This is a genomic window from Chryseobacterium indologenes (assembly GCF_018362995.1).
Classification (GTDB): Bacteria; Bacteroidota; Bacteroidia; order Flavobacteriales; family Weeksellaceae; genus Chryseobacterium; species Chryseobacterium indologenes_G.
Map to the genome: position 1 here is coordinate 634,387 of NZ_CP074372.1, position 57,671 is coordinate 692,057.

A 57,671-nucleotide genomic window follows, 5' to 3' on the forward strand; every position below is an offset into this window, starting at 1 on the left:
CGATATTGATGATATTCGCAATAATGGTTGCTTTGGTCACTCCAATGGTATAAGACAAACCTTCAGAAACTTCACGAAGGGTCTGAAATGCCATAAATGGGATCATACTGACCACCATTATACTTAAGAAGCCTACCGTATCAGGAATAATCTTGGCCGGCTGTCCGGAGTGATAGAGAAGAGGCATCCCCAAAAGTAAAATTACCATCAGAATTACCCCAACGGACATGTTGATGATAAACCCATGGCTGAAAACAGAATTTATCGTCGCATGGTCCTCTCTTGAATGGGCTTCAGAAACCAATGGCGGGATAGCAAATGAAAAGCCCAGCGCTAATACAAATATGGAGAAAAACACAGCGTTCCCCAATGAAACGGATGCTAATGCATCAGCACCCAAAAGTTTTCCGACAATAATATTATCGAATAAGTTTACCGAAACCTGCCCCACCTGGGTAAGCATCACAGGCAGAGCCAAAGTCAGGCATTCTTTCGTATAGTTTTTGTTTAAAAATTTCATAATATTTTAAGATTCATATAGTTTATAATTCAAATAGGGCAAAAAAAAATTGCAGTGGTAAACACTGCAATTTTTATAATATCGTAAATAATAGCTTTATTATTTCCTTACAAAACTTGCAACGTCACCTTCGGAAACAGTGTTTCCACCAAGAATAATCAATCTTTCCACAACATTCCTTAGCTCTCTGATATTTCCAGTCCATGAAAGAGATTTTAAAGCATCAACAGCTTTATCATCAAACTTTTTCACAGCAGTACCATGCTCATCAGCAATCATACCTGAGAAATGTTCAACAAGCAATTTGATATCCTCTTTTCTATCGTCCAATGGTGGAACGTAGATTTCAATAACAGAAAGTCTGTGGTAAAGGTCTTCTCTGAATTTTCCTTCCTCAATTTCTTTCTGCATATTCTTGTTGGTTGCCGCAATTACTCTTACGTCAACTTTTATTTCTTTATCACTTCCTACAGGAGAAACTTTGCTTTCCTGAAGAGCTCTCAATACCTTAGCCTGAGCAATAAGACTCATATCACCAATCTCATCAAGGAAGATGGTACCGCCGTTAGCCTGTTCAAATTTTCCCTGTTTATCTTTAATAGCTCCTGTAAAAGATCCTTTTACATGTCCGAAAAGTTCAGATTCAATAAGTTCAGACGGAATTGCAGCACAGTTTACCTCTATCATAGGACCTCTTGCACGTTCACTTTGGTTGTGAATGGCATGGGCTACCAATTCTTTTCCGGCACCATTAGGTCCTGTAATCAGAACTCTGGCATCAGAAGCGGCTACCTTTTCGATCATATCCTGAATCTTTTGAAGAGCAGGAGAATTACCGATCATCTGGTATTTTTTATTTACTTTTCTCTTTAAGGTCTTGTTTTCAGTCTGAAGATTTTTGTTTTCTTTCTTCAGGGTTTCCTTCACCAAAGCATTTTTCACACTTGTGATCAATCTGTTGATATCAATTGGCTTGGAAATAAAATCGTATGCACCCTCTTTCAAGCAGGAAACAGCAGAATCAATGTCTGCGTGGCCTGAGATCATGATAAAAGTAGTTTCTGGTTTTAAGGCGAGACTTTGCTTTAAAAGTTCAGTTCCTGAAAGTTTAGGCATTTTAATGTCAGAAATCACCAGTGCGAAATCTTCTTTTTCTACCTGCTTGTAACCTTCAAGGCCGTCTTCAGCGATAACAAATTCATAATCGGTTAGTTCATCCGAAAGAATACTGTGAAGTACTCCCGAGATTGCTTTTTCGTCTTCTACTATAAGGATTTTTTGCATAGTTGCAAATTTAAATTTTTTGTTTCAATTATTAGCAAAAACTGTACCTAAATATCTATTTTGAATAGTCTCTTCTTCCGAAAATTGCCGATCCAACTCTCACAGAGTTAGCACCACACTCAATAGCTACCGGGAAATCGTCACTCATTCCCATTGATAATGTATTTAACGTTTTTGATTGATTCAATTCATCGAAAAGCCCCTTCAGGATTAAAAATTCATTTCTGACCTGCTGCTCATCATCCGTGAATGTTGCCATTCCCATTAAACCGGTAATTTCAACATTAGAGAATTGACCTTCAACATACTGCTGAAACAGATCTTTCGCTTCAGCAATTTCCAGCCCGAATTTACTTTCTTCAGCCGCAATTTTTACCTGCAGCAGAACTTTAATGATCCTGTTGTTCTTTCCTGATTCTTTGTTGATTTCTGATAATAATTTTTCAGAATCCACACTCTGTATCGTATCTATAAAAGGAGCAATGTATTTTACTTTATTGGTCTGTAAGTGGCCAATAAGGTGCCATTGGATATCCTGAGGAAGGAGAGGGGATTTCCCCATCAGTTCCTGAACCTTGTTTTCTCCAAAAACTCTCTGTCCCAAGTCATATACTTCCTGTACTGCAGAAGCGGGATGGGTTTTCGAAACAGCAACCAGCTGAACATTGGATGGCAGCTGGTCTTTTATGGATTTATAATTTTCTTTAATACTCATAGATGCAAATTTCCGAAAATTCCCTGACAGTTGCCAGTGAAGAATATATTTTACATAGTCCTTTTTATAGAAAAATTAATTCAAAACTTCATTGATCTTAGGATATTGAGAAATCTTTCTGAAAACAAACTTGTTGCTTTTCTGCAGTTTTTCAATAAACAGATCCAGCTCATTGATAGAATCTGTATCTCTTAGATATTGATCATGAGTAAGGAAAACCAGATGTCTTGACGTTTTCTCAAGATCATTAAAGAATATACTGTCCACTTTCTTGATCATGGCTTCATGGCTTCCTTTTAAAGTCATTTTCTGGGAAGGTCTCCATTCAAGATCCCAGCCGATTACTTTGTAACCTGCTTTTTTAAGACCATCAGCGGCTGCAGTAGAGCTTTTGATATCAGTTACATTAATATTGTTAAGTCTCCAGATGTTCCTCCCCGGAGTTCTTGCTATTTTGTCAGAAAGCTTTAAGCTGTCTTTGGCGATATCAAAATCGTGTACTACAGATTCAGCATTTTTATAAAAATCTGTGTATTTGTTATGGGCATGGCTAAAACTATGGTTGGCCAGTTCTACAAGAGGATTTTGCTTCAGAAGCAATAAATCATCTTTTTGTTTTTTGCTTCCATAGGCATGTTTTCCTACCAGAAATGCGGTTGCGCAAACATTTCTTTTATCCAGGATTTTTAAAAGATTTTCCGTTCCCTGATTGGGACCATCATCAAAGGTAAGGTAGATCACTCTCTTATCAGGATCTACGCTTTCATCATCCATTTTAGGGACTATTTCTGCGGAAGGATGTTCCTGTGAATTGACGACGGGGTCATTATTCACTTCATTTTTAAAATTACAGCTATACAGTAAAGCCGAAGTTGCACTCATCAATGCAAACATCCCGAGAAAAGTCTTATTTGTTGACTTTCCCGCAAAAATTTTTCTCATAAAGATAATGGAATTTAATTTGTTAAAAATCGTTAAAAATAACAGTTGAAAGTTAACAAATTACATGCCATGCTGTGCAGGTATTTTCCTTTTTAAGTTTATTTTAAGAACTTTATTTTAAGAGATATTTCCTTTGTTCGATGAATTGTGAAGTTATGATTTGGTTTTCTTTAAATTTTAACATTTACAAATACGAAACCAATAGCTTTTCTCTATTTTTATTAAGGTTTCAATATTCTTCATGTAATGGGGAATTATTTAATTTTAACAAAACCAGAATAATACATTGGTTTTATTCTAAGATGCTTTTTAAATACAAAGAATTTGTAATAGCTGATGTGCCCCAGGTATTATTAAAAAATATAAAAGCGGTTTGCTGAGAACTTCTGATTTTCCCTGCAAGTTTATCCAAAAAGGATTCACTGTATTCAGATTTATAAAGAACGGGTTTTCCGTGAAGTCTGTAATAGAGGATCTCAGGATGATTAATAATAAAATCTTCGGGAAGATTGCCTGGAAAACTGACACCAGAGAAGACGATATTATGTTGTTGTAAAAGATCAAATATGTCTTTTTGCCACCATGAGATGTCTCGGAATTCAATAACGTTCAGAAATGTATGGTCGATACAGTTGATGATCCGTTCTGTATTTTCTGCTGTATTTTTAAAAGAAGGAGGAAACTGATAGAGAAATCCTGCAAGTTTATCTTTCAGATTACTTTGAATGTGATCACAGAATGCTGCAATTTCTTCTTTTGAATTTTCAAGACGGTTGATATGGGTAATAGTTTTTGGAATTTTAATGAAAAATTTAAAATCATCCGGTGTTTCATCATACCATTTCAACAATGTCTTAGAAGTCGGTTTTCTATAAAAAGTAGAATTAATTTCTACCGAGTTGAATGTTTTTGAGTATAAAGAAAGAAAATCTTTACTTGGGGCATCTTTAGGATATAAAGACCCTTTCCAGTCGTTATTATAAAATCCCGAACACCCTATGTAAAGATTTTCTTTTGCCATAATATTATTTTATATCCAGATCCACGGAGTTTAGTCTCAATGAATTCAGAATCACAGACAGGGAACTGAAGCTCATTGCTGCCGCTGCAATCATCGGTGATAGCAGAATTCCAAAGAATGGATACAATAATCCTGCCGCAACGGGAACTCCCAGTACATTATAGATGAACGCGAAGAACAGGTTTTCTTTGATGTTTTTGAGAAGCTTTTCACTTAATAATTTCGCTTTTGCAACTCCCAGAATATCTCCTTTTAATAAGGTAATCTCAGCACTTTCAATCGCAACATCTGTTCCTGTTCCCATGGCAATTCCAACATCAGATTGGGCAAGGGCAGGGGAGTCATTGATTCCGTCTCCGGTCATAGCAACGATCTTGCCTTGCTGCTGCAGTCTTTTTACCTCGTTCAGTTTATCTTCAGGAAGACAGTTGGCTTTGAAATGTTTGATTCCTAACTCATCAGCTACGGCTTTGGCTGTATGCTCATTATCTCCGGTCATCATAATCACATCAATTCCTTCACTTATCAGCTGCTTAACTGCTTTTTTAGAGCTTTCCTTTATCTTATCTGTAAAACTTATAAAGCCGAGCACCTGCTGATCCTGTGCTATATAAGAAATCGTATGTGCTTTTGACTGTACTTCCACAGCTTTTTGCTTTAAACTTTCCGGAATGGTGATCTGATGTGAAGTCAACAGACTTTCGTTTCCTAAATAAGCTGTTTTGCCATTGATATTTCCCTTTACTCCTTTTCCTGAAATGTTTTCAAACTGATCTACTTTTTCAGAAGTTATACTTTCTTCTTTTGCTCTTTTTATGACAGCATTGGAAAGTGGGTGTTCCGAGTTTTGATTCAAAGAAAAGGCCAGTTTTAAAATCTGATGCTGATCTCCGGTTACGGTTTCAATATATTCTACAGAAGGTTTTCCTTCCGTTAAAGTTCCTGTTTTATCCGTGATCAGAACATTTACTTTATTCATTTGTTCAAGAGCTTCAGCATTTTTGATCAGGATTCCGTTTTTGGCACCTTTCCCGATTCCTACCATTAAGGACATAGGAGTTGCCAGTCCCAGGGCACATGGACATGCAACAATCAAAACAGCAACAGCATTCACGAAAGCAAATAAAGTTCTTTTTCCTTCCGGGCCGAAAAACTGCCACAGGATAAAAGTAAGCACAGCAATAAGAATAACTACAGGAACAAAAACTTTTGAAACCTTGTCAGTAAGCTTCTGGATTGGCGCTTTGCTTCGGCTGGCTTCATTAACCATCTTAATGATTTGTGATAGCAAGGTTTCGTCACCTACTTTTTCAGCCTTCATTATAAATACCTGATTACCATTTATCGTTCCCGAAGACACTTTATCATCTACATTCTTTTCAACAGGAACAGGTTCACCTGTGATCATACTTTCGTCTACGATAGAATTCCCCTCGGTAATCTTTCCGTCTACAGGAATTTTTTCTCCCGGTTTTACCTTTAATAAATCTCCAATTTTTACCTGAGAAAGCAGTACTTTCTTTTCTTCACCGTTTACCATAAGATTGGCTTCGTCCGGTGAAAGGTTCATTAATTCCTTGATGGCATTACCTGTTTTTTTATGAGCCGCAGCTTCCATTAACTGGCCTAAAATAACAAGGGTTAAAATCACACAGACAGCTTCAAAATATAACGGGATTTCATGATTGTGTCCACGAATTTCATGCGGAATAATGTCCGGAAATACTAGAGCTACAATACTGAAAATAAAGGCGGCAGCCACACCCAGTGCTATAAGGCTGAACATGTTGAGATTCCAGGTTTTGAAAGAAACCCATCCTCTTTTCAACAGGAACCATCCGGAATAAAACATCACCGGAAGAGTTAAAGCAAGTTCAATAAACCCTTGAATCTGGTGAGAAAAAGGAAAATTGATAAACATGCCACCCATTGACAGAATGAAAACGGGAATGGTAAATGCTAGTGAAGTAATGAATTTCTTCTTTAATATATTGTATGTCTCATCCTCTTCATCCTCACCGCTGTCCGGCATTCTTACGAGATCCATTCCACAGATCGGGCAGTCTCCAGGTTCGTCACGGATGATTTCCGGATGCATAGGACATGTGTATTTTGCGGTTTTCTTTTCCGGATACTTCACCAGATCCATACCGCAGACAGGACATCCTACGTTGGAATCATAGGTTTTATCTCCTTCACAATACATCGGACAGTAATATCTGCCTGCCATTTCATCAGTTACTTTAGGAGCTTCGTGGGTATGGCTGTGATGATCATGATTATGATGATGAGCGTGGGAATGAGAATGATGCTGGTGTGAACTTCCTTTTTGAACAAGCTCTTCAGTGATTGGCTCTAAATGCATATGACAGACAGGACAATCTCCTTTTTCATTATACACTTTATCGCCTTCGCAAAACATTGGACAATAGTGTTTTCCAATACTGTCTTTAAAGTTTTCGGGAAGGTTGGTGGCTGAAAAGGTGGGCTTATGATTGGGGTCTTTGGCTAACTTTTCTTCAATAGGTACCAGATACATTTTGCAGACAGGGCATCTCTCACCTTGTTTGAAATATACTTTATCCCCTTCACATTCCATTGGACAATAGTATACTGAAGAAGGAGATACACGGTCCTGAGGTTTTACAAAGGCTTTCTCAGGGTTATTCGGGTCTTCAAGTCTGTATTTTCCTATTTCTGCCAAAGCATCATTTAAAACTGAAAGTTGTACTCCATGATCGGAAGTAATTGTTGCGGTATTGTTTTCCAGATTGACATCGGCCTGAACACCCTCAACACTGTTCAGTTGATTTGAAATCTTTTTCTGGCAGCCGGAACAGGTCATTCCGAGTATTTTATACTGTTGTTCCATGATTCTTAAATTTATATTACAAATTTCCAAAATGGAAGTTTAAGGTTGTTATAAATTTAAGGATAATAGTTATAAAATTAGGCGAGGTTGGGGATGAGAGTTTAGTGTTTGAGAGTTTAGTGTTTGAGAGTTTGAGGGTGTGAGAGTATGAGGATTTGTAAGAAAGATAGGAATATTTAACACCTTCACTTACAAACATTCTTACTTTATAGATTATCAAGCGCTTTGCGGTTGTGTTCTTTAAGTTTTTTGAATTCAGTAGGGGTAAATCCGGTTGTATTTCTGAATTGGGAAGAAAGATGCTGAACACTTTTATAGCCAAGCTTTCCGGCAATTTCGGTAAGATTGAATTCATTATAGAGAAGAAGTTCTTTTACTTTTTCAATTTTCTGAAGAATAAAGAACTGTTCTAAGGTGATATTTTCGTTTTGTGAAAATGTCTTTGAAAGTGAACTGTAATCCTTATGAAGTTTTGAACTTAAAAATTCTGAAAGCAGAAAGTCTTCAGCAATATCAAGGTCGCTGATCTTTATAATGATCAGGTTTTTGATTTTTTCAACAACCTGATGTGCGGAATCCATGATTCTTTCAAAACCTGTAGCAAGCAGCTCTTTTTCGATGGCCTGCAGCTTCTCAGGAGAAACTTCAGTTTCAGTTTCTGCTTCACCTAATATGACGGCACTTGTTTTTACACCTGTATTATTAAAGATGTTTTCTACTGCCGCAATGCACCTGTTGCAGACCATGTTTTTTATGAAAATTTTCATAGACTGTTGTTTAGCCTGTCTTTTACGAATTCAATCTGGGTTTTGCCATGAGGAGAAGGGTTGCCTTCTGCATCCAGGTTTACCATTACGATTTTTTCTACCGTAATAATAGTTTGATGGGTCATTTTATTTCTTACATCACATCTTAAAGTAACAGAAGAAGATCCGAAATGAGTTGCCTCAATCCCTATTTCTATAATGTCACCCTGCTTGGCGGAACTTACGAAATTAATTTCTGAAATAAATTTGGTGACCACTTTTGTATTTTCCAGTTGGATAATAGCATACAATGCCGCTTCTTCATCGATCCATTGAAGGAGTCTTCCTCCGAAAAGTGAGTGATTAGGATTTAAGTCTTCGGGCTTTACCCATTTTCTTGTATGGTAGTTCATATCTTTAATAATTTGCAGTACAAATTTAGTGTTAAAAGCTGATGTATTCAAAAGAATAGTATTTATTGATCTGAAAATACTGATTCATTTTCTCAATCATTTTCTTTTGGAGCGCATCGCTTTTGTTTTTGTAACAGAAGAGTCATTCAATAACGTTTGATATTCTTTGCTTTCTACAGGAATCATAGCTACTTTTCCTTCTGGGTTATGATGAAACCCAAATCCATATTTCTTCGCCAGGGGAGAGCAGCGGAGACATGGCTGGCCTTTGGAAAAGAATTTTTCTCTTTCTTTCTGTTTTTCGTGTTCTGAAATATCATTTTTAATGGCATAACACTCAAAAATAATATCATCTGATGAATATTGATAAGGATTTTTTATCAGTATTTCGTATTGAAGACGGGCAATTGTTTTTTCTTTTTTCTCAGCAGGAATCTGAGCCTGGGAAACAGGGCAATCTTCGGCTGCTTCAATAAGAGTGTTGGTGTAATTAGTAGTATGCTGTTTCATTTTCTGACTTTAGTTGGTGTTTATTAAATTCAGATAGCAGAAAGTTCTATAAATAGAATACTATCTTATGGATTATCAAAGTTATAGATGTTAAATGTCTTTTTTATTTAAAAAAAATTAACTAATTTTATAATAATGAATTTGTATGTATAACTGGTTGTAAATCAATGTATTTTATTATATTTAGACTGTTTTTGGTTTTAGAGATTCAACATAATGTGAGAAATATTAAAAAAAAGCTTTGATTTGAAATTTTTAATTGTATCTTGCATACGTTTATATTTGGAATCAATATTTGTTCATTAATTTATGTTGTTTTTCTTTTATATACCAAATTTTTATTAATTTTTTAATTTATTCAAAATGAACATTTTTGTTTCAAACATCAATTACGCAACTAAAGAGTATGAGTTGCACGATCTATTCGCAGAATTTGGTGATGTATCATCAGCTAAAATCGTTACAGACAGAGAAACTGGTCGTTCTAGAGGTTTCGGTTTCGTAGAGATGGGTGATGAAGAAGGACAGCAGGCTATTGAAGCTCTTAATCAAAAAGAATTCAACGGAAAAGCTCTAAACGTATCTGAGGCTAAGCCTAGAGAAGAAAAACCAAGAAGAAGCTTCGACAACAACCGTGGCGGAGGTTATGGTGGTGGTAACAACAACCGTGGCGGAGGCTATGGTGGTGGTAACAACAACCGTGGCGGAGGCGGCGGAAATCGTTGGTAAAAATATGAAGCGGCTTTTAAGCCGCTTTTTTTATGCAATTTAATTTCCAGTAAATCATTTGATTAGAGTTTTGTATTGAAATATTGAAGTGTTTTGGCATAATTTTAGAAAATTATCAATCAATCAAAAAGTAATTATAATGAAAAAACATTTATTAACATTAATGATGGTGTTTGGCGGGTTGCTGATCAATGCACAAAGTATTTATGCAGGGCAGACCCTAAGACAGGACAAAAAATACTGGGCAGATAATAATGAGTATTATCTGATCTTCCAGAATGATGGAAACCTCGTTTTTTATAACAGATCCGGTTCTCCTGCATGGGAATCGAAAACTACAAACAGAGGCGTAAGAGCAATTTTTCAGGAAGATGGTAATCTGGTAGTATATTCACGTGGAAACGGAGTTGCTTTCAGTTCAAATACTGATGGTAAAGGAGCTGACAAGTTATCCGTTCAGGATGATGGTAATCTTGTTATTTATAATGGATCTAACCCTTTATGGGCATCTAAAGGCGGTATCAGAAACAATAATGGCTGGGGTAATCGTGACCGTTACGGCAACAAAGATTATATGTCAACAGGATACAGATTCCGTAAGGATGCAAAACTGTATTCTTCAGACGGACGCTATTATCTGGTATTTCAGGATGATGGTAATCTTGTTTTGGCTAATAGAAACGGGAATGCTATCTGGGCTACAGCAACTGATAATAGAGGAAGCAAAGCTGAATTTCAAGGTGACGGAAACCTGGTAGTATATGATTCTTATAACAGAGCTGTTTGGAGTTCAAATACAGAGAACAGAGGTGCTACAAAACTTACAGTACAAAATGACGGGAACCTTGTGATCTACGGAAGAAATTCTCCACTATGGAGCTCCGGAACCAATAGATAAACCGTTTTATATACAATGAAAAAAGACTGCCGTAAGGACAGTCTTTTTTTTGATCTTTATTTTAATCTTATCAGGATATATACATTCTCATAATAAATGCTGGCAATTTCATTATCGGAATATTTTTCTTTTGTAATTTCACTGAAAATAAGCTTGACATGGTATTTTCCTAAATCAGATTCCATTGCTATATCAGGAACTTTTACGGTGCCGTTTTTATTTTTGTTTTTTTCAAATAACTGAATGATCTGCGGCCCGAAATCTACTTCTTCTTTAGAATTTAACTTCAGTCTCAATGAGGATCTATCAGTCAGCTGGTCGGTAAGTTCAAACTGATCTTCATTCAGTTTCTGAGGGTCTCTGCTGTAACGGTGAAAAGAAAGTAAATATTGATAGTTGTGGATGTCTATAATTTGTTTTTCAGGAACAAGAACAATTCTGTTCAGTTCATAAGGCTTATTTTTAACGGTGATATTTACATCCGAAAATTTATTTTGAATAGTATAATTAATGCTATAAAATGTACCCTTTTCAATGTTGTCAGATAATTCAGTCTGATCTTTTTGATTTAGTAGGTTTGATAAAAACTCACCTTGTTTTCTCTCCGCCAGAAATTGAAATTTATCGGCAATTTCATTACGGACTGTATCTGTCACTTTTTTATTGAAATTAATTTTACCGGCACTGATTAATTGATTTTGATTTAAAATATTCATCAGTTCTGCCTTCTGGCTTCTCTTGGCAACACTGAAAGCATTAAAGTAAGGGAAGATTAAAGCAAAAGTTCCAAATAAAAATAAACTGACAGGAATAAACTTTATCGTTGCCTTTCTGCTGAAAATGAAGTAAACAACAATGCTGAGCAGCCAAAGAGCAAGAAGGAAAACAAAATACCTTGGTTCCGTATAGCCATACTCCAGGATTCTAGTGAAAATTGCCGTGAAAAGCAGGATAATTAAAGGAACAATGGTGTAATAAAATGCCTTTGAAAATATCTTGACCCAAGATTTTGCATTTTCTTCTTTTAACGGATACACCAGAAGTAATGCCAGAATCCCAACAATGCTGTAAGCTAAAACAAGATAAGAAACCCAACCTCTTGGAAGCTCCCAATTGATCAGGATCTTAAAAGAATAGAAATAAAGAATTGCTAGATAAATAAGTAACAGCGGGATTAAGATAAACTGAGTGAAAAACTTTAAAACAACAGGATATGTCCCATCTTTTTCAAGATTATTTAACCCCTTGTCATTAAATAAAAGGAAAATAAAACTGCTTCCGAAAATAGCCAGAACAAAAAACGTATCTGTATAAATCCTGTGATGAAAATGAAAATCAAAAAGTTTATCAATAGCTAAAATGGCCAATTCAACTCCGCCGGTCAAAACCCCTGTAAATACAAGAGTAAGAAAGAAATTGATAAAAAGATTTTTGTTGTATTGCCAGAATCTGAGTTCTTTGTCTTTTTCAAGAAACGGAACAAACGAAACCAATAAGTGGGAGAGAAGAGCCGTAACTGCAATGATATAAGCATAGACCTCGGTAAAATTATTCTTTTTATCAGGCAGGATGAAATAGAACCCAATGAGAAAAGCAACACCACATAATTGTAATAGCAATTCTTTTCCTACTCTCTGTGATGCCATTTTCAGGGCAAACATCAGTGAAATTCCGAGGCAGGAACAAATCGTGAATTTAATATACGCTGTAACTTCTTCAAACTCTGTTTCAGCAATGCAGATGGCACCGATTGCGGCCAACAAAGCCACTGCCAGAACCATCGGATAACGGAAAATGACTTCATTAGCCCGGCTTAATGTTTCCTGGAATTTTGTTTTCATGATTTGGTGTTTTTGATAGTAAGATTAATCTTTTTTCTTCTTTTTCTTTTTGTCCTTCTCTTTTTCTTTTTCTTTTCCTTTGGTCTTCTTCTCTTTTTTAGGACTTAAGATTTCTTCAGCAATTTCAAACTTTGGTTCTTCAACTTTTGCTGGTTTTATTTCGATTTTCAGATCAAAATGACCTTTCATATCTTCCTGGGAAATTAATTTTTCGCTTAATAAAAGTTCCAGAATTTCCTTCCCTGAGTTATTAAAGAAGTTATACGAAAGTTCTTTTAATAAGAATTTTTTATATCCTTCCAAAGGAACAAGTACGGTGTATTTGAAAATTCTTCCTTCTTTTACGGTGGATAGATAGCCTTTCTCAACCAATATTTTCAAATAAGTGGAAACCGTATTCTGGTGTGGTTTAGGTTCCGGATGCTGCTCCATAACGTCCTTCAGATAGAAAGATTCCATTTTCCAAAACAGCTTCATAAAGTTTTCTTCTGCGGCAGTAAGATGATTTATTTTCATAGAGTATTCTAATGTTGAAATTGAATATTGCAATAAAGATAGATAAAAGATACCATAAAAGCTATTCCAGCTCCCATAAATACTTCTTTTACGGTGTGTCTTTTTAAAATAATGCGGGTAATCCCGACCAAAGCGGCAATTCCCAGCCATAACAGACCCATCTTCCAGTCGAGGCTAAAAAATAACGCTGCTACAAATATATTGAATGCGGTATGCATCGAGCTTTTGATAAAAAGATTGCTGATTTGTAAGGCAAAAAGAAGGATTAAAATAAACAGCATGACAAGATCAACCGATCCGTTTCTGATGTAATGGAAAACAAGATAAGCAATCACACACGCTGCAATAAATATGTACAGTGTTTTTCTTTGAACCCGGTTAGAAACATCCATATTAGTATATCTTCCTGTTTTCACATTCCACACCAGCCAAATGACAACCGGAATGATAATCATTGCTAATATGGGAATGAAGTACATCATAGAATCTTTAAGGGCATATTCCCTGATGCTCATATAGATGAAGAAAATGATCAGAGAGACCAGCGGATTGAAAAAATCGGAGATAACTTTTGAAATTTTGTGTAATAATGAAGACTGCTTTTCTTCCATAATCAAGTTTAAAAACCAAATATACCATTATCACCTTAAAAAACAAAGGACGGGAATGAGGTAAGATAAAGGATTCATTATAAAATATGTTTGACAATTTTGATGATGCGTTATCTTTTGTTTTTTTAATTCAGTGAGTAGAATTAAGGTTATAATTTTAAGTTTTTAAATTTGTTTCAATAAAAAACAGCTCTTAAAATAACCAAAAGACATATTAACAATAATTAAAGAGGAAAGAAATAGGATTTCAAAAAGTACAGAATTCTGATACCTCTGAATTACGGATTATTTCAGAAAAGCCATATGAATAGGCATATTCCTGATGTGTCAGGGGAAGAAAGTATGAGATGAAATATTACTTTATGAGTCTTTCAAAGGGTCGAAAATTAAGAATAATCCATTCGGCCTGCAAATAGATTTTACAGAAAAAACGAAAAGTTATCTATGTATAGAATAAAAACAAAGTTTTTTTCATAATTTTGCTCAACTATTTCATCATAAAAAAGCAAGAGCTAACACATGAAAGAATTTTCTAAAGAGGTATACCTGAAGTGGTATGAAGATATGACAATGTGGAGAAGGTTTGAAGACAAATGCCGTTCTCTTTACCTAAAACAAAAGATCAGAGGATTTTTACATTTGTATAACGGTCAGGAAGCTATCCCTGCAGGATTCACGCACGCAATGGATTTGACAAAGGATAGTATGATTACTGCTTACAGATGCCACATCCATCCAATGGCGATGGGAGTAGATCCTAAAAGAATCATGGCTGAACTTTGCGGTAAAGCTACAGGAACATCCGGAGGTATGGGTGGATCTATGCACATTTTCAGTAAAGAACACCGTTTTTACGGAGGACATGGTATCGTTGGAGGACAAATTCCTTTGGGAGCAGGTATTGCTTTTGCAGATAAATATTTCGACAGAAAAGCAGTGAACATCTGTTTCTTTGGAGATGGAGCTGCGAGACAAGGATCTTTACATGAGACATTCAACATGGCAATGAACTGGAAACTTCCTGTAGTATTTGTGGTAGAAAACAACCAATATGCGATGGGAACTTCTGTAAAAAGAACTGCCAACCACGAAGATATCTATAAATTAGGATTAGGATACGAAATGCCTTGTCTTGCTGTAGATGCAATGGATCCTGTAAAAGTGGCTGAAGCTGCTTACGAGGCTATTGAAAGAGCAAGAAGAGGGGACGGACCCACATTCATTGAAGCAAGAACATACCGTTACAGAGGACACTCTATGTCTGATGCTGAGCCATACAGATCTAAAGAAGAAGTGGCTATTCATAAAAACGACGATCCAATCGAGCTTGTAAAACACAGAATTTTAGAAAATGGATGGGCTACGGAAGCAGAATTGGAGGCAATGGATAATAAATCAAGAGACTTCGTTGAGGAGTGTATTGAATTTATGGAAAATTCTCCATATCCAGAAGCTGAAAAAATCTATGAGTATGTATATGCTCAGGAAAACTATCCATTCCTAGACAAATTAGAAAATTAATAATTAGATAATTTGAGAATTTGAAAATGAATTAGATTTTTTAATTCTCTCATCATCACATTAACAAATTATCATATTAGAAAATTATGGCAGAAGTAATTACGATGCCCCGCCTATCCGACACTATGACGGAAGGTAAAGTGGCAAAATGGCATAAAAAAGTAGGAGATAAAGTAAAAGAAGGAGATATTTTAGCGGAAATTGAAACTGACAAAGCCGTTCAGGATTTCGAATCTGAAATAGAAGGTACCCTTTTATACGTAGGCGTAGAAGAAGGAGGTGCTGCTGCTGTAGACTCTGTTTTGGCTATTATCGGGAATGAAGGAGAAGATATTTCAGGATTGACAGGTGGAGAGGCTGCTCCCGCTGCAGGAACTGAAGAAAAAAAATCAGAAGAACAGCCTAAAGCAGAAACTGCTGCACCTGCTGCAGCAGAAGTTCCGGCTGGAGTGGAAGTTATTACAATGCCAAGACTTTCTGATACAATGACAGAAGGTAAAGTAGCTAAATGGCACAAAAATGTAGGCGATACAGTAAAAGAAGGAGATCTTCTTGCTGAGATCGAAACAGATAAAGCGGTACAGGATTTTGAATCTGAATTCAATGGAGTATTATTGAAGCAAGGTGTAGAAGAAGGTGGTGCTGCTCCGGTTGATTCAATATTAGCAATCATTGGCCCTGCAGGAACAGATGTTTCCGCTGTAGGAGCTCCAAAAGCTGCAGCTGCATCAACTGAAAAACCAGCTGAACAAAAGGCAGAAGCTAAAACAGAAGAAAAAGCGGCTCCTGCTGCAGACGCTTCATCTTCTGACAGAGTGGCAATCTCTCCACTGGCTAAGAAAATGGCTCAGGATAAAGGAGTTGATATCCACAGTGTTCAGGGATCTGGTGAAAACGGAAGAATCGTTAAAAAAGATATCGAAAATTATCAGCCGGCTGCAAAACCAGCTGCTTCAGCTCCGGCAGCAAGTGCTGCTCCTGTTGCAGTAAGCTTCGTACAGGGTGAAGATACAGAGACTCCAAACTCTCAGGTAAGAAATATTATTGCAAAACGTCTTTCTGAAAGTAAATTCTCTGCTCCTCATTACTATCTGATGGTTGAGATCAATATGGATAAAGCAATTGAAGCAAGAAAAGAAATCAATTCTTTACCTGATACCAAGATATCTTTCAATGATATGATCATTAAAGCGACTGCAATTGCTTTAAGAAAACACCCTCAGGTAAATTCAAGCTGGGCAGGTGATAAGATCATCCACAGAGGAAATATCAATATTGGTGTAGCAGTAGCTATTCCTGACGGATTGGTAGTTCCTGTATTGAAAAATACAGATCAGATGACGTATACTCAGATTTCTGCATCCGTAAAAGATATGGCTTCAAGAGCTAAGAGCAAAGGTCTTAAGGCTAACGAAATGGAAGGATCTACATTCTCTATTTCTAACTTGGGAATGTTCGGAATCGAAACATTTACAAGTATCATCAACCAGCCAAACTCTGCTATCCTTTCAGTAGGAGCAATCATCGAGAAGCCTATCGTTAAAGATGGTCAGATCGTAGTTGGAAACACAATGAAACTTTCATTGGCATGTGATCACAGAGTGGTAGATGGAGCTACAGGTGCTCAATTCCTGCAAACATTAAGAACATATTTAGAAAGTCCATTAACATTGTTACTGTAATTTTCTGAAGTGAAAATAATAAAACCTCCCAACCCGGGAGGTTTTTTTCGTTTTTATAATAGCAAAGCAATGTCAGTAGCAACACAACATCTGCAATGTCTACAAACCTTATAAGTGTAAATAATATAAAAACAATGAAATTGAATTTATACTACCAATGTCTGATTCTCATAATCATCAGGAACAAATTTTATAAAATTCATTAAAATATAATAGGCTTTTGAAATTATTAGAAGATTTTGATCATGATATCAATTTGAGAATTAAAAATTATCACTGTATTTTTTGATGGAATTTCAAAATCAAATTACTATTTTTGAATCATGATTAAAGCAAGAAATATCCATAAATCTTATGGGAATTTAGAAGTACTGAAAGGAGTTGATATTCACATCAAAATGGGCGAGGTTGTTTCTATTGTAGGAGAATCAGGAGCAGGCAAATCTACATTGCTGCAGATTTTAGGCACGCTGGATCATCCAAGCCAATCGAACAAATATGATACTGAAATTGAGATAGCAGGAGAATCATTTATTAATATGAATGACAAGCAGCTTTCAAAGTTCAGAAATCAGAATATCGGTTTTGTATTTCAGTTTCATCAGCTTCTTCCGGAGTTTACAGCACTGGAAAATGTATTGCTTCCGACAAAAATAGCCGGAGCCAATGAAAGAGAAGCAATTGAAAAGGCATATGCTTTATTTGAAGATTTAAAGATAGAGCAGAGGCTGAATCATAAACCCAACCAGCTTTCAGGGGGAGAGGCGCAAAGAGTAGCTGTAGCAAGAGCTTTAATCAATTCACCCAAAATTATTTTTGCGGATGAGCCTACGGGAAACCTGGATTCCAAAAATGCAGATGATCTTCACAGGTTATTTTTTGATCTGAGAGATAAATATAACCAGACATTTGTCATTGTAACCCACAACCCTAATCTTGCAGAAATTACAGACCGCAAGCTCATCATGAAAGACGGAATGATCATAGAATAAAAGTATACGACACCAGATGATGAAACACTTTATTTTTCTTTTTATAATTTTAATTTCCTGTTCAAAAGCTGAATCCCAGCGGTTGAATTCACTGAATGTGCCCCAGGCAAAGATTTCAGAGATTAAAGATTATATCAAAGGAAAAGAGTATAACCAGGAACTGGCTGTTTTTATCAACTTTAAAATACCTTCCGGGAAATACCGTTACTTCATTTATAACCTGAAAAATAATACCATAGTACAACAGGCTGTTGTATCTCATGGTTCGGGATCTGTCATTCCAAACTCAGATGCTTTAAAATTCAGTAATATTGAAGGGTCTTACCAATCATCTCTTGGAAAATATGCCATAGGAGAAAGCTATATGGGAAAATTTGGTAAAGCTTACCGTTTAAAAGGTCTTGATTCTACCAACAGCAATGCCATGCGAAGGGCAATTGTCCTTCATTCCTACGGATGTATTCCGGATGTGGAATCCAAGACTCCGGCATGTTTAAGCTTAGGATGTCCGATGCTTTCGGTGAATGCTCTTAAAGAAACAGCAAAATATGTTGATCAGTCGACAAAGCCGGTGATCCTGTATGCATTTTATTAAATCATAATCTCTTTTCCAATGGCTATAAAATTTCTTGCAGAAGATGACAGACCCAGAGAAAAGTTTTTGCAGAAAGGCAAAAGCTCACTTTCTGATTCTGAACTGTTAGCTATCATTATGGGAAGTGGGAATAGAGATGAAAATGTCATAGAGCTGGCAAGAAAAATCTTAAACTCTGTAGATAATAGCTGGCATCAGCTGAGCTTGCTTTCCGTAAAAGATCTGATGAAATTCAAAGGAATTGGAATCACAAAAGCGATTTCGATCATTTCAGCTTTAGAAATCGGGAAAAGAAGAACAGTACAGGAAATTCCTGAGAAAACTGTAATTGGTAACAGTAATGATGCCTATCTTATTCTTCAAAACCAGCTTTCTGACTTAAGAACAGAAGAGTTCTGGGCTATTTTCCTTAATAACAGCAATAAAGTGATTCATGTCTCACAGCTTACACAAGGAGGAATCAGTCAGTCTATCGTTGATGTCAGAATTCTGTATAAAACAGCACTGGAGCATTTTTCAACAGGCATTATCATTGCCCACAATCATCCTTCCGGCAGCTTAAAGCCAAGCCGGGAAGATATCAGTATTACACAAAAAATAAAAGAAGCAGGAAACATATTAAGCATTCAGCTTTTGGACCATATTATTGTCACGCAGGATACCTATTTTAGTTTCTCGGACGCCGGATTACTATGATTAGAAGATTAAAATACCATGAAATTGATTTTGTAAAATATGCTCAATGTTTAGAAAATTCCGAACAAAGAAAATATTCTGCTACAAAAGATTTTTTAGATACAACTTCGACAATGCCGTGGGAAATTCTGGTTTATAAAGATTATGAGGCTGTGATGCCCATACCTTTTGTAAGAAAATATGGGATGAAAATTGTTCACAACCCGAAACTTTGCCAGCAGCTCGGTGTTTTTTCCGCTAAAGACGATATAAACCTTAATGAGGCTTTTTTAGAATATCTGGAAAAGAATTATATGATCAGAGCCTATCCGTTTAATGATGTAAACCGGCTTCGTACAAAGATCAGAATCAAGAAAAACTTTTTATTATATCCAGCACCCTACGAAAAAGTACGCAATAATTATTCTCCCAAGAGAAAAAGAAAGCTTCGTTTAGATGAAGATATTTTAAAGGAATCAGAAATCAAAACCATTTCTTTTGACAAAGCAAAAACTTTTATAGAGGCCAATACGATAGGGTTGAGCAAAGAAAACGACCTGCATGAATTCATGAGGATTTTTGAAAGTTTTCACAAGCTGAATTACCTTAAGTTCACAGCTTTTTATTACCAGCATAAAATTGTTAATGTAATTGCAACCTATTCGGACTGCAATATGATAGCACTTTTAGGTAATTTTAATGATAAAGAGTATGTCAAATTATCAGGAGCCTCCGTATTGATTGATCATATTATTAAAGAAAATATCGAAACTCATATTTTTGATTTTGAAGGAGGTGAATTACCCAATATTGAAGAGTTTTTCAGAGGCTTCCGCCCGGAATTGAGACCCTATGGAATTATTGAAAATTCCAAAAAGAACCTTTTTAAAAAATTAGGATATCTTATCATGAGAAGGAAATCATTTTTATGATGAAAAGCATTGTTTAGATTGGTTCTAATTAAGTAATATTCCGTAACTTTATAAAATCCTTAGTTAAAACAGTTATGTTACAACAGATTCGTCAGTACAAACTATCATATATGCTTTATAACTTGTTTAAAAAGAATAAGTTAAAACATAATATCCCGCTGTATAAAAAGTACGGTATTAATAAGAGTTATTTTTCAAGTATTTCGAGCAAGGACTTTGCTCATCTTCCCGCCAGCATCAGAGAGGTGGATTATGCAAAACTGACAGAAACTCCTTTTTTTAAGAAACTGACTGAAGAGAATAAAGAAAACGCCCTTCAGTATGATGATAATGGTTACATGATCCTGAGAAACTACCTGACTCCGGAAACGGCTGATCAGATCAATACAGAGATTGATAAGCTGATGGAGGATGGTACACTGAAATTTATTTATGGAGGAAAACTGATGTTTGCTATCCATCATTCAGAAATCATTAAAAATATCGGAAATGACAAAGAATTGCTAGACTTTTTATCTGTTCTACTGGATGGGAAATCCAAACTTTTCCAAAGTATCAACTTCATCAACGGGAGCCAGCAAAAAACGCATTCAGACAGTATCCACATGACGACCTATCCCTTGGGAGGATTACTGGGAGTCTGGATTGCATTGGAAGATGTGGATGAAAACAACGGAGCTTTGCATTATATTCCCAAAAGCCATAAACTTCCTTATTTCCTGAACTCTGATTATGATAATGAAGGTACAGCAATGAAAATCGGTAAGAAAAGCTATAGAGCTTATGAAACATTTCTTGAGGATAAAGTAAAAGAGCTGGGATTGAAAAAAGAAATTTTTAAGGCAAAAAAAGGAGATTTATTAATCTGGCATGCCAATATTCTTCATGGCGGAGAGCCTCATACTGATAAAAACAGAACGAGAAAAAGTCTTGTATATCATTTCTTTGACGAAAATAGTGTTTGCTATCACGAAGTAACCCAAAGGCCGGCGCTCTTTGAACTTTAATACAGTTTATCCTTTATTATAAAAGCTTTTCATAAGAATATAAGTTTAAATGATAGTTTTTTTACATTTGTATACTTATAATATCAACGTATGAAAAAAAGGGAATATATTCTTGTTTTTATATTTTCAATCTATGTATGCTTTATGTCATACTACCTATATACCAACCATTATTACAATACGGATATGGAAGCATATATGGGGTTGATTTATAAAACGGAATATCCCGATATGAAAATTGAGGAGATCCATCAGAAAGTATATGATGAATTACGGGAAAAGAATCCTGATTTTGCAGGATTAGGACCTGTAGACCCAATGGTGGAAGAAGTAGCGAAAGGCGAAAGTACTTATTACAAAATATTGTCACAAAATCCTAAAGCTTATGAAGAAGAATTACAGCTTTTTGTGGTGAAACCTTTTTATAACTTCATCAATTGGTCGTTCTTCAAATTGGGTTTTAGTGCGTCTGCTTCCAACTCTTTAATTTCAGTCATTTCTTACGCTTTAATTCTTATCCTGATTTTTAGTTTTCTGATAAAAATTCTGAAAAATTATAGTCTTGCTTTTATCATCACGATTTTAATTTCACTGTTCAAACCTTTTCCGGAGACAGCCAGACATGTTTCAGCAGATTCTTTATCATGCCTGTTGCTGCTTTTGAGCTTCTATGTATTTTTATTTAGAAGGAATTTATTTCTTGCAGGTATCTTTGCTATGCTGTGTATTCTGACAAGACCGGAGTATTTTATATTTTATTCTTTCCTGTATGGCCTTATTTATCTTTATAGAAACAGGCTTAAAGTGAAAACAGCTCCATTATTCATATCATACGGATATCTGTTTCTTTCCTTCTTTTTAATACAGGCTTTTAACCAGATTTCATGGTCCACACTTTTTATGAATCAGTTTACTAAAGTTCAGATCTATCCTGTGTCACAGCCAGATCCCTTTATCTTTTCAGATTATATTCATTTTATTAAAAGTAAAATGATGCTGGAGTTCAACGCTTCCTATTTTCCGGTTCTGTTGATTTTTATAATCATTATTCTGGCAAATAATTTTTCATTTTATAATAAAAAAAAACAGGCTCAGGTCTTATTTTTTGCAATTATTTATGGAACTGTCATGATGAGATTCCTGGTTTTCCCGTCTTTAGCAAACAGGATGATGCTGGGCTTTTATCTTATAATTATATTGGCATTGGTTTATATACAAAATTCTAAAGTGGATATCTTTAAAAACTCTTTAGAAGACGGAAAATAATTAGTAATTTTGCAGTCTAAAATTATGACGAGTCTCTCAGGATATCTACCGTATGCATTTGCATTGATTATTGCAATTCCTTTTTTGGTTTTGCTCAGACAATTTGTACACTCGTACATTACTCTTAAAAATCAGGAAATCAAACTACTTTCCGTGAAATCTAATTCAGAGAATAAAGCATATTCTTACGAAAGAATGACTTTGTTTCTGGACAGAATGAAGCCATCAAACCTTATCCAGAGATTTGATAGAGAATTAGCCGTTCATGAGTTTATTTTTCTTACCGAAAAAACAATCAATGAAGAATTTGAATATAACTCCTCACAGCAGTTATACATCACAAAAAATTCATGGAAGAACATCGTAGACTCTAAAAATGCCATCATAGAACTGCTTCACAAAACCTATGACGGATTGAAAGGAGAGGTTCAGCTGGATGAATTCAAGACGATTTTCATCATGAATTATATGGAAGGCAACGATTATATTGTGGAAACAATAGAAGATTTAAGAAAAGAAATTTTAATAATAACTTAAAAAATAACAGATAAATAATGATTCCAAATTTTAAAGCACATCCATGGCACGGAATTTCTGCAGGAGAAGATGCGCCAAATGTTGTAAACGTATTTGTGGAAATTGTTCCTTCAGATACTATTAAATATGAAGTAGATAAAGAAACAGGATACCTAAAAGTAGACAGACCTCAGAAATTCTCTAATATCATCCCAGCTTTATATGGTTTTGTTCCAAGAACATACTGTGATCAGGAAGTAATGAAACTTGCTGTAGAATCAGGCGCTACTGATGTTACAATGGGAGATCATGATCCTCTTGATATTTGTGTTTTAAGTTCTCATAACATCCATGCCGGAGGTTTATTAATGGAAGCTATTCCAATCGGAGGTTTCAAAATGATCGACGGAGGAGAAGCTGATGATAAAATTGTTGCAGTAATGATCAATGACCACGCTTTCGGACACTTCAGAGATATTGCTGAATTACCGGAAGCTGAAGTAAGAAGATTAATGCACTACTTTCTAACGTACAAGAATTTACCAGATGAGCCTGCAAAATGCAGAATCCAGGAGGTTTACGGAGCTGAGCACGCTAGAAAAGTGATCAAAGCTTCTCAAACAGACTACGCAGATAAATTCGGAGGATAAGAATTTATTCTCAAAACATACAAAAAAGCAGATGAATCTTCATCTGCTTTTTTTGTGAATATTTTTATTCTTCCTCAATAGATTTATTTTCTTTTGTATACAGAATTTCCTTCTTTTATGGTTTCTAGAACTTTAATGTTTCTAAGATTTTCAGGATCTATCGTTAAAGGATTCTGATCCAGAATGACAAAGTCTGCCAGTTTACCCGCTTTAATAGACCCTTTTCTGTTTTCTTCCTGCAATTGATAAGCTCCGTTGATGGTAATAGCTTTCAGGGCTTCAAGAGGAGTGATTCTTTCATTGGGTCCTAAAATCATTCCTGATCTTGTCTTTCTGTTTACTGCAGCATAGACAGCGGTAATCAAATCGGGTGGGGTAACCGGAGAATCATGATGGATGGTAAACGTAATTCCTGCTTTTAACGCTGAGTTGGCCGGACTTATAAAAGAAGCTCTTTCAGGACCAAAAACACTCGAATAGTGCCAATCTCCCCATAAATACGCATGGGTAGAAAAGTAAGAAGGAATTACACCTAATTCTTTTATCTTTTGAATATGATCGGGACGGCTGTTTTGTACATGAATTAATGTTGCGCGCAATTCCGGTTTGTAAATGTTTTCATCTTTTAACCTTTTAATAACCCGGATTGCCTGATCTATTGCAGCATCTCCATTCACATGAAGCTGTGCGGTTATATGGTTTTGGAAAAGTATTTTCAGATCGTTATATAACGTTTCATCCGTAAAGATGGGAAATCCTTTGTAGTCTTTAGGCTGACCTTCAGGTGGAATTAAATAAGGCTGTGTTAGCCAGGCTGTTTTTCCTTGTGGAGAACCATCATCAGAAAATTTGAACCCAGCCAGTTTCAAGCGATTTTCATATTTCATATACTTTGGTTTGAAGCGGCTGAAATCCTTTTTGAAATATTCATAATCGGGAAAATAAACTACGTCGGCTTTAAAAAGATGTTGAGAAGCTGCTTTTTCTAACAGAGCAACGCTTTCTCCCATAGTTCTTCCATCACAAATAGTAGTCTGTCCATAGCTGAGCCATTCATCCTGGGCTTTTATCAGATTTTCCATTGCATGAGCTTCAGTATTACCCTTGCTCATCTTTTCAGTGAGGGTAAGTAAGGCTGCAAAACTGGCATTTTCCTCTAACTTTCCGTTTAACTTTCCCGTTTTTTTATCCCTGCCGATGTGTCCTCCTTCAGGATCTTTTGATGCTTCTGTTATTCCCAGAAATTGTAGCATAGCGCTGTTTGCTACACTGGCATGACCTGAGGCATGAATAACAATAATAGGATTGGTTTTACTAATGACATCCAGTTCTGTTTTTGTAGGATGACGATGTTCTCTCATAATTGCATCATCATAACCGTTTCCGATAATCGGCTGCTTATCTGTAATCTTATTCTCTTTAATGGAGTTCTTAACCGTAATCTGTAAATCTTTAATTGAATTCACGGTACCATAAGGTTCTGGAGATAGGTCTACAGCATCCATAGTCCCGGCTCTTGAAGTAAGATGTGCATGAACATCTATAAACCCGGGAAGAAGTGTTTTTCCATTGAGATTAATCATTTTGGTGGCTGGCTCTGAAAAACGCTCTGCATCCGATTTTGTTCCGGCAAAAAGTATTTTACCATCTTTAACTGCTACAGCTTCAACCTGGGGAGAAGAATCCTCCATTGTTATAATAGGACCTCCAAAATAGAGTATCTCAGCTTTTTCTTTGGGAGCTCTGTTTTGGCAGCTGCTTACACATGCTGCTAAAGCTAGGGTGTAGAATATTTTTTTCATAATTATTAATTCAATTTTGTGTGAAAAACAAATCTACGAAATAATATATTATTATGAATTTTATTAAGTATTCATAATTTCATTATATTTATGAAACTAATTACATTTTTTTTAATATAAAATAATAAACTATGGATTTGTTCTATTTAATTCCTGTTTTTGGTGTGATTGCTTTACTTTATACTTTTTTTCAGAGTAATTGGGTGAATAAGCAGAATGCCGGTAATGAAAAAATGAAAATAATCAGCGGTCATATTGCAGACGGTGCAATGGCTTTTCTAAAGGCTGAATACAAAATCTTAATGTATTTCGTGGTGATAGTCGCCATTTTACTTGCCGTAATGGGGTCAAGCAATGCCAATTCACATTGGAGTATCGGTATTGCCTTTGCTGTAGGAGCGGTATTTTCCGCATTAGCAGGTTTTATTGGGATGAAAATTGCCACCAAAGCCAATGTAAGGACCGCAGAAGCGGCAAGAACTTCACTGTCGAAAGCGCTTAAAGTATCTTTTACAGGAGGTTCTGTTATGGGAATGGGGGTTGCCGGACTTGCTGTTTTAGGATTGGGAGCATTATTCCTGATTATTAAGCAGATTTTTGCACCTGATGCCACAGTAGATTCCCACGAAATGGAAAAGACCATTGAAATTCTTACCGGATTTTCTCTTGGGGCAGAATCCATAGCGCTTTTTGCAAGAGTAGGAGGAGGTATTTATACAAAAGCGGCAGATGTAGGTGCTGACCTTGTTGGGAAAGTTGAGGCAGGCATTCCTGAAGATGATCCCCGAAACCCCGCAACAATTGCAGATAACGTAGGAGATAACGTAGGAGATGTAGCAGGAATGGGAGCCGACCTTTTCGGATCATATGTTGCAACAGTTCTGGCAACCATGGTGTTAGGTAGAGAAACTGTTTCCGATGATGCTTTCGGAGGTTTTGCTCCAATCCTTTTACCGATGCTGATTGCAGGAACAGGAATTATATTTTCTATGATCGGAACTTTATTTGTGAAAATTAATGACAATGAAGGTTCATCCACTTCCAGTGTACAGAATGCTTTAAACCTTGGAAACTGGGGCAGTATTGTTATTACAGCCATTTCATCCTACTTCCTGGTAACCTATATTCTTCCTGAAAAAATGGTTCTAAGAGGCCATGAGTTTACTAAAATGGGTGTGTTCGGAGCCATCATGGTAGGTTTGGTCGTAGGAACTTTAATGAGTATCATAACAGAATATTATACCGCAATGGGTAAAAGACCGGTTTCCAGTATTGTGAGACAGTCTTCTACAGGCCATGCGACAAACATTATCGGGGGACTTTCCGTTGGTATGGAATCTACCTTACTTCCGATTATTGTGCTGGCAGGCGGAATCTATGGATCTTATCTTTGTGCCGGCCTTTATGGTGTTGCCATTGCAGCAGCCGGAATGATGGCTACTACAGCGATGCAGCTGGCGATTGATGCCTTTGGACCTATTGCTGATAATGCAGGTGGTATTGCCGAAATGAGTGAACTTCCTAAGGATGTACGTGAAAAAACAGATATCCTGGATGCTGTAGGAAATACAACTGCCGCTACCGGAAAAGGATTTGCCATTGCTTCAGCTGCCTTAACAGCATTAGCGTTATTTGCAGCTTTTGTTGGAATTGCAGGAATTGACGGAATTGATATTTACAGGGCAGATGTTCTAGCCGGTCTGTTTGTTGGCGGAATGATTCCATTTATCTTTTCATCACTGGCAATCACTGCTGTTGGACAGGCTGCCATGGCTATGGTTGAAGAAGTAAGAAGACAGTTCCGTGAAATTCCCGGAATTTTAGAAGGAAAAGCACAACCTGAATATGAAAAATGTGTTGCTATTTCCACAGATGCATCCATCAGAAAAATGATGCTGCCAGGGGCTATAGCAATCATCTCACCACTCTTGATCGGATTTATTTTCGGACCTGAAGTATTGGGAGGATTCCTTGCTGGTGCTACTGTGTGTGGTGTTTTGATGGGAATGTTCCAGAATAATGCAGGAGGTGCCTGGGACAATGCTAAAAAATCATTTGAAAAAGGAGTGGATATCAATGGGCAGACTTATTACAAAGGTTCAGAGCCACATAAAGCATCTGTAACAGGAGATACCGTTGGAGATCCGTTTAAAGATACTTCCGGACCATCCATGAATATTCTGATCAAATTAATGTCTATCGTTTCTTTGGTTATTGCACCTACTTTAGCAGTATTGCATAAAGACAAAATCGAAGCCAACAGAAAAGCAAAAATAGAAAGTCTTACAGGGATTACCAGTGCTGCAACAGGTGTAAGTGCAGATACCAAAATAATTGCGGTAGTTCCGGGAGAGATTAAAGGGCATCTTAATGAAAACGGAGACTTTGTATATGAAACAGGAAATGTTCAGAAAGTAAAACTGGATGGAGGAAAAACGATCGCCATAGGAGATGGAAGTCAGCTTTACCAGCTTTATAATGTGGTAAAACAAAAAGATAAGTCAGCTTTAGATCCTAATAAATGGTACACCATTGAAAACCTTTATTTTGAGACAGGCTCAAGCGATTTGAAGGCAGGATATGAACTTCAGCTGAATAATTTAGCTGAAATCTTAAATGCTTATCCAGATTTGAAAATAAAATTAGGCGGATACACAGACAACAGCGGTAATGAAGATAGTAATCTTAAATTATCCAATCTGAGAGCGCAGACTGCAAAACTTAAATTACTGGAGCTGGGTGTTGCTGCAGATAGAGTAGAAGCTGAAGGCTATGGATCACAGCATCCGGTATGTGAAGCTAATGATACCGATGAGTGTAAAGCGAAAAACAGAAGAATTGATGTAAGAGTTCTGGCTCTTTAAAATCATTACAATACAACAAAAGCACTGCCTTGGCGGTGCTTTTGTTATTATTTGGATAGCATGAAGAAATGGAAATCCATAAGCATCTGTGAAAATTCGTATAGATTGCGCAAAAAATAAAGATGTAAAAAATCAAAGGTTCTTTTTCAAATGCTCCAACGCCTGAATAATCAGTTCATCCTTTTTAGCAAAACTGAACCTGATATAATCTGAATTCTGTCTTGAATTGTAAAAAGCCGAAAGCGGAAGACAGGATACTTTTTTCTCAATCGTAAGCCATTTTGAAAATTCTACATCCGTCATTGTTGACGAAATATTCCTGAAATTAACCACCTGAAAGACACTTCCTTCTGCCTGATGTTCTATCTGTAGGGGTGTTTCCTGAATCAACTGATTAAAAATATCCCTTTTATTCTGCATTATCTCTTTATTGACAGCCGGGTCGAATACATCCAGATACTTTGCGATAGCATATTGTGCCGGGGCACTGGCACTGTAAGAAATATACTGCTGATGGCACTGGAATCTTTTTGTTAAAGCTTCAGAAGCAAGCATGTAACTCACTTTCCATCCGGAAGTATGAAACATTTTGCCAAAAGAAAAAATACAGAACGTCTTTTCTCTAAGCTCCGGATGAATAAAAGAACTGTAATGTTCAGCTTCGTCATAGCAGTACGTATCATATATTTCTTCAGAAATCAAATAAATATTACGGTCCTTGATCAGTTCATACAATTGATTCCAGTCTTCTTTTTTCCATACTTTTCCGGTAGGGTTTTGGGGAGAGTTGACAATGACGGCTCTGGTTTTTTCAGTAATACAGTTTTTAAACAAATCCCAGTTGATGGTAAAATCCCCGTCAAGATCATAATAAACAGGAATTCCTCCATTCATAACAACAGCAGGCCCATAGGTGTAATAAGACGGCTGAATAATAATCACTTCATCATGTTGATTTAAAATGGATTTGAGGGAAGTATATAAAGCAAAGGTTGCACACGGGACAATGGTTATTTCCTTAGTGGTAACAGGAATTTTGTTAGTCCGTTTTGCATTGAAATGGATGATACTTTCAATCAGGAGAGGATTGCCGGAAAGAGGTTCATAATGATAAGTCTCTTTTTCAGCAGCTTCTTTTAAAAATATTTTAAGGCGTTCATCAATATCAAAATCGGGAAGGCCCAGAGAAAGATCAAAGCTTCCGTGCCTGTTTGCCAGCTCGGACATTTCCGTAAAAAAGGAATAATGAGTAAACCCGTAAATTTTATCCACTTATTTTGTATTGTAATCAAATATAATAAAAAATTAATATCAAAATTGACTTTGTGTTGAATTATTGTCAATTTTATAATAAATAACATACGATTTTGTGATTTTGATCCCTCATGTTGGGTTTCAATAAAATTTGTTATTTTTAAGAAATTTATTCTTTATGAAAAAAATACTTATTCCGTTATTGGCCATGACTGTAGTGACCAGTTGTGGAACGGCAAAAATAGCTGATGGAAATTCTTCACATCCTGTATCTACAAAACACAGCAAGGCATTTAATAATGCATACAAGGAAATTAACGCTGAAGATTTAAAGAAAAATCTGTATGTCATTGCAGCAGATGATATGGAGGGGCGTGATACAGGAAGTAAAGGCCAGAAGAAAGCGGGAGAGTATATGATTAATTACTATAAAAATCTTGGTATTTCCGGACCGAAAGCATTAGGCTCATACTATCAGAAAGTTCCGTCTGAGTTTATGAAAAAAAGAGGAGGAGGCAACCTGCCTGATTCTGAAAATATTCTGGCTTTTATCGAAGGAAGCGAAAAACCAGACGAGATTGTTGTAGTTTCAGCCCATTATGACCACGTAGGAACAAAAAATGGAGTGGTGTATAACGGGGCAGATGACGACGGAAGCGGAACTGTTGCCGTAATGGAAATTGCAAAAGCATTCCAGCAGGCAAAAAAAGCAGGAAAAGGACCTAAGAGATCTATCCTGTTTCTACATGTTACAGGAGAAGAGCACGGATTGTTTGGTTCAGAATATTATTCCGAAAACCCTGTCTTCCCATTGGCCAACACCGTTGTTGATCTTAATATTGATATGATTGGGCGTGATGATCCTGCCAACAGAGGAAAGCAATATGTATATGTAATAGGTTCTGAAATGTTAAGTTCTCAGCTTAAAGTAATCAATGAAGCAGCCAATAAGAGAACCAATAATCTGGAACTTAATTACAAGTATGATGATTTGAATGATCCTGAACAATTATATTACCGTTCAGATCACTATAATTTTGCCAAACATAATATTCCTGTAGCCTTCTTCTTTGATGGTATTCATGAAGATTATCATAAACCAGGCGATGATCCTGAAAAGATTGATTATCAACTATTGGAGAAAAGAACCCAGCTAATCTTTACTACAGCCTGGGATATTGCCAATAGAGAAGAAAGAATTGTGGTTGACAGAAAATAATAACATATCATCTTTGTCAAGGTTTAAAACCTTGACAAGGATTAAGAGTAAAAAATATATAGCGTTTATCCACAAATTACCATGAGCATAATTATTCGAGAAGCAAGACCGGAAGATATTCCACAGATTCAGGTTGTAAGAAATTCTGTGAAAGAAAATACATTATCAGATCCGGGATTGGTTACAGATAAAGATTGTGAGGAATTTCTTTTTCAAAGAGGAAAAGGATGGGTAGGTGAGACAGAAGGACAGATTGTTGGCTTTTCCATTGCAGATCTGAAAGAGAACAATATCTGGGCTTTGTTTGTACATCCTGATTTTGAAAACCAGGGAATAGGCAGAAAACTTCATGACATCATGCTCAACTGGTATTTTAAACAAAAGAAAGATGATCTATGGCTTGGTACTTCACCTGGAACAAGAGCTGAGAATTTCTACAGAAAATCTGGATGGAAGGAAACTGGAAACCATGGAAAAGGAGAGATCAAGTTTGAAATGACCTATGAATACTGGAAAAATAAAATAGTATGACACCGAAACTAAAATCCATCAGACCTTTTATCGGGGCGAAGAATTTTGAGATCAGCAGAAACTTTTATAAGGATCTAGGTTTTGAAGAAGTTGTTCTTGAGCCCAAACTTTCACTGTTTACACGGGAGGAAATAGGTTTTTACCTTCAGGATTATTATGCAAAAGATTGGGTTGATAATACCATGATCTTTATGGAAGTGGCCAATACAGATGAATTCTGGGAAGAGCTTTTATCTTTGAAGCTTACAGATATTTATGAAAATGTGAGACTTTCCCCTGTAAGAACTATGAAATGGGGAAAAGAGTGTTTTGTGCATGATCCTTCAGGGATTTTGTGGCATTTCGGTGAATTTTTTAAGGAATAGAATATGATTTACGCATTTGACACCTATTATTATGAGGATTATGCCAATACCGTGTGTATTGCATTTGAGGATTGGACGTCTGAAAAAGAAGTGGAAGTTTTTATAGAACAGACTGCTGTGAGCTCAGAATATGAAAGCGGTGCATTTTACAAGAGAGAATTACCCTGTATTTTAAGTCTACTGACAAAAATAGCATTAAAACCAGAAGATATAATCATTGTTGACGGATACGTTACTTTGGATAATAATGGGAAAATTGGACTGGGCGGTCATCTTTACGAAGAATTGAAAGAGAAATATCCTATTGTCGGGATTGCAAAAAATGAATTTACAACTCCCGATTCCCAAAGGAGAAGTGTATTCCGTGGAGAAAGTAAAACACCGCTTTTTGTTACTGCCAAAGGAATGAATGTAGATGAAGTTCAATTGAAAGTAGAACAGATGCATGGTGCTTACAGAATGCCCACGCTGCTTAAAAAACTGGATCAGCTTAGCAGAACATAAAAATTAAAATCTTACTGTACTAAGTAAGATTTTTTTTTAATTATTTAATATACCAATCGGTATATTTTAATTATCTTTGTACTATTCCTTTATTAAATCAAAGGATTTTTTTAATCAAAAAATATACCGATCGGTATTTAAAATTAATATCCTATGAAAGAAGTATTTATATTAGCTGCAAAACGAACCCCAGTGGGAGGTTTTATGGGAAGCTTATCCGGATTTACTGCTCCACAGTTGGGTGCTGTTGCCATTAAAAATGCCTATGAAAACATCGGATTGGCTCCGGAATATATAGACAGTGTGTATATGGGAAATGTACTCAGTGCCGGGCTGGGACAATCTCCAGCAAGGCAGGCCGCTATTTTTGGAGGTATTCCTGTAGATAAAGATGCCACAACGATAAATAAAGTCTGTGCCTCCGGTATGAAGTCTGCAATGATCGGTGCACAGCAGATTCAGCTTGGTCTGGAGCATATTGTCATGACCGGTGGAATGGAAAGTATGAGCAATGTTCCCCATTACGTTAAGCTTCGCCAGGGAACAAAACTGGGAGACACTCATCTTACTGATGGTGTGATCAAAGATGGGTTGTGGGATGTGTATAATGATTTCCATATGGGAAGTGCAGCTGAACTGGGCGTAAAAAAATATGGATTAACACGTCAGCAGCTTGATGAATACGCTTTGTTTTCCTACCATCGGGCTCAGGAAGCGGCAAAAAGCGGCAAGTTCAGCGATGAGTTGATCCAAATATCGATTGAAGGAAAGAAAGGCGCTATAATCGTAGATAAAGACGAAGATATTGACAAACTTATTCCTGAGAAAATTTCTCTTTTGAAGCCGGCATTTGAAGCAGACGGGACATTGACAGCCGCTAATTCAAGTAATCTGAATGACGGAGCTGCAGCAATACTATTAGGATCTTCAGAGGCTGTTCAGCAACATAATTTGAAACCCTTAGCCAGAATCGTAGCCTATGCAGATGCGGCTCAGTCTCCGGAATGGTTCACCACTTCTCCGTCTGTTGCCATTCAAAAGTTACTCAAGCAGACGGGTCTCAGTTTATCTGATATTGATTATTTCGAGATTAATGAAGCTTATTCCTCTGTTATCTTATCCAATCAGCAGATTTTGGGTTATGACCTGAATAAAGTGAATGTATATGGTGGTGCGGTTGCTTTGGGACACCCGATTGGTGCTTCAGGAGCAAGAATTATCACAACATTAGTCAGTGTACTTCGCCAGGAAAAAGGAAGATTGGGGATAGCTGCCATCTGTAACGGAGGGGGAGGAGCGTCTGCTGTTCTCATTGAAAATATAAGTTAGAGCATATAAATTTCCTTAGATTTTATTCTTTTACAACAAAAACTGTTTCTCAAATTTATTTTGAAAAACAGTTTTTTATTTATAAAAGATTGATTTTCCATTAGTAAAAGAAGTTGTTTAATAAGTATCGTTGGCTCATTAAATATCTATTTTTATTAAACTGACAAATATCATTACATTGTTATTTTTATTCATTCTAAATAAATATAAATTTGTCCCAGGAAATTTAAACAAAAAATGAAAAAAATAACTACTCTTTCTGGTATTGTACTTTGCTCACTGGCGAATGCCCAACTGCAATATTGCATGCCTGTGTTTCAGTATGGAGCTGACAGCAATATGATCAGTAATGTTACTTTCGGAAACATTAATAATTCATCGCCGGTTCAGTCCGAAAATGCGCAAATTTATGAGAATTTTACATCAATGTCTACAGATTTGCAGCCCGGAAACAATTATAATATATCTGTAACGGGCCCTTCCAGTACTTTTCCAAGTGATGTAGTTGTTTTTATAGACTTTAATCAGAATGGTAGTTTTGATGATGCCGGAGAAAGTTTCTACATAGGAAGGCTTGAAGCTGCCAATCCGGCCAATTCATTTACGATCAATAATATAATAGTGGTTCCTGCTGCTGCAGTCAATGGAAGTACAAGAATGCGGGTTCTGAAGAATACAAATGTTCAGGCTTATTCAGATCCTAATGCTCCCCATTCTATCAGTTCAGCTTGTGATTCTGGCTTAAGAGCAGGGCAGACTGAAGATTATACCGTTAACATTGTAGGGAATGCAGTGAATTTCCCGGCTCCTTACTGTGGTGCTGAAAATGTGACCAGCCTTACAGTGAGCGAAATAAGCAAGGTAGAATTTGCCGGAACCATAAAAAACAGTGCTATTGATGGTAACTCAGACGTTCTTGAAAATTTTACGGCAACCGTCTTCACTGTTAACCGTGGAAATACCTATCCTATAACAGTAACTGGAGGTACCCACGGACAGAATACCGTATCAGCGTATGCTTATATTGATTTTAACCATAATAATCAGTTTGATGCAGACGAGAAGTTTAACCTGGGATATCTGGATAATTCCAATCCGGTTCCTGCTCCGGAATCAGGAATTACATCAGGTAGTATTACCATTCCGGCAGGAGCACAGCTTGGAGAAACCCGTTTCAGATTGGTGAAAGCCTATGAATCAAATTCATGGATGGGAACTTTGGAGAATCTTCCTTGTCCTTCAGGATGGTTTATCGGTCAGGCAGAAGATTATACGATTAATATTCAGCCGGAAAGCCTTTCAACAATAGAAGTTTCTAAAGATGCTTCAGTTCATGTTAAAATATATCCGAACCCGACAGCAGATTCGGTAACAATCAGGATGAAAGAAGGGCTGGAGAAATATGAAATTTTTAATATGTCAGGGCAGAAGACGCTGGAAGGCAATTCCATGACAGTTTCTATGAACCATTTTGTTCCGGGAACATATCTTATTAAAATCCTGACAAAAAATCAAAAGACAGTCACAGAAAAAATTATCAAAAAATAGACACATCATATCTAAATCATATCCATATCAATTTTTGTTTTTAATCGACAGGTCCTTTACCTGTCGGTTTTTTAATTGTTGCTTTTTAGATATTATGAACCGGATTCTAATAAATTCATAAGATCCTGTTTAGAAAGTCCCTGAAGTTTCTTTCCGTCTGTGGTAAGCAGATTCTGAGCCAGTTGTTTTTTCTTTTGCTGAAAGGTAAGAATTTTTTCTTCCACAGTATTAGAACAGATCATCCGGACGGCAATTACATTTTTGGTTTGTCCTATACGATAACTTCGGTCAATAGCCTGGTTTTCAGCTGCAGGATTCCACCATGGATCTACCAGATAAATATAATCTGCCTGAGTGAGATTAAGACCTACACCACCAGCCTTTAAGCTGATCAGAAACACACGAATATCTTTATTTTTCTGGAAATTTGATACTTTTTCTCCTCTATCTTTAGTCTGCCCCGTAAGATATTCAAACTTAATATTGTGGCGTTCCAGTTCTGTTTTTATCAGATCAAGCATTCCGACAAACTGTGAGAAGACCAGGATTTTATGATCTTGTGATTTTCCAAGGATCTGTTCCATCAAAATCTCAATTTTAACAGCATTTTCCCCGGAATATCCTTCTTTCATCAACACAGGGGAGTTACAGATCTGTCTGAGTCTTGTGAGACCTGTAAGGACGTGCATGCTGTTCTTATTCAGATCATCGTCATCATTAGCAGCAATAAATTCACGAAGCTCCTTTTCGTAAGCATCGTATATCTTGCGCTGTTCTGCATTCATTTCACAGTAGATGACCGTTTCTGTTTTCTCAGGCAGCTCTTTTGCAACCTGTTTCTTGGTTCTTCTGAGTATAAAAGGCTTTATCTTTTGCTGAAGTTCTAACGCCCGTTTACTGTATTCAAATTTATCAATAGGAATGGCATAAATATCCTTAAAATACTGCTTGCTTCCCAAAAGTCCGGGACAAGCGAAAGAAAGCTGGCTGTAAAGGTCAAAAGTGCTGTTTTCAACAGGCGTACCCGTCAATACAATTCTGTTTCTCGATTGAAGCAGCCGTGCCGCTTTATATCTTTCTGAATTTGGGTTTTTAATCACCTGTGATTCATCCAGAAATACATAATTGAAATTAAAATTTTTTAGAAAACGGATATCCGAAAGCATCATTCCGTAAGTGGTAAGAACTACTTCATAGTCTTGCATATGAGCAGTTGTTTTGGGTCTGTCTGCACCATAATGAAGCAGAACTTTTATAGAAGGTGCAAATCTGCTGAGCTCTTCCTGCCAGTTGAAAAGCAGGGAAGTAGGCACTACAATAAGATTCGTAGTATGTCCTCGTTTTTCCCTCTGTGACAGAATAAAAGCAATAATCTGAATAGTTTTTCCAAGTCCCATATCATCGGCAAGACACCCTCCGAAGTTAAATTCATCAAGAAAATTAAGCCAGTTCAATCCGTCATGCTGATAATCCCTGAGTTCAGCGTCCAGCGTTGCCGGAATATTGACTTGTGGAATATTTTTTACTTTTGAGAACTTCGTGGAATAGGTGGTGAGTTCTTCCTGAACTTCCTGGCTCAGAACTTCTTTTTCAAATAACGAAGTAACCTCTGTGAAATTAATTTTCGGAATCTTTAAGAGCTCTTCGTCAATTTCTCCTGCATGAAAGTACGCGGCTATCTTTTCCATCCATTCTTCAGGGAGAATTCCCAGGCTGCCATCGTCCAGCTGAACGAATTTACTTTTATTACGGATGGAGCGGTGAAGCTGTTTTAAAGAGGCTTCTTTGGGTCCAAAACCTACTTTTAATTTAGCATTAAACCAATCCAGTCCACTGGTAATCTGAATATTGATTTTAGCCCGGTGGGGATTTAATTTGTTATTTTTTAATTCATTAAAGCCAAGTATGGTTATTCCTTCATTTCTCCAGGTTTCAAAAGCTTCAAGAAACCAGTTGTTATCCAGGAACTTATCCCTGTGAAGATAAAAATACTGATAGCCGTCCATCTGCTCTTCAAAATCGGGGTGCTGCTGCATGACTAATGAAGTAAAGCGGGCCTCTGCCGGTTCGTTTCTTTCTATTTTAAATGGATTTCCATTCTGATCTGTATCAAAAAGCTGCTTTCTGGAATACACCGGAACTTCTACATCTCCGTATTTCATAACGGGAGTAATGCCAATATAATTTTCCTGCTGACGGAGATAGATGACTCTTTCCGTGTGATAATTCTTGTCTTCAAGCTGTGCTTTTGTTGCGGCTTGTATGTATTTGTAATTTATATGAATACGCTCTTCTATAGTAGAGAGGATATCCTTCATGAATGCCTCATATTTTGAAGAATGGATCAGTAAGATTTCATTATTAGCCTTAAAAAACCTGATGATTCTGAGCATGTCAGGATGATCTACAAAGCTGAAAACGTTTCGGTTATATACAAAATATTCATTTCTGAGAACAATATTTTTGAATGGAACAGAAATATCATTAAATAACAATTCTCCTGTTATTTCGTAAAACGGATCTTTCTTAAATACAGATAATTGAACCTCGGCATCTAAAGTATTTAATTCAACCTGAGAAAGTGATTTTGCAGACACTGTTTCTGCAATTTCCCGGTCGTGATAATAGACTTCCAATCCCAAAGTATTCTTTACAATAAGTTTTAAAGCTTCCAGTTCTGAAGGGTTGTAATCTTCATTATAATTATTCTGGAAAGAAGTGATGGCTGTATAAAATTTAATGTCTGCAGGTTTCTCGGCTTTCCAGATCAGCTGCATGGCATCTACAGGATTCACCGGATTTTTGAGCTTGCCTGTCTGCGTTATTTCCGCTTCCATGAGGGAGAAGGTCATATGGTTATAATAACGGTGCTTACCAATAACCAATATTTGTTTCTTACCTGTTTCCAGTATTGCAAGTTCATCCAGTTTTGAGGGAAGCTGTGGAAGAAGATCTCTCTGAAGCATCACCTCATCTACAGGAAGCATTTCCTTGATCTTAGGATGGATTTCAATTTTACCATTGCTGTATTCAAGCTGAAAATATTGATCCAGATCCGGTTCATTTTCCAACCCATATGCTTTGGCTTTGGGAAGAAGGGCTTTTTTGCGAAGCATATCATCAAAAAACAAGCGGTAATTTTTATCCTCTATGATACAATGGATGATTTCTGCCTGATGGGAACAAAGCTTGTCTTTCTGATCATCACAAGTGCAGGAGCAGAGTAGTGAACTGCCAACCTTGCTGATGCTGACCATTGGAAAATCCTGTAATGAAGATTGCTTTGTAAATATTCCTGTATTGTTTTCAATAGCAGCAGGGTAGATTTCGTGGAAATCCCTGATTCCGATGAATGCACTGTCTGAGGTATGTTTCAGCAGGTCATATACGGAAAGTGTACTGATATTAACGTTGTCAAGAATATATTCTGCCATAAAAATTGATGAAGGCAAACTTACAAAAAACAAATGTATTTGAGAATCCATTTTGGCTACAGCTTACCCCATTTTGGCAACTCCCGGGTTTGTTCTAATGCTGAACTTTGTCCTGTAATTTTAAACAAAGAAAAATGAAAACAATTTTTATAACAGGTGCTTCTACAGGATTAGGAAAAGCAACTGCCCAATTATTTCAAAACAACGGATGGAGAGTAATCGCTACGATGAGAAACCCTGAATCCGGAGCTGATCTTGCTGCGTTGGAAAATGTAACTGTACTTCCGCTGGATGTTACCAATCCGGAACAGATCAGGTCTACTGTGAAGCAGGCGTTGGAGCTTGGCACTATTGATGTGGTATACAATAACGCAGGATATGGCTTAATAGGACCTTTGGAAGCTCTTTCTGATGATCAGATCGTAAAACAGCTTGACACAAATTTATTAGGAGTTATACGCGTTACCCAGGCATTCATTCCTTACTTTAGAGAGCAGAAAAAAGGAATGTTTATTTCTACAACGTCTATAGGAGGACTGGTGGCATTTCCATTGGGTTCTACTTATCATGCTACCAAGTGGGCGCTTGAAGGATGGAGCGAAAGTTTAGCTTTTGAGCTTAATACTTTAGGAATTGATATTAAAACGGTTTCTCCGGGAGGAATCAAAACAGATTTTGTAAGTCGTTCTCTGGATTCAGCATCTAGTCCGGCGTATGAAGAGATGACGAACTCTCTGTTTTCTAAAATGGAAGGAATGATGGAAGCTGCTTCTACTCCTGAACAGATTGCAGCAGTGGTGTATGAGGCTGCTACAGATGGCAAAAAACAGCTGAGATATATAGCCGGAGAAGATGCTAAAGCGATTTATGCACAACGCCTTGAATTAGGTGATGAAGCATTCAGAGAGCAGTTTGGCAAACAGTTTATTTAATCAGGTTTTGGAAGACAGTATAAAGTAAATCACACTAATACTGTCTTTTCAATTAAATAATTTATAATTTTATATCATGGAAAAGAAAGATAATATTCCTCTGAAAATTTCATCCATATCAGAACTGCACGACATGTTGCAGCTCCCAAAACCGCTTCATCCGTTGGTAAGCCTTGTGGATAATACGAAAATGAGTATTAAAAAGGATATGCTGAAAAGAAGTTTTATCCTAGATTTTTATAAAATTTCGTATAAATATTCTACCACGGGGAAAATGGGCTATGGGCAGGGATATTATGATTTCAACGAAGGAGGAATGATGTTCACCGCACCCGGCCAGGTTCTTTCCACAGATGAAAATGCAGAATATTGTGGCTATACATTATTGGTACATCCGGATTTTATCAGAAGCTATCCTTTAGCCAAAAATATCAAAAACTTCGGTTTCTTTTCTTACGATACGAATGAGGCGCTTCATTTGTCTGATCATGAGAAAACAACTATAACCGGACTGCTTGATAATATTGAAAATGAACTGAATACTGCGATTGATGAAGTAAGCCAGGATGTTATCATTTCTTATATGGAAGTTCTTCTCAATTACAGCAACCGTTTTTATAAAAGACAGTTTATCACGAGAAAGGCTGTAAACAGTGATCTGCTGACGAAGATGGATCTTGTGCTGGAAAATTATTTTAATCAGCAGGAAACCTTGAATAAAGGACTTCCTACGGTAGAATTTCTGGCTTCCACTCTTAATTTGTCACCTCATTATCTGAGCGATATGCTTCGTAACCTTACCGGGCTGAATGCCCAACAGCATATTCATGAAAAGCTGATTGAAAAGGCGAAGGAATATCTTACCACTACAGGTTTTTCTGTATCTGAAGTAGCTTATGCCCTGGGATTTGAACATCCGCAGTCCTTCAATAAACTCTTTAAAAAGAAGACGGATAAGACTCCACTGAGTTACAGACAGTCTTTCAATTAAATAGATCACCCGGTTCAAACACCGGGTGTTTTTTATTTACATAAAATAATGATTTACAGAGAGGTAAAAAATACCTGATTTCAGGTAGATAAAAATACTTTTTTTTCAGGATTGATAGCCGTGGAGACTCAAAATACATTTGTATAAAAAACAAAACTCCAAATCAATCTAAAATAAACAGTATGAAAAAGCTAAACTCTATTGTATTACTTGGCCTTGGAATAATGGCTTATGCCCAGCCATCGGTCACAAGAGCAGGTGTGGACAGGATTAATAATCCTATTGAGCTTAAATCAGGAGATGTAACGGCAACGGCTATCAATGCGGGTCCGGCTGGCGCCAATATTACATGGGATTTTTCTGCTTATGCAGGAACAAATACTATTACTTACACTGTTAATGCATGTCCGGGCCAGGCTAACTGTTTCAGGTTTCCCGGAGCCAACAGAATTACAAAACCAGCTTCTGCGGATACGTATGATTTTAATATCATGACGGATGCAGATGCTACAATGATTGGGTCTTATTCCGGTCCGACCTTGGGAGATATCACAGTAACATATACCAATCCATTGATAGAATATAAATTCCCAATAACATATCTGCAGCAGTACAGCGATAATTATCAGTTCAGTAGTGTATCTGCCAGTGTAGGAAATACAGATGAATCAGGACAGGTGGATTATAGTGTAGACGGCTATGGAACTGTAATAACACCAGCGGGTACTTTTACAAATGTGTTAAGGATCAAAAGAATGAGAACTGCAACACAGACTTTTCCGGGAGTTCCTACGCCTGTAACCTATACCAATGAGTCCTATCAATGGGTGAATCAAAGCTACGGAACGGTATTTACTTTCGGAATCAATACTTTTGTATTTAATGGAACTACAAATGTTGCAAAAACGGTTTCATACCTTACTAACGGAACATTGTCTGCAATAGAACCAGATGCCAAAAAAGAATCAGTATCAGTGTATCCGAATCCTGGTTCTGATTTCATCACATTAAACACCAGGGAAAATATCAGGAGTATAAAAGTAACGTCTATGGACGGTAAAGTTGTTTTAACAGCCGGAAATGTTAAAACTGTTGATATTTCAAAACTCCAGAAAGGAGTATATATTCTGCGGGGAGAATTCAAGAACGGTAGCTCCGTTTCAAAAAAGATTATCAAAAAATAGCAGGAATTCAGTTTTAAAACCTTTATAAAGTGACAGTATGTTATCTTTCCATTGGAATTGATCTCATACTGTCTTTTCTTTTTAACTGCAGCCTTTTGATTTTCAGAATTTCAAAGCTAATGGTTAAAATGGAACGTAAAAATGACAAAAACGGACTAGATTTTAATAGGGGAGCGTGTCTACCTTTGCAAAAGGAATTTTTATCCCCCTGTTATAATGAACGAGAGAGAATCTTTTAATGCAAAAATGCCAACAGCCTGTTTTTTACTTTTCTTTGCCCACGGACTTGTTTTTTCTTCCTGGGCCAGCCGAATTCCTATCATTAAAAATGCACTTTCTATCAATGAGGCAGAGTTGGGAACACTATTGCTTCTGATGCCGATAGGACAGCTTTCAACGATGGTTTTGGCCGGAAAACTGATCAGTATTTACGGAAGCAGCGGGATTATTAAAAGATGCTTTATGCTGTATCCTTTTTTTCTGTTGTTAATTGGTTTATCACCTTCTTACTGGACATTAGGGGTTGTGCTGTTTTTCTTCGGGGTTTCCGGGAATATGTGCAATATTGCGATCAATACGCAGGCTATTGAAATAGAATCTATTACGAAGAGATCCCTTCTCTCTTCCTATCACGGAGCCTGGTGTTTTGCCGGTCTTACGGGAGCGGTTGTCGGCTTATTGATGATCAACCTTCATGTGGGAACTTTCTATCATTTTGTCACTATTTTTATACTGGTAGGAATACTTTGGTTCTATAGTAAAAGAAATCTGACTAATATTATTCATAAAGCAGAGCCGCAAACCCAGTCAATTTTTAAATTTGTGAATCCTACACTGGTGGGGCTGGGAATCATAGGATTCCTGAGTATGGCGATTGAAGGGGCTATGTTCGACTGGAGCGGGGTTTATTTTCAAACTATAGTTAAAGCACCAGAAAATCTTGTAATACTGGGATATACGAGTTTTATTTTAATGATGACTTTAGGCAGGTTTATCGGGAACAGAATCATAGAAAAGTATGGAAAAAAGATCGTTCTGCAATGTTGCGGGATTCTGATGAGCGGGGGACTTTTTCTAAGTGTTTTCTTTCCGGAACTATGGATCTGTATCATCGCTTTCATGATCATTGGTCTCGGAAGTTCTCTGAGTGTGCCGTCCGTTTATAGTACCGTTGGAAAGGTAAGCACGGTAGCACCAAGTATTGCTTTATCATTTGTTTCCAGTATTTCATTTTTAGGATTTCTGATGGGGCCGCCTCTTATCGGATATATTGCTGAAAGTTTTGATCTCAGATATTCATATGGCCTTTTTGCCTGTTTTGGGATTTTACTGGCGGTGATGGCTGGTCAGATGAAGGTTTTCAGAAAATCATAACTTTTCAGGGAATTTTGACATCTGTTAGGTGTTTTTTGACATTTTCCGGTTCATTATTCCTTGCTAATCTTGCATCTCAAAATCTTTCTATCTTTATTAAAATTTCGTTCCATGAAACCGGTCTCAGGAATTTTAACCGAATCTGTTATTGATCATTCTTTTTCCGTCAAGCGTTTGGAGGAGCATGTTCCTTATTCCGGAAGCTTTGTAAGGCTTAATTACCATCATATTTTAATGATTGAGAGCGGTAGAGGTGTGCTGGTCATAGATGAACATACTTTTGATATTGCAGATCAGAAAATATTTTTACTCTCTAAAGGCCAGATCTGTAAGTTTGAAAACTATTCTGATGTCTGTGGCTATCATATTTCTTTTGGGGACTGTTTTTGGGAAAGAGTGCCTTCCAGTGCCAGTAACTGTAAAGCGGTTTTGTTTAATAATGCCGCTGCGAATCAGCAGTTGTTACCGGATCAGACTGAAACAGACGAATTCTTAAGTTTGTTTAAGATCTTACTGACAGAATACAAAGCAGAGTCTTATACCAATCAGATGGATGTATTGGCTGCCTATTTAAAGATCATTATGATCAAATTAGCTAACATAAAAATCGTAAAGGAAGAAACTTTTGACAGTCAGGATTATATTATTTACCGCAAATTTATGGAGCTGTTGAGCAGCCAGTATCATAATCTGCATGCAGTAAACGACTATTCAGAGTTGTTGAATATTACCTCACGGAGACTGAGTGAACTGTGTAAACGGTGTAGTAATAAAAGCGCAAAAGAGATCATCAACGGACAGATTATTGCGGAAGCGAAAAGACTTCTTCAGTTCAGCTCTTATACCGTAAAAGAGATTGCTTATCAGCTTAATTTCAATACATCAGAACAATTCAGCCACTTTTTCAAAAAAAATACGGAAATATCTCCGGTGAGCTATCGTAATAATTTCATTCATATCAGAGTATAAAACAGTCTGAAATTTTGACATGTCATCAGTATTTATTGATATTCTCAGGAACCTGTAATCAGGATACCTTTGGATAAAATTACATAAAGCTATGTCAGTACATCGTATGAAAGAAGTTGCCGGAATCATCATTCCGGACAGTAAAATCGCAACAGAAGCCACAGAGCTTCTATTGGAACACGGAACAGAATTTATTTATAATCACTCCCTGCGTGTTTTTTTATTCTCGTCATTAAATGCCAAAAGGGAAAACAAGACTCATGATACAGAGCTATTATACGTGGCATCGGTATTTCATGATCTGGGGCTTGTCTCTCATTACAGCAGTCCTGACCTGAGATTTGAGGTAGACGGAGCCAATGCAGCAAGAGACTTTTTGAAAGGACATGGGATTGCTCAGGATAAACTCCAGCTGGTTTGGGATACCATTGCGCTTCACACGACCATTGGAATTGCAGAACATAAAGAGAATGAAGTAGCCTTAATGTATTCCGGAGTAGGATTGGATGTGATGGGAGAAGGATATGAAAACCTCAGTAAAGAACATCGTGAGGAAATTATCAGGGCTTTTCCGAGAAATGATTTTAAAAAGAAGATAATTCCTACTTTTTTCGGTGGTTTTGAACATAAAACAGAAACTACTTTTGGAAATATAAAAGCTGATGTTTGTGCCTTCATGATCCCGAATTTCCAAAGGAAAAACTTCTGTGACTGTATTTTACATTCCCCATGGTCTGAATAAGCAAAATAAATTGACGCTTACAATTACACAGCCCTGTACATGCTCACATGCTCAGGGCTGTTGTATATTGTTTATATCCAGTTTTCAATAAGATGAAACCACAACGCCTTTTCTTTATTCAATAGAAAAACAGCTGATGATTGTCTCCTGTTTGTAGTTTCTCCCGTGATCTGAGTCTCGATATAGGTGGCAAGACCGTGATGCTCAGAATCATGTACTTCTATATTTTCAACCTGAATATTTCGTTCCGGAAATTTTCCAAATACGGTGGGAAGCCATTCCCCAAGCATAGATAGCGTAACAGTATCTCCGTTTCCATTAATCATTTTGAAATCCGGTGATAATCCGGATAATAATTCCTTATAAAGACTTTCCCGGTTTTCGGTTTTCCCTTGAAACCATTTTTCAATATTCCTGTGAAATTCTTCTATTTCCCAAATAATTTTTTCTGTATTGCTCATATTTAAATGTATAATTTTTTTGTTGTTTAAATGTTTTTTAATCAATGAATTTCTTCAATCTGCTTCCTGCTCCTATTCCAATAAGTTGAAAAATGCCAATCATTCCTACCGCTGTTACAAATGCTTCTTTGAATCCCAGAATAGGGATCAGATTAAAAAATAAAGTTCCAATAACAGCCCCTCCGGTTACACTGCCAATTTGAATTCCAATGCTTACCAACCCTGAAGCCTGGCCTGCTTTATCTTTAGAAACCAGAGAAATTGCGGTCCGCATCATAACCGGCATAATAGTACCGTGCCCGAATCCGGCAATAAAAAGGGTAGTACGAGTAATAAAAGACGGTTTTTGCTGAAAATAGAAAGCCGCTGCACTCAGTACAAATCCGGTCAGCAACAATCCCAATCCTGCGTAAATCATTTTTTCAGTGGCCATTTTTGTCCGTGAAGTGATTAAAGGGGCCAGAAAAAATGCAAGCCCATAAGGAACAATAGCCAATCCTGTCTGCATTGAGTTCTGATGAAGAAACTGCTGAAGATAATAAGGATAGCAAATGAATAAACCAGCAGTGAAATTGTAAAAGAAAATAATAAGAAGGCTTAATGCAAAAGGTTTATGCTGCAGCAGTGCCGGATCTATAAGTACCGGACGGCTTTTTTGCAACTGCTTTTTCTCATATCTCAGAAACATGATTAATAATAAGATTCCGGAAAGAATAACTCCGAAAATCCACCATGCCCATTGAAATTTCTGTCCGAAAATAAGAGGGCAGATAAGCATGAGTAAGGCTATAATTAATAATAAAGCTCCTGTAAAGTCAATATCCGTCTGTTCTTTCTTATTGCTGTCACTCATGGTAAAGTGAACCCCCAGAATACAGATCATAGTAATGGGTACATTCACAAGAAAAACCATTTCCCAGGAAAAATTTCCCCAATGCATACTTAGAAGAACTCCGCCAAGCAATTGCCCGGCCACTGAGGCAAGCCCAAATACCGAACTGAAAAGACTCACAGCCTTAGGCTGCTCCTGACTGCTGAAAAGATCCTTTATAGAAGCCAATACCTGAGGTGCGAGCAATGATGCGCCAACACCCTGAAACAGTCGGAAAATAATCAGCCATGTAACATCAGGAGAGAAGGCGCAGGCCAGAGAAGAGAACAGGAAAGTATATAATCCCGATATAAATATTTTTTTACGGCCGTAAATATCACCCAGCCTTCCTCCACAAACAACAAGCGCTGCATACGTAAGCCCATAAATGGCAATGACCATCTGAAGCTGATGATCACTGGCTCTGAATGCTTTTTTGATAGAGGGCAAAGCCATGTTGACAATAAAATAATCCAGCGGTGAAAGAAAAGCACCAGCAATCAGAAAATTGAGTGCCTGCCATCGTTTCGGATGTGTGTTCATATTTTTTTATGCAAAATTACCCGCTTTTTATTCCGCTAAAATTGTACTTTTGGAGGAAAATACAGTGTATCATGAAAGGACTGCCGCTTGAAGAGATTGATGTAAGAGAAATAAAACTGAAGGAAGAAGAGATTATATTTAAAACAAAGGCTTTTCTCTCATTTGTTTATATTGTTAAGGGAGAAGGTACGCTTGCATATGATGATCGGAGTATTAATTTTTCGCAGGGTAAGCTTTTCATTATTCCTCAACAGGAAGAATATCACTTTGAGAGTAAAACGGCTCAGCTCATCAGTATTCAGTGTCCGGTTCAGTTTATAGATAAAATCAGGCTGGAAGCAGATCGTATTGAAAGCTGTGAGAATTTGTATAAACTCCAGTACATCAGCCATAATTATCATGCGAGGGCTGGTTGTGTCTTCAGAAATAAAAATGATGAGCAATTTGCGGAAACCCTAATTCTGCAGATCGCGAATGAGTTCAAAAATAAAGCGGAGGACTATTTAATTATCCGTAATTGTATGTCGATCCTTCTTAACCTGATTGCCAGAAATATCATTCAGAGTGAAACATCAGATCTTCAGGAAAACCGCAAAGCTTTTTCGATCATGAAGATTATCACTTATATTCAACAGCATATAAAAGACCGTGAGAAGACCGGAATTCAGACTATTGCTGAACATTTCGGGATTTCCGGGAATTATTTCGGAGAGTATTTCAAACAGCAGACGGGAGTTTCCTATCAGGATTATCTGCTGGACTACAGGCTAAAATTAGTTGAAACCTATTTAAAATACAGCAGTGTACGCCTAAGTGAAATCGCTTATGAGCTCCAGTTCAGTGATGAAAGCCATCTTTCCAAGCTTTTCAAAAAATATAGGGGAGTGACGCCCGGTGAATACAGGAAGAATTTCAAATAACTTTTATCTTAAATTCTTAATTCAAAAAAAAATATAAAGTTGACTATATAGTTGACTTTATATTTTATATATTTACAGAAAATATATTTCAGATGGATTTTGATTTCATTAAAGAATTAGGATATAAAGCGCTGGATAGCAGGTTGAAAAGAATCAGCGACAGGATGTCTCATGATGTTCGTAAATTTTATAAAGAATTCGGGATTGATGTTGAACCCAATTGGTATCTGGTCTTTATGCTGCTGAAAAAAAAGGGGGAAATTTCAATTACCGATATTGCGGAACCGCTGGGATATTCACACCCATCTGTTGTGGTTATTGTCAAAAAAATGAACGAAAGCGGTTATCTCATCGTCAAAAAAGACAGTATAGATAAACGGAAACAAATTATTTCACTATCTCCTAAAGCCATTGAAATGCTCCCTCAGCTGGAGCAGATTTGGGACAGTTGTGAAAAAGCAATTTTGAATGTGCTATCAGAAGATCTTGGGATTTTCACGTATCTGGATCATATTGATCAGCAATTAAAGGATGAATCTTTCCATCACAGGTTTAAACAGGAATATTTAAAATAAATCAAATCATGAAAGCATTAATTCTCATCACAGCATTTCTTTTTTCCAATCTGATGATTTCGGCAACTGAAACAAAGATCATGATAAGAGCGAAAGCAAGAGATGCCAAATTTATCGGAACTTCATTAGGCGGCGCTCATATCATCATCAGAAATAAACTTAATCAGAGGATTCTGGCAGAAGGAAATACCATGGGAAGTACCGGAAACACAGATCTGATTATGAAAACGCCTAAAATCAGAGGAAACTCCATTGCAGATGCACAGACCGGAGGTTTTATGGCGGCAGTGGATATTGATGAACCTACATTTGTGAATATAGAAGTCATTTCTCCTTTGAACAGTAAGCAGGCCCAGGCGGTGGTAAGCACAGAATTGTGGCTGATTCCCGGAAAACATATTTTAGGAGAAGGAATTATCCTAGAAATTCCGGGATACATCATTGATATTCTGAAGCCAAGAACCCATCAGTATATTGCCTTGAGTACTATTAAAGACAAACCTTTCCTGTTTCAGGCTAATATTGTTATGATGTGCGGATGTGTCATCGATAAAGGAGGCGTCTGGAATTCCGATGAAATTGAAGTGAAAGGAATCTTGAAAAAAGACGGAAAATTTGTGAAGAATATAGATATGTCTTTAGTTTCAACCAACCTTTTTGAAGGAAGCGATATGATTAGTTCTCCGGGAAACTACGAACTTGTACTGTACGCTTATCATGAAAAAACAGGAAATACGGGTGTGGATAAGGTAAATTATGTAGTGTTTGAATAAACGAAATTATTAGGCAGTCGAATAAAAAAGAGATCTTTTCAAGGTTTCTTTTTTATTCATTACAAAACCTGAAGCTCTCTGAAGACCTCGATAATCGCTTCAATAAGCCCTTTGTCTATATTTTTTTCCGACGCAGCATCAGGCAGAAGAGCTCTTAAGTCCCCATGATCATCACGCTCAATAACGACTTCTGTTCCGTCAACATCCACGTACAGTTTATAGCCGTATGAGAAGGTGGCAAGCTTTCCATTGAAAAACAGTTCTTTACCTTTATAGATTACGGGTACTTCAAATTCTTCCATTATTGTAAGTTTCTATTCATACTAAATTCCAGACAAATGTCGGGAAATTTTACTTCATATCATCATACAAAATATAATGATAAAGCCGAATAATACTAATTTCTGGAAATATTTATGTGCTAAAATATGTATATTTATTCCTTAGATACGAAGTCATTTCAAAGCAGAAATGACCAATGAATTTGAATTAAACTATTATGAAAGATACAATCACTCTTTTCTGGTTCAGACGTGATTTGAGGTTGGAAGACAATATCGGGCTTCACCACGCTCTCCAGTCGGATGCTCCGGTCATGCCTGTTTTTATATTTGATACTGATATTCTCGGGAAACTGGAAGATAAAGAAGACCGTAGGGTAGATTATATCCATCAGGCTTTGACGGCTATCAATATTTCATTGAAAAAACACCATTCAAAAGTCAATACTTACTATGGAAAACCTATAGAAATATTCCGCAAACTATCTGAAGAATATCATATTGAAGGCATTTTCTGTAACCGGGATTATGAACCTCAGGCAATTGAAAGAGATAAGGAAGTCTATTATTTTTTCAAAGAGAAAAATATTCCTTTCAAAGCTTATAAAGACCAGATTATTTTTGATAAAGATCAGATTGTTAAAAAAGATGGTTCTCCTTATACCGTTTATACTCCTTTTGCAAAGAAATGGCGTGAAGCATTAACTCCGGAACATTATAAATCTGTAGAATTAAGCTTTAAAAATCTCTTTTCACAGGAACATTCTGATATTGTTACCTTACAGGAGATTGGTTTCAGAAAAACAGATTTTGATTTTACCAAACCTGTTCTGGATGCTTCCATTATAGATGATTACGATAAATACCGTGATTATCCTGCCTTACAGCATACCACACAACTCGGAATTGCTTTACGGTTTGGAACAGTAAGTGTCAGGAAATGTGTGGCTTTTGCATTGAAGCATAATGCAACATGGCTTTCAGAATTAATCTGGCGTGAATTTTTTATGCAGATTTTATATCATTTCCCGGAAGTTGTTCATCATTCGTTTAAAAGACAGTATGATAATATTAACTGGCGGAATAATGAAGAAGAATTTAAACACTGGTGCGAAGGAACTACAGGCTATCCTATTGTAGATGCCGGAATGAGACAGCTTAATGAGACAGGCTATATGCATAATCGTGTAAGAATGATTGTAGCGAGCTTCTTATGTAAGCATTTACTGATCGACTGGCGTTGGGGTGAAGCTTATTTTGCCTTAAAGCTGAATGATTATGACCTCTCTGCAAACAATGGAAACTGGCAGTGGGCGGCAGGAAGCGGCTGTGATGCGGCTCCTTATTTCAGAGTTTTCAATCCGACAGCTCAGGTTGAGAAATTTGATAAAGACTTTTCATATATCAAAAAATGGCTGCCAGAATGGAATACACCCGAATATCCCGCTCCGATAGTAGAACATGCCTATGCCAGAGAAAGAGCTTTATCTGAATATAAGAAAGCCTTGAAATAAAAGTATCTTAGACAAAAATGCCCAGTGACCCAAAAGTCACTGAGCATCAACCAATTGATATTAATATGAAAAGTTACTTATTGAAGTAATCGGATCATCAAATTGTTTTCAGATACAGTTCCTGTAATTCCTGTGCGGTAAATGCTTTGGAAGGCAGGTTTTGTACAAGTTCTCCCTGCTTCATAATACCGATATTAGTGGCTACGCTTACCGCATTGAAAATATCATGAGTGGCCATTAGAACAGTTCTGCCTTCCTTACCCAGCTGGCGCACAATTTCTGTAAACTCTGCTGTAGCTATCGGATCCAGTCCGCTGGTAGGCTCATCCAAAAGCAGGACTTTTGCATCCTTGGCGAGGGCAATAGCAATTCCTACTTTTTGGCGCATTCCTTTGGAATATCCTCCAAGGGGTTTTTGATGTGCCGTTTCCTGCAATCCTGTTCGCTTTAATAATGCAGACAACTCATCTTTCTGATAATCAAATCCTGCGATCTTAGAGAAAAAATCCAGATTTTCTATTCCAGTGAGATTTGGATACAAAAGAACAGTTTCAGGGATATAAGCAAGGTGTTTTTTTATTTTTTGAGGATGATCCTTTACAGAAATCTCATTAATGAAAGCATCTCCGGAAGTGGCTTTAATGAGTCCCAGAAGAATATTGATCGTTGTACTTTTTCCAGCTCCGTTTTGACCTAAAAGAGCGAAAATTTCCCCTTTCTTTACTTCAAGATTAAGAGAATGAAGTGCTGTAAAATCGTTGTATTTTTTATGTAAGTTGATTGTTTTTAACATAGTTTTCTGTATTTGTTTTGTGAAAGGATTATGAATAGAGCAATGTAGATGAGGTAGGGCAACAATAGCTGAAACCACTTCAAATATTCGGACAAGCTGAATACCTCTATGGTTTGCTGTACCCAGTTGATAGATTCTGCATTTTTCCCCGAGAAAATAAGCGGGTAGAAGAACAACCGTTTTTTCTCATGGAATTTTTTGAGCGAAGAAGCATACTGCAGCTGATTATTCATATCAGTTTTCGCCAGATGACTCTCTGTGAGCTGAGTATGGAGATTCGGAAGAAGATAGCCTAAATAAATTGCCGCCTGATTTCGATTCTGCATTTTTTCGGTGTACAGTTCTGCAGATTTTGCAGACTCCAGATCTCCCATATGCTGCATGGCGTAGTACCAGGTCCAGGTAAAAGTATCATTTTCTTCTACCGTAAAATTTCTGTATTGAGGATATACTTTGTAAAACTTTTCCATAGTCGGGCGTTTGGCTTCATCCCATTTGTTGTGATAGCCTTCTCTCTGTTCCATAACCGCTTTAAGGGACTCATGAACAGGATAGATCTTTTGGATCAGAATATTGCTGCTCATGGGAATGATAAAATTGATGCTTACCCATACAATGAGAAGAATCAATGCATTCTGAGCTGATGATTTCCGGAAAGAAATAACCCATCTGCACAAAACAAACCAAAACAGGATATAAAGCCATCCACTGATGACAAACGCAATATAATAAAGGTCTGAAGGGATCTTTATCCATACCGAAGCAATAATCATTAATGCCAGATACACCGCCGTTACAGCACCCAGTCGTATGAGCATTTTATGATCCAAAAGCTTTTGCAAATTGCCACTTTGAACTGAAAGCAGCTTCCAGGTTCCTCTTTCTTCTTCTTCAGAAATCAGATTATAGCAGAAGGCGACAATCACCAATGGGAAAAGGAAAACAATCACAAAACTGAAATCAAAGTTTCCGACGGCAGCATTGGCAGGATTATAAAAATCAGAATTATAACGCTGTTCTTCAAGATTCCGGATGGTGACTCCCTGTATTGAAGGATTTAAGTCACGCATTCCGATATTCAGGGCAGCCAGTCTGGGAGTTTCATTCACCAGATTAAACTTAATATAATAAAGAACCAATCCCAGATCATCTTTATGAAACTTCGTGTTCCTTTCTATGCTTTCTTTCTGGAATGCTCCGCTTTTAGAAATGATATCTTCATTCCGGTCCAGAAATTTCTTCCCGGTATAAATAGCCATCATCCCGGCCATGAATAAAAATAGCAACGCAATGATATAGGCTTTGTTACGGTAAAATTGTATGTATAAATAACGATTCATCTAGATTAATTTTAGTTTTCTTCCACTTATTTCAATTGCGGCGATACCTATTGCTAACCAAAGAAGCAAAGCAACAGCAGGTATTGACTGCTCTTTCAAGCTGTCCAAAACGTTAGTATACCGATAATTAAAGTCCGGGAATTTCTTCCAGTTATCCTTATCAATCACAGCAGGCGGTCCTCCTTTTTCCGGTTTTATATTGCTGATATGCTTTATCTGCAGATCATTTAAATGCTGAGCCATCTGATAGCGGTACTCTTCAGCCTGCTTTTGAAACTGGATATAAGAGAAGAAATCAGTCCCTGTTGCAATCATAGAGAAGTTTTTAATAGCAATGGCAGGATTGATTAATCCAGAAATATCTGTGAGATTTTGTTGTTTGTGGTAAATATTTTGCAATTCTTTTTGATGCCTGATGTAAATCCGGGAACTTATCTTTTCCCCTTCCTTCATGACAAACCCGCCATAGTTGAAGGGAAGTTCATTGGTAGTACTTACTTTATAATGTTCAAGTAAAGAGTCTTTTATTTTCTTAAAATGAGGATCATCGGGATTGTGGCTGTCTCCCGATTTTAAAATATCCTTTTCCAGATTGGTCTCAAAAGCAATACGGGAAGGAGCCGGATGTAAATTTTGTGCTGCAAACTGAACTCCTTTCGGCAAAACAATAATGAAAAGAAGCCAGAATCCGATAAGACTGATCAGTGCTGAAGAGGTACTTTTACTATTCGCAGAAACGATAACCGTTAAAACGCTGATGAAAAAATAATAGATCATATAAGCGGGCAGCAGCAATGACAAACGAATCAAAATATCAGCAGAATCTGTAGTTTGTGACATCAATGCAGCCACGAAAACAACAGGAATTACCGGGATCAGAAAACATAAAGAAAACAGCCAGAGTCCCAGAACTTTTCCCCAGATAATATCTCTTCCCGAAGCCCCTTGTACACTGATGATTTTTAAGGTAGCGTTCTCACGTTCCTGTACTATTAATCCAAACCCTAAAAAAAGAATAATCAGAGGAACAATACTCTGCAGAATAAAAGCACTGCTGAAAGCCCCAAATCTTACCAAAGTCCCAGAACTTCCTGCTTCCGAAAGATTGGCTGTATTCTGTTTATGCGCTTCCAGGAAGATCACATTTCCAAGATAGTCATCTAATCCGTTGTCAAAAATATTCAGCGGATGCCCGATTCTGAAAACCAGATAGCCATAATGTGCCATACGGTGCGGATGCTTATCGGGTCTGTGTTCCCAGTGTTCCCGGACTTCTTCCCGGTATTCCTTTATTTTTGAAAAAGAATCAGTGTATTTTGTAAACCCAATGCCGATGCTCAGCATACAGAAGAGGAGTACAGTGATGGTGATGAGCAGGTTCTGTTTCCCTTTGAACAGGTCCTGCCAGGTCTTTCTCACAATCAGTTGTAAATTTGAAATAGCCATAATTTAAAATTTATAAGTAGCAGTTAGTAAATAGTTTCTTGGTGTACCCGGAAATAGTCTTAAGTAATTCTGAGCGCCGATCCAGTAGACCTTGTTGGTAATATTATTCAGATTAAAAGCCAGCTGAACAGATTTTGCCGGAGTATAATACAATGCAGCGTCTATCGTAGTATAGGCCGGAAGCTCAAAACTTCTTGTGAACCATGGCACTTTTGAACTTTGGTAAAGCATTCCCGCTCCAATTCCAAAGTCTTTTATAAGCTCTATCGTTGAAAAATTGTAGCGCGTCCAGATATTGAAAGAATTTTTAGAAGTATTTTCTTTCCTTTTCCCCACAAGATCAGGATTCGTATCATCCAGTATTTTAGCATCAATATAGCTGTAACCTCCGTAAATATGCCATTGGGGAAGAATATGCCCCGAAATTTCAGCTTCAAATCCACGACTCCGGTCGGCACCTCTCTGCACAAGTTCATCAGGTTCCGAAGGATTGTTGGCATTGATTAAAATATTTCTCTGATTGATCTCATACACGGCAAGATTCAATGAAATTTTTCCGAAAAGCTGTGCTTTCATTCCCAGTTCTTTAAGATCTGATGTCAAAGGTTTAAATCTGGCAGCAGATCCTGTAAGGCTGGAGGTATTGGGCATTAATGTCACCGTATTGGATTGTGGCTGGAATCCGGTAAGGTAAGTCCCATAAAAATTAATATTATCCGTAAAACTATAGGTGATCCCGAATCTGTACAGAAGTTTATTATTCCGGAATGAAGATTCATTGGATTCCTTGAAATTGGTAATGTCCTGAAACCATTCCTGGCGTATTCCGGATAAAATTTTAAACTTTTTCCACGTGAAAAAATGCTGAATATAAGCTGCATGTGTAGTGGTAAGAGCAGAAGGCAGAGGTGTTATGACATTCAAAGTATTAAAATCATTACCCTGGTAATTTTCTGCACCCGGATTCAGATCAAATGGAGTGACGTTGGGCTTAGGAATGAGTATTCCGTTATAATTGAAAGTCTGGTAATCATCCGCATTGGCAGGTTTATAAGAGGGAGCCACAGAACCGTTCTTTAAAAGAAAACCTCTTGCGGCATTTTGCTGTCCGCCTTTGCGTTTTTCCCAGATCTGACTGTCATAGCCTATCAAAGCCTGATGCTGAACAGCACCGGTTTTGAATTTAAAATTAAAATAAGCATTGATATTGTCTGTTGCCCAGTTTTGATTCCTTTGTACAAACTGCATCATTGCAAGACTGGAAACCGGTTTATTATCCATATCGGGGACAAAAGAATTGGTGGTTCTATGTTCCTGCAGGTTTTCTCTCCAGTATTGCTTCATGTAAGAAGCATTAAAGCTGATAGATTGATTAAAATGATGGGCAAAGCTCCCCATTAAAATTAATTCCCTGGTTTTAAAAAAATCATCGGGAGCTCCCAGATTCAAAGATCTTGGTGTACTGTACAAATCTGTTTTTCCCGCAACAGCACCGAAAATAGGCTGTCCTCTGTCCAGGTTTCCATAAAGATCATTGAAAATCATTTCTACATTCACCGATGTTTTTTCATTGGGAACAAAGGTGATGGAAGGAGAGATCAGGATTCCACTGTTTTTGACGTGATCCCTGAACGAATGAGCATTTTGGTAAGCACCGTTAAAGCGATACAGCAAGGTTTTGCTCTTATTTAAAGGGCCTGTAAGATCTGTGGTAACACGGTAAGTATCAAAACTTCCTCCCGATGAACTGATCTCGTGACGGGAAGTTGACAACGGTTTTTTCGTAACCATATTAATTGTACCTCCGGGATCTACACTAGACATGGTAATGCTTGCCGGACCTTTGAAAATTTCCACACGCTCGATATTGGAAGTCATAGGTTGTAGAAAATAATACTGTCTTGTGCGCATTCCATTGATAATCTGTCCTTCTTCATTTTGGCTGATGCCACGGATGTTGTATTGGTTGTAATAGCTGGAAGGAGAGACTCCGTTCACATTTTTCATAACCTCTCCAAGCTGAAAGGCCTGACGGTCTGTGATTAGCTCCTTGGTAACTGTATTAAGAGTTAAAGGAAGATCTTTGTTTTTCATAGCAATTTTGGTAGCAGCAAAAGAGTAGTCCGATGTATAATCTTTAGACTTTCTTCCGATGATCTCAACCGTTTGTACCACTGTAGATAAGGAGTCTTCAGAACGGGACTGAGCATACAGAAATGAAGATGCGGTGAGGAAACTTAAACTTAAAAGTTTCGCAGAATTTGGGGAAATACAATGAATTATTCCCGAATAATTAATATTACTGGTAATCATGAACAGGGATGTACGGGCAGTGAAAATGCCCATTAATAAAAGGATATCCTTAATGGTGTGAAAACACAGGTATCCACGGAATCACAGTACAGACTAAGAAATCTGTATACAAAAAATAAAGGCAGTATAGATTAAGCTGCCGCGAAAAATGAGGATGGGGGAGCTCTGGAGCTGAAGAAGTCGAGAAGGCAACGGTATGAAATGGCTTTTGGTTGAGGCATTTCGTTGTCATTCGTACTATTGATGGCAAAATCCATGTTCAAAGGTTCAGGAAGAAGAACATTGTTCATGTGCATATGAAGCGCACACTGACATTCGTCGTCCTGTGAAAAGGTAGGGATTTTCTCTTCTTTGGAACCTTTTTTATAGATCACTTTACTTTTGGCATGCTTAACGTGATCAAAACACGTTGTTATGCCGCTGACATTAGAAACAAATATCAGAAGTAAAGAGAAAACAAAAAAGACTCTGAGAAATTTTTGCATAATAGAAAAACAAAAATACAATTTAATTTGATAAAAATGAGATGATGAAGAAAAAGTAACAGATATTTTTCGAGCTGTGATTTCAAACCTAGCGATTATATCTTCCGTTGGGCTCATGAAATATTTTCCATAGTCGTATGATCCGGATCATATTTTCTGATATAAACACTTGTTATATTTGGCCTATTGAAATTTCATATTTCTGACAAATTACAGTATAACCTTCCGATGATTCGGGAGGTTTTTTTGTTTTTAAGTTACAGCCTCAATAAATCCAGAGATTGAGCAAATTCAGAAAACGTCCGCTAACAAGCCGAAGATAGACTACAAACGAAAAATACTGAGACCTTAGCGCATAAAAAGAAGATCAGTACTTAAAAGGAAAAGAATAATAACACCCGATAAAAACAGGGGTTTTTCCTCACAGTTTTGGGATTTACAATTTTAATTTTGCTGAACTATAAATAAAGCTAAATACATGAAAGCATCACAAAAAGGAATCAACCTGATTGTATCATTTGAAGGCTTCAGCGCTAAGCCTTATCTGGATTCTGCAGGAATTCCGACAATAGGGTATGGTAACACTTACTATCCGGGAGGAAAGAAAGTAACCATGGAAGATCCGGCAATCACAAAAGAACAAGGAGTAGAGCTAATCGCTGCAGTTCTGCCAACTTATGAAAAGATCGTGAACTCAAAAGTGAAAATAGCACTTAATCAGAATCAGTTTGATGCTTTGGTTTCTCATGCTTATAATACCGGAGGATCTGAGACTTTGTTTTCTTTAATTAATAAAAATGCAGAAGAGCAGGCAATCAGAAATTGGTTTACAAGACGATATATTACCGCCGGAGGGAAAG

At 37.0% G+C, this 57,671-nt stretch carries 53 protein-coding genes (2 of these 53 only partly in view); 30 read left to right on the plus strand and 23 right to left on the minus strand.

The features are described from left to right. From DYR29_RS02620 to DYR29_RS02660, 9 genes are all read right to left on the minus strand, one after another. Nucleotides 1-520: the 5' end (the start) of an MATE family efflux transporter gene (locus DYR29_RS02620; RefSeq protein ID WP_213279173.1), read on the minus strand. The gene continues 842 nt to the left of window position 1, outside the view; the window shows 520 of its 1,362 coding nt (coding positions 1-520); its start codon is at nt 518-520; the stop codon falls past the left edge of the window. 99 nt (nt 521-619) lie between these two features. Next, on the minus strand, nt 620-1,804 hold the full coding sequence (locus DYR29_RS02625) for a sigma-54-dependent transcriptional regulator (protein WP_047422724.1): 1,185 nt from the start codon (nt 1,802-1,804) through the stop codon (nt 620-622). Between the two features lie 55 nt (nt 1,805-1,859). Further along, nucleotides 1,860-2,519: a YggS family pyridoxal phosphate-dependent enzyme gene (locus tag DYR29_RS02630; RefSeq protein ID WP_213279174.1), complete on the minus strand. Its 660-nt coding sequence runs from the start codon at nt 2,517-2,519 to the stop codon at nt 1,860-1,862. A 75-nt stretch (nt 2,520-2,594) separates the two neighbouring features. Beyond that, a complete protein-coding gene (locus DYR29_RS02635; RefSeq protein WP_213279175.1) occupies nt 2,595-3,461 on the minus strand; it encodes a polysaccharide deacetylase family protein in 867 nt (288 codons plus the stop codon). A gap of 292 nt (nt 3,462-3,753) precedes the next feature. After that, entirely contained in the window at nt 3,754-4,482 is a 729-nt protein-coding gene (locus tag DYR29_RS02640; protein WP_213279176.1) for a DUF72 domain-containing protein, read from the minus strand. Nucleotides 4,483-4,486: 4 nt separating this feature from the next. Further along, entirely contained in the window at nt 4,487-7,354 is a 2,868-nt protein-coding gene (locus DYR29_RS02645; protein ID WP_213279177.1) for a heavy metal translocating P-type ATPase, read from the minus strand. 206 nt (nt 7,355-7,560) lie between these two features. Further along, on the minus strand, nt 7,561-8,121 hold the full coding sequence (locus tag DYR29_RS02650) for a helix-turn-helix domain-containing protein (protein WP_213279178.1): 561 nt from the start codon (nt 8,119-8,121) through the stop codon (nt 7,561-7,563). Further along, nucleotides 8,118-8,513 (minus strand): acyl-CoA thioesterase, encoded by a 396-nt coding sequence (locus tag DYR29_RS02655; protein WP_047384576.1) that lies wholly within the window; start codon nt 8,511-8,513, stop codon nt 8,118-8,120. Before DYR29_RS02655 ends, DYR29_RS02650 begins: the two co-directional genes overlap by 4 nt. 96 nt (nt 8,514-8,609) lie before the next feature. Beyond that, the gene (locus DYR29_RS02660) at nt 8,610-9,023 is read right to left on the minus strand and encodes a DUF6157 family protein (RefSeq protein ID WP_213279179.1); all 414 of its coding nucleotides are present in this window, start codon (nt 9,021-9,023) and stop codon (nt 8,610-8,612) included. A 363-nt stretch (nt 9,024-9,386) separates the two neighbouring features. On the opposite strand from DYR29_RS02660, the gene DYR29_RS02665 reads away from it, so the two are divergent. Together DYR29_RS02665 and DYR29_RS02670 are read left to right on the plus strand one after the other, a co-directional pair. Continuing rightward, nucleotides 9,387-9,752 (plus strand): RNA recognition motif domain-containing protein, encoded by a 366-nt coding sequence (locus DYR29_RS02665; protein ID WP_047384580.1) that lies wholly within the window; start codon nt 9,387-9,389, stop codon nt 9,750-9,752. 139 nt (nt 9,753-9,891) lie between these two features. After that, nucleotides 9,892-10,650: a hypothetical protein gene (locus DYR29_RS02670; RefSeq protein WP_213279180.1), complete on the plus strand. Its 759-nt coding sequence runs from the start codon at nt 9,892-9,894 to the stop codon at nt 10,648-10,650. Nucleotides 10,651-10,706: 56 nt separating this feature from the next. On the opposite strand, the gene DYR29_RS02675 is transcribed toward DYR29_RS02670, so the two are convergent. The 3 genes from DYR29_RS02675 to DYR29_RS02685 are packed head-to-tail and all read right to left on the minus strand — an operon-like array spanning nt 10,707 to nt 13,618. Next, complete coding sequence (locus DYR29_RS02675; protein ID WP_213279181.1) at nt 10,707-12,491, minus strand: DUF4153 domain-containing protein; 1,785 nt, start codon at nt 12,489-12,491, stop codon at nt 10,707-10,709. A 24-nt stretch (nt 12,492-12,515) separates the two neighbouring features. Then, nucleotides 12,516-13,007 carry a BlaI/MecI/CopY family transcriptional regulator gene (locus DYR29_RS02680; protein WP_213279182.1) on the minus strand — a complete coding sequence of 164 codons (492 nt, stop codon included), beginning with the start codon at nt 13,005-13,007 and terminating at the stop codon, nt 12,516-12,518. An 8-nt stretch (nt 13,008-13,015) separates the two neighbouring features. Then, nucleotides 13,016-13,618: a phosphatase PAP2 family protein gene (locus DYR29_RS02685; RefSeq protein WP_047422733.1), complete on the minus strand. Its 603-nt coding sequence runs from the start codon at nt 13,616-13,618 to the stop codon at nt 13,016-13,018. Between the two features lie 519 nt (nt 13,619-14,137). Between DYR29_RS02685 and pdhA the strand changes: the two genes are divergently transcribed. From pdhA to DYR29_RS02735, 10 genes are all read left to right on the plus strand, one after another. Further along, on the plus strand, nt 14,138-15,139 hold the full coding sequence (gene pdhA / locus DYR29_RS02690; RefSeq protein WP_047422734.1) for a pyruvate dehydrogenase (acetyl-transferring) E1 component subunit alpha: 1,002 nt from the start codon (nt 14,138-14,140) through the stop codon (nt 15,137-15,139). 86 nt (nt 15,140-15,225) lie between these two features. Next, nucleotides 15,226-16,821 carry a dihydrolipoamide acetyltransferase family protein gene (locus DYR29_RS02695; RefSeq protein WP_213279183.1) on the plus strand — a complete coding sequence of 532 codons (1,596 nt, stop codon included), beginning with the start codon at nt 15,226-15,228 and terminating at the stop codon, nt 16,819-16,821. A gap of 323 nt (nt 16,822-17,144) precedes the next feature. Continuing rightward, complete coding sequence (locus tag DYR29_RS02700; protein ID WP_047422736.1) at nt 17,145-17,813, plus strand: ABC transporter ATP-binding protein; 669 nt, start codon at nt 17,145-17,147, stop codon at nt 17,811-17,813. 82 nt (nt 17,814-17,895) lie between these two features. Then, a complete protein-coding gene (locus tag DYR29_RS02705) occupies nt 17,896-18,408 on the plus strand; it encodes a murein L,D-transpeptidase catalytic domain-containing protein (protein ID WP_249413594.1) in 513 nt (170 codons plus the stop codon). A gap of 18 nt (nt 18,409-18,426) precedes the next feature. Beyond that, nucleotides 18,427-19,104 carry a RadC family protein gene (gene radC, locus DYR29_RS02710; RefSeq protein WP_213279185.1) on the plus strand — a complete coding sequence of 226 codons (678 nt, stop codon included), beginning with the start codon at nt 18,427-18,429 and terminating at the stop codon, nt 19,102-19,104. Continuing rightward, nucleotides 19,101-20,015, plus strand: a complete 915-nt coding sequence (locus tag DYR29_RS02715) for a hypothetical protein (RefSeq protein WP_213279186.1) — start codon at nt 19,101-19,103, stop codon at nt 20,013-20,015. Before radC ends, DYR29_RS02715 begins: the two co-directional genes overlap by 4 nt. 74 nt (nt 20,016-20,089) lie before the next feature. After that, nucleotides 20,090-21,022 (plus strand): phytanoyl-CoA dioxygenase family protein, encoded by a 933-nt coding sequence (locus tag DYR29_RS02720; RefSeq protein WP_213279187.1) that lies wholly within the window; start codon nt 20,090-20,092, stop codon nt 21,020-21,022. Between the two features lie 90 nt (nt 21,023-21,112). Continuing rightward, nucleotides 21,113-22,288: a hypothetical protein gene (locus DYR29_RS02725; protein WP_213279188.1), complete on the plus strand. Its 1,176-nt coding sequence runs from the start codon at nt 21,113-21,115 to the stop codon at nt 22,286-22,288. 24 nt (nt 22,289-22,312) lie between these two features. After that, nucleotides 22,313-22,825, plus strand: a complete 513-nt coding sequence (locus DYR29_RS02730) for a hypothetical protein (RefSeq protein WP_213279189.1) — start codon at nt 22,313-22,315, stop codon at nt 22,823-22,825. Nucleotides 22,826-22,842: 17 nt separating this feature from the next. Continuing rightward, nucleotides 22,843-23,454, plus strand: coding sequence for an inorganic pyrophosphatase (locus DYR29_RS02735; RefSeq protein ID WP_213279190.1), 612 nt, complete (start codon nt 22,843-22,845; stop codon nt 23,452-23,454). An 83-nt stretch (nt 23,455-23,537) separates the two neighbouring features. On the opposite strand, the gene DYR29_RS02740 is transcribed toward DYR29_RS02735, so the two are convergent. Continuing rightward, the gene (locus tag DYR29_RS02740) at nt 23,538-25,256 is read right to left on the minus strand and encodes an amidohydrolase (RefSeq protein ID WP_213279191.1); all 1,719 of its coding nucleotides are present in this window, start codon (nt 25,254-25,256) and stop codon (nt 23,538-23,540) included. Between the two features lie 131 nt (nt 25,257-25,387). On the opposite strand from DYR29_RS02740, the gene DYR29_RS02745 reads away from it, so the two are divergent. Further along, nucleotides 25,388-28,120, plus strand: a complete 2,733-nt coding sequence (locus tag DYR29_RS02745) for a sodium-translocating pyrophosphatase (protein ID WP_213279192.1) — start codon at nt 25,388-25,390, stop codon at nt 28,118-28,120. Nucleotides 28,121-28,252: 132 nt separating this feature from the next. On the opposite strand, the gene DYR29_RS02750 is transcribed toward DYR29_RS02745, so the two are convergent. Continuing rightward, nucleotides 28,253-29,392: an aminotransferase class I/II-fold pyridoxal phosphate-dependent enzyme gene (locus tag DYR29_RS02750; protein WP_213279193.1), complete on the minus strand. Its 1,140-nt coding sequence runs from the start codon at nt 29,390-29,392 to the stop codon at nt 28,253-28,255. Nucleotides 29,393-29,552: 160 nt separating this feature from the next. On the opposite strand from DYR29_RS02750, the gene DYR29_RS02755 reads away from it, so the two are divergent. The 6 genes from DYR29_RS02755 to DYR29_RS02780 all read left to right on the plus strand — a co-directional run bounded on the left by DYR29_RS02755 (nt 29,553) and on the right by DYR29_RS02780 (nt 34,870). Continuing rightward, nucleotides 29,553-30,593, plus strand: coding sequence for a M28 family metallopeptidase (locus tag DYR29_RS02755; RefSeq protein WP_213279194.1), 1,041 nt, complete (start codon nt 29,553-29,555; stop codon nt 30,591-30,593). A gap of 81 nt (nt 30,594-30,674) precedes the next feature. Further along, a complete protein-coding gene (locus DYR29_RS02760; RefSeq protein ID WP_249413595.1) occupies nt 30,675-31,124 on the plus strand; it encodes a GNAT family N-acetyltransferase in 450 nt (149 codons plus the stop codon). Continuing rightward, nucleotides 31,121-31,489 carry a glyoxalase gene (locus DYR29_RS02765; protein WP_213279195.1) on the plus strand — a complete coding sequence of 123 codons (369 nt, stop codon included), beginning with the start codon at nt 31,121-31,123 and terminating at the stop codon, nt 31,487-31,489. The genes DYR29_RS02760 and DYR29_RS02765 overlap by 4 nt, the downstream gene beginning before the upstream one ends. A 3-nt stretch (nt 31,490-31,492) precedes the next feature. Next, nucleotides 31,493-31,993, plus strand: a complete 501-nt coding sequence (locus tag DYR29_RS02770; RefSeq protein WP_213279196.1) for an endonuclease V — start codon at nt 31,493-31,495, stop codon at nt 31,991-31,993. Between the two features lie 153 nt (nt 31,994-32,146). After that, on the plus strand, nt 32,147-33,322 hold the full coding sequence (locus DYR29_RS02775) for an acetyl-CoA C-acyltransferase (RefSeq protein ID WP_213279197.1): 1,176 nt from the start codon (nt 32,147-32,149) through the stop codon (nt 33,320-33,322). 237 nt (nt 33,323-33,559) lie between these two features. After that, a complete protein-coding gene (locus tag DYR29_RS02780; protein ID WP_213279198.1) occupies nt 33,560-34,870 on the plus strand; it encodes a T9SS type A sorting domain-containing protein in 1,311 nt (436 codons plus the stop codon). Between the two features lie 92 nt (nt 34,871-34,962). On the opposite strand, the gene DYR29_RS02785 is transcribed toward DYR29_RS02780, so the two are convergent. Beyond that, entirely contained in the window at nt 34,963-38,304 is a 3,342-nt protein-coding gene (locus DYR29_RS02785; protein WP_213279199.1) for a DEAD/DEAH box helicase, read from the minus strand. Between the two features lie 134 nt (nt 38,305-38,438). Between DYR29_RS02785 and DYR29_RS02790 the strand changes: the two genes are divergently transcribed. From DYR29_RS02790 to DYR29_RS02815, 6 genes are all read left to right on the plus strand, one after another. Then, entirely contained in the window at nt 38,439-39,236 is a 798-nt protein-coding gene (locus tag DYR29_RS02790) for an SDR family oxidoreductase (RefSeq protein ID WP_213279200.1), read from the plus strand. Nucleotides 39,237-39,312: 76 nt separating this feature from the next. Next, complete coding sequence (locus DYR29_RS02795) at nt 39,313-40,227, plus strand: helix-turn-helix domain-containing protein (protein ID WP_213279201.1); 915 nt, start codon at nt 39,313-39,315, stop codon at nt 40,225-40,227. 182 nt (nt 40,228-40,409) lie between these two features. Next, on the plus strand, nt 40,410-41,411 hold the full coding sequence (locus tag DYR29_RS02800; RefSeq protein ID WP_213279202.1) for a T9SS type A sorting domain-containing protein: 1,002 nt from the start codon (nt 40,410-40,412) through the stop codon (nt 41,409-41,411). 216 nt (nt 41,412-41,627) lie between these two features. Next, the gene (locus DYR29_RS02805) at nt 41,628-42,785 is read left to right on the plus strand and encodes an MFS transporter (protein ID WP_213279203.1); all 1,158 of its coding nucleotides are present in this window, start codon (nt 41,628-41,630) and stop codon (nt 42,783-42,785) included. Nucleotides 42,786-42,896: 111 nt separating this feature from the next. Next, complete coding sequence (locus DYR29_RS02810; RefSeq protein WP_213279204.1) at nt 42,897-43,754, plus strand: AraC family transcriptional regulator; 858 nt, start codon at nt 42,897-42,899, stop codon at nt 43,752-43,754. Nucleotides 43,755-43,845: 91 nt separating this feature from the next. After that, entirely contained in the window at nt 43,846-44,496 is a 651-nt protein-coding gene (locus DYR29_RS02815) for an HD domain-containing protein (RefSeq protein WP_249413596.1), read from the plus strand. 71 nt (nt 44,497-44,567) lie between these two features. Here DYR29_RS02815 and DYR29_RS02820 read toward each other — a convergent pair whose 3' ends face one another. Further along, nucleotides 44,568-44,957, minus strand: coding sequence for a hypothetical protein (locus DYR29_RS02820; RefSeq protein ID WP_213279205.1), 390 nt, complete (start codon nt 44,955-44,957; stop codon nt 44,568-44,570). A gap of 37 nt (nt 44,958-44,994) precedes the next feature. Then, nucleotides 44,995-46,371, minus strand: a complete 1,377-nt coding sequence (locus tag DYR29_RS02825) for an MFS transporter (RefSeq protein ID WP_213279206.1) — start codon at nt 46,369-46,371, stop codon at nt 44,995-44,997. A 71-nt stretch (nt 46,372-46,442) separates the two neighbouring features. Between DYR29_RS02825 and DYR29_RS02830 the strand changes: the two genes are divergently transcribed. The 3 genes from DYR29_RS02830 (at nt 46,443) to DYR29_RS02840 (ending at nt 48,639) form a co-directional block, all read left to right on the plus strand. Beyond that, nucleotides 46,443-47,291: an AraC family transcriptional regulator gene (locus DYR29_RS02830; protein WP_213279207.1), complete on the plus strand. Its 849-nt coding sequence runs from the start codon at nt 46,443-46,445 to the stop codon at nt 47,289-47,291. A 92-nt stretch (nt 47,292-47,383) separates the two neighbouring features. Then, on the plus strand, nt 47,384-47,866 hold the full coding sequence (locus DYR29_RS02835) for a MarR family winged helix-turn-helix transcriptional regulator (protein WP_213279208.1): 483 nt from the start codon (nt 47,384-47,386) through the stop codon (nt 47,864-47,866). An 8-nt stretch (nt 47,867-47,874) separates the two neighbouring features. Next, the gene (locus tag DYR29_RS02840) at nt 47,875-48,639 is read left to right on the plus strand and encodes a hypothetical protein (protein WP_213279209.1); all 765 of its coding nucleotides are present in this window, start codon (nt 47,875-47,877) and stop codon (nt 48,637-48,639) included. 59 nt (nt 48,640-48,698) lie between these two features. Here the strand turns inward: DYR29_RS02840 and DYR29_RS02845 are convergent, their stop codons facing one another. Then, nucleotides 48,699-48,941, minus strand: a complete 243-nt coding sequence (locus tag DYR29_RS02845; RefSeq protein ID WP_142716618.1) for a hypothetical protein — start codon at nt 48,939-48,941, stop codon at nt 48,699-48,701. Nucleotides 48,942-49,138: 197 nt separating this feature from the next. Here DYR29_RS02845 and DYR29_RS02850 point away from each other — a divergent pair, with 197 nt between their 5' ends. Continuing rightward, nucleotides 49,139-50,434 (plus strand): cryptochrome/photolyase family protein, encoded by a 1,296-nt coding sequence (locus tag DYR29_RS02850; protein ID WP_213279210.1) that lies wholly within the window; start codon nt 49,139-49,141, stop codon nt 50,432-50,434. Nucleotides 50,435-50,531: 97 nt separating this feature from the next. On the opposite strand, the gene DYR29_RS02855 is transcribed toward DYR29_RS02850, so the two are convergent. The 5 genes from DYR29_RS02855 to DYR29_RS02875 form a co-directional block, all read right to left on the minus strand. Then, entirely contained in the window at nt 50,532-51,227 is a 696-nt protein-coding gene (locus DYR29_RS02855) for an ABC transporter ATP-binding protein (RefSeq protein WP_213279211.1), read from the minus strand. Further along, nucleotides 51,221-52,567 (minus strand): DUF3526 domain-containing protein, encoded by a 1,347-nt coding sequence (locus DYR29_RS02860; protein WP_213279212.1) that lies wholly within the window; start codon nt 52,565-52,567, stop codon nt 51,221-51,223. Before DYR29_RS02860 ends, DYR29_RS02855 begins: the two co-directional genes overlap by 7 nt. After that, nucleotides 52,568-54,013, minus strand: coding sequence for an ABC transporter permease (locus DYR29_RS02865; protein WP_213279213.1), 1,446 nt, complete (start codon nt 54,011-54,013; stop codon nt 52,568-52,570). Nucleotides 54,014-54,016: 3 nt separating this feature from the next. Beyond that, the gene (locus DYR29_RS02870) at nt 54,017-56,326 is read right to left on the minus strand and encodes a TonB-dependent siderophore receptor (RefSeq protein ID WP_213279214.1); all 2,310 of its coding nucleotides are present in this window, start codon (nt 56,324-56,326) and stop codon (nt 54,017-54,019) included. A gap of 131 nt (nt 56,327-56,457) precedes the next feature. Further along, nucleotides 56,458-56,811 carry a hypothetical protein gene (locus DYR29_RS02875; protein ID WP_213279215.1) on the minus strand — a complete coding sequence of 118 codons (354 nt, stop codon included), beginning with the start codon at nt 56,809-56,811 and terminating at the stop codon, nt 56,458-56,460. Nucleotides 56,812-57,289: 478 nt separating this feature from the next. Between DYR29_RS02875 and DYR29_RS02880 the strand changes: the two genes are divergently transcribed. Beyond that, nucleotides 57,290-57,671 carry the 5' portion of a lysozyme gene (locus tag DYR29_RS02880; protein WP_213279216.1) on the plus strand. 59 nt of this gene lie beyond the right edge of the window, so 382 of the gene's 441 nt are visible here — the first part of the coding sequence; it begins with the start codon at nt 57,290-57,292; its stop codon lies beyond the right edge, outside the window.

Excerpts from the sequence above, each read along its gene's own strand:
- DYR29_RS02865 (WP_213279213.1), bottom strand. The coding sequence starts at position 54,013 with ATGGCTATTTCAAATTTACAACTGATTGTGAGAAAGACCTGGCAGGAC.
- DYR29_RS02875 (WP_213279215.1), bottom strand. The coding sequence starts at position 56,811 with ATGCAAAAATTTCTCAGAGTCTTTTTTGTTTTCTCTTTACTTCTGATA.
- DYR29_RS02695 (WP_213279183.1), top strand. The coding sequence starts at position 15,226 with ATGGCAGAAGTAATTACGATGCCCCGCCTATCCGACACTATGACGGAA.
- DYR29_RS02715 (WP_213279186.1), top strand. The coding sequence starts at position 19,101 with ATGATTAGAAGATTAAAATACCATGAAATTGATTTTGTAAAATATGCT.
- DYR29_RS02670 (WP_213279180.1), top strand. The coding sequence starts at position 9,892 with ATGAAAAAACATTTATTAACATTAATGATGGTGTTTGGCGGGTTGCTG.
- DYR29_RS02660 (WP_213279179.1), bottom strand. The coding sequence starts at position 9,023 with ATGAAACAGCATACTACTAATTACACCAACACTCTTATTGAAGCAGCC.
- DYR29_RS02765 (WP_213279195.1), top strand. The coding sequence starts at position 31,121 with ATGACACCGAAACTAAAATCCATCAGACCTTTTATCGGGGCGAAGAAT.
- DYR29_RS02785 (WP_213279199.1), bottom strand. The coding sequence starts at position 38,304 with ATGGCAGAATATATTCTTGACAACGTTAATATCAGTACACTTTCCGTA.
- DYR29_RS02700 (WP_047422736.1), top strand. The coding sequence starts at position 17,145 with ATGATTAAAGCAAGAAATATCCATAAATCTTATGGGAATTTAGAAGTA.
- DYR29_RS02825 (WP_213279206.1), bottom strand. The coding sequence starts at position 46,371 with ATGAACACACATCCGAAACGATGGCAGGCACTCAATTTTCTGATTGCT.
- DYR29_RS02810 (WP_213279204.1), top strand. The coding sequence starts at position 42,897 with ATGAAACCGGTCTCAGGAATTTTAACCGAATCTGTTATTGATCATTCT.
- DYR29_RS02625 (WP_047422724.1), bottom strand. The coding sequence starts at position 1,804 with ATGCAAAAAATCCTTATAGTAGAAGACGAAAAAGCAATCTCGGGAGTA.
- DYR29_RS02645 (WP_213279177.1), bottom strand. The coding sequence starts at position 7,354 with ATGGAACAACAGTATAAAATACTCGGAATGACCTGTTCCGGCTGCCAG.
- DYR29_RS02635 (WP_213279175.1), bottom strand. The coding sequence starts at position 3,461 with ATGAGAAAAATTTTTGCGGGAAAGTCAACAAATAAGACTTTTCTCGGG.
- DYR29_RS02845 (WP_142716618.1), bottom strand. The coding sequence starts at position 48,941 with ATGGAAGAATTTGAAGTACCCGTAATCTATAAAGGTAAAGAACTGTTT.
- DYR29_RS02805 (WP_213279203.1), top strand. The coding sequence starts at position 41,628 with ATGAACGAGAGAGAATCTTTTAATGCAAAAATGCCAACAGCCTGTTTT.
- DYR29_RS02760 (WP_249413595.1), top strand. The coding sequence starts at position 30,675 with ATGAGCATAATTATTCGAGAAGCAAGACCGGAAGATATTCCACAGATT.
- DYR29_RS02740 (WP_213279191.1), bottom strand. The coding sequence starts at position 25,256 with ATGAAAAAAATATTCTACACCCTAGCTTTAGCAGCATGTGTAAGCAGC.
- DYR29_RS02860 (WP_213279212.1), bottom strand. The coding sequence starts at position 52,567 with ATGAATCGTTATTTATACATACAATTTTACCGTAACAAAGCCTATATC.
- DYR29_RS02675 (WP_213279181.1), bottom strand. The coding sequence starts at position 12,491 with ATGAAAACAAAATTCCAGGAAACATTAAGCCGGGCTAATGAAGTCATT.
- DYR29_RS02640 (WP_213279176.1), bottom strand. The coding sequence starts at position 4,482 with ATGGCAAAAGAAAATCTTTACATAGGGTGTTCGGGATTTTATAATAAC.
- DYR29_RS02815 (WP_249413596.1), top strand. The coding sequence starts at position 43,846 with ATGTCAGTACATCGTATGAAAGAAGTTGCCGGAATCATCATTCCGGAC.
- DYR29_RS02820 (WP_213279205.1), bottom strand. The coding sequence starts at position 44,957 with ATGAGCAATACAGAAAAAATTATTTGGGAAATAGAAGAATTTCACAGG.
- DYR29_RS02685 (WP_047422733.1), bottom strand. The coding sequence starts at position 13,618 with ATGGAAGAAAAGCAGTCTTCATTATTACACAAAATTTCAAAAGTTATC.
- DYR29_RS02655 (WP_047384576.1), bottom strand. The coding sequence starts at position 8,513 with ATGAACTACCATACAAGAAAATGGGTAAAGCCCGAAGACTTAAATCCT.
- DYR29_RS02870 (WP_213279214.1), bottom strand. The coding sequence starts at position 56,326 with ATGATTACCAGTAATATTAATTATTCGGGAATAATTCATTGTATTTCC.
- DYR29_RS02745 (WP_213279192.1), top strand. The coding sequence starts at position 25,388 with ATGGATTTGTTCTATTTAATTCCTGTTTTTGGTGTGATTGCTTTACTT.
- DYR29_RS02795 (WP_213279201.1), top strand. The coding sequence starts at position 39,313 with ATGGAAAAGAAAGATAATATTCCTCTGAAAATTTCATCCATATCAGAA.
- DYR29_RS02835 (WP_213279208.1), top strand. The coding sequence starts at position 47,384 with ATGGATTTTGATTTCATTAAAGAATTAGGATATAAAGCGCTGGATAGC.
- DYR29_RS02730 (WP_213279189.1), top strand. The coding sequence starts at position 22,313 with ATGACGAGTCTCTCAGGATATCTACCGTATGCATTTGCATTGATTATT.
- DYR29_RS02630 (WP_213279174.1), bottom strand. The coding sequence starts at position 2,519 with ATGAGTATTAAAGAAAATTATAAATCCATAAAAGACCAGCTGCCATCC.
- DYR29_RS02780 (WP_213279198.1), top strand. The coding sequence starts at position 33,560 with ATGAAAAAAATAACTACTCTTTCTGGTATTGTACTTTGCTCACTGGCG.
- DYR29_RS02755 (WP_213279194.1), top strand. The coding sequence starts at position 29,553 with ATGAAAAAAATACTTATTCCGTTATTGGCCATGACTGTAGTGACCAGT.
- DYR29_RS02850 (WP_213279210.1), top strand. The coding sequence starts at position 49,139 with ATGAAAGATACAATCACTCTTTTCTGGTTCAGACGTGATTTGAGGTTG.
- radC (WP_213279185.1), top strand. The coding sequence starts at position 18,427 with ATGGCTATAAAATTTCTTGCAGAAGATGACAGACCCAGAGAAAAGTTT.
- pdhA (WP_047422734.1), top strand. The coding sequence starts at position 14,138 with ATGAAAGAATTTTCTAAAGAGGTATACCTGAAGTGGTATGAAGATATG.
- DYR29_RS02855 (WP_213279211.1), bottom strand. The coding sequence starts at position 51,227 with ATGTTAAAAACAATCAACTTACATAAAAAATACAACGATTTTACAGCA.
- DYR29_RS02800 (WP_213279202.1), top strand. The coding sequence starts at position 40,410 with ATGAAAAAGCTAAACTCTATTGTATTACTTGGCCTTGGAATAATGGCT.
- DYR29_RS02650 (WP_213279178.1), bottom strand. The coding sequence starts at position 8,121 with ATGAAAATTTTCATAAAAAACATGGTCTGCAACAGGTGCATTGCGGCA.
- DYR29_RS02775 (WP_213279197.1), top strand. The coding sequence starts at position 32,147 with ATGAAAGAAGTATTTATATTAGCTGCAAAACGAACCCCAGTGGGAGGT.
- DYR29_RS02680 (WP_213279182.1), bottom strand. The coding sequence starts at position 13,007 with ATGAAAATAAATCATCTTACTGCCGCAGAAGAAAACTTTATGAAGCTG.
- DYR29_RS02720 (WP_213279187.1), top strand. The coding sequence starts at position 20,090 with ATGTTACAACAGATTCGTCAGTACAAACTATCATATATGCTTTATAAC.
- DYR29_RS02840 (WP_213279209.1), top strand. The coding sequence starts at position 47,875 with ATGAAAGCATTAATTCTCATCACAGCATTTCTTTTTTCCAATCTGATG.
- DYR29_RS02665 (WP_047384580.1), top strand. The coding sequence starts at position 9,387 with ATGAACATTTTTGTTTCAAACATCAATTACGCAACTAAAGAGTATGAG.
- DYR29_RS02735 (WP_213279190.1), top strand. The coding sequence starts at position 22,843 with ATGATTCCAAATTTTAAAGCACATCCATGGCACGGAATTTCTGCAGGA.
- DYR29_RS02770 (WP_213279196.1), top strand. The coding sequence starts at position 31,493 with ATGATTTACGCATTTGACACCTATTATTATGAGGATTATGCCAATACC.
- DYR29_RS02790 (WP_213279200.1), top strand. The coding sequence starts at position 38,439 with ATGAAAACAATTTTTATAACAGGTGCTTCTACAGGATTAGGAAAAGCA.
- DYR29_RS02725 (WP_213279188.1), top strand. The coding sequence starts at position 21,113 with ATGAAAAAAAGGGAATATATTCTTGTTTTTATATTTTCAATCTATGTA.
- DYR29_RS02830 (WP_213279207.1), top strand. The coding sequence starts at position 46,443 with ATGAAAGGACTGCCGCTTGAAGAGATTGATGTAAGAGAAATAAAACTG.